The sequence below is a fragment of the Clostridium sp. AF17-21AC genome (genome assembly GCF_003461365.1).
GTDB lineage: Bacteria > Bacillota > Clostridia > Lachnospirales > Lachnospiraceae > Coprococcus > Coprococcus ammoniilyticus.
The window spans coordinates 403,699-461,369 of sequence record NZ_QTWY01000002.1 but is presented as its reverse complement, the minus strand read 5'-3'; the positions used below and the strand labels follow the sequence as shown (position 1 = coordinate 461,369).

The following is a 57,671-nucleotide window of genomic DNA, read 5'->3' as shown; positions in this document are numbered from 1 at the left end:
AAGTGTCGGAGCCAAAGATGCTGGCAGATATTGTGAAAGAAGCAAATGATAGTGTGCTTCACCGACAGGATATCCTTTCTTATAATGTTTATTATTACGACCGGAAAAAGCATATGCTGACGACTGTAACTGTATAAAAACAGGTGTTTCATCAGAAACACAGGCATAAAAGCACCTTGAAAACAGAAGAAAAAAGAGAAGATTACAACTGTGTTCTGCGTATATTAATTTGAAGCTTTTTTGATTGACAAACGAAAGAGCATGACATAGAATTATATAGTGTATATTGGGTGTAAGTTTATGTGTTGAGAGGAGAACGGTGTGGCTGAGAATTACGTTTCAAGAAGGGATAAGATCGTTGCATCGGCAGTTGAATTAATCGGCGATCTGGGATTGAATGCTCTGACAACCAAGAATCTGGCTCGTAAGGAAAATATATCCGAAACTTTGATCTATAAATACTTCGGGGGTATTGATGAAGTATTGACGGAAGTGGTCGTACAGTATGCGGCATTTGATAAGAATATCCAGATGACCGTGGATCACCAGACCGGATCGAATATGGATAAGTTACGGTTTTATGCAGATACATATGCAACCTATTATGATAATTATATCGGTATGGGTGCGATTATGTTGCATTATGAGGAATTATTGCATCTGAGTGAGACACGAGAGGTTATTTCTGAATGTATTCTGAAGAGAAATGAATTTGTCTGTAAGCTGTTTGAAGACGCTATAGCAGACAGAGAGATTCGGGAGGTATTTACCCCACGGGAATTGACATTGATGTTTAACGGTATATTTACAGAGGGCCTTTTAGAGCGAAGAACCAAATATTCCAAGAAAACATTTCGTGTTGAAGTAAAAGAGATGCTGAACCAGATTGAAAAGATGCTTAGATTTTAAAGTAGGAGGAAGTTTGTCATGAGAATATTAATTGCTGAGGACGATGTTGCAAATGCAAAGTTTTTATCAAAATATTTAAGTAAATTTGGAGAAGTTGTAATTACACCAGATGGAATTGCAGCTGTTGATGAATTTGTAAATCATTTGGAAAAGGGCGAAAATTTTGAACTTGTCTGTCTGGATATCATGATGCCGAAGATCGATGGATATAAGGTACTTGCATCGATTCGAAATGCAGAGAGAAAGCATGGCGTATCCAGAATGTTACGGTCAAAGGTTATTATGACAAGTGCACTGGATGAAACCAGCTTTGACAGCAATCAGGCCAGTGATGATTATGATGATTACATCTGCAAACCGATTGATATTATGAAATTCAACGAGATCCTTAAGAAGCTTGATGTTATTTAGGATGAATAAGAATGGATTTATTTGATTATATGAGAGAAAACCAGAAGGATGATGATTCTCCTCTGGCAAAACGAATGCGACCTGAGAGCCTGGATGAGGTGATCGGGCAGGAGCATATTATCGGAAAAGAGAAATTACTCTATCGTGCGATAAAGGCGGATAAGCTTAGCTCGCTGATTTTTTACGGACCGCCGGGAACCGGAAAAACGACGCTTGCCATGGTGATCGCACATACGACAAAGGCGGATTTCAAGCAGATTAATGCAACAACCTCTGGTAAGAAGGATATGGAGCAGATCATAGAAGAAGCGAAGAATATGAAGGCAATGTATGGAAAACGAACCATACTTTTTATTGATGAGATCCATCGCTTTAATAAATCACAGCAGGATTATCTGCTTCCATTTGTGGAGGATGGAACGATCATCCTGATCGGAGCAACGACAGAGAATCCTTACTTTGAAGTGAATGGGGCTTTAATTTCAAGATCTAATATTTTTGAATTAAAACCGTTGTCAAAAGAAAATATAAAAGAGATCATATTAAAGGCTGTTTATGACCAGAAGGGCATGGGAGCCTTTAATGCATGTATAGATGATGATGCCGTGGAATTCTTAAGTGATATGTCAGAAGGTGATGCCAGAAGTGCACTAAATGCAGTAGAGCTTGGAGTTCTTTCTTCCGAACCGGAAGCAGATGGGCAGATTCATATTACGCTGTCGGTGGCAGAGGAATGTATTCAGAGAAGAGCATTCCGATATGATAAGGACGGAGACAATCATTATGATATCATTTCTGCATTTATCAAGAGTATGCGTGGTTCCGATCCGGATGCTGCCGTATTTTATCTGGCAAAGATGCTGTGCGGTGGAGAAAGCATTACATTTATAGCAAGACGGATCATGATATGTGCCTGTGAGGATGTTGGAAATGCGGATCCAAATGCAATCTGTGTTGCAACAGCATGTGCGCAGGCGGTAGAGCGGGTCGGTATGCCGGAGGCTCAGATCATACTTGCACATGCGGCGATCTACGTGGCGTGCGCTCCAAAGAGTAATGCGATCGTGAATGCGATCTTTTCTGCAAAAAATGTTGTGGAACATGAGCAGACAGGACAAGTTCCGGTCTATCTGCGGGATGCACATTATGGCGGAGCAAAGAAGCTTGGACATACAGGTTATAAATATGCACACGATTATCCAAATCATTATGTAAAGCAGCAGTATCTGCCTGATGAGATCGCAGACAGACAGTTTTATGAACCGACGGATAATGGATATGAGCAGAACATAAAACAATATTTTAAGAAGATAAAGGAAGAACTTTAATGGAGAAAATGAAGCGGATAGCAGCCTTTCTTATGGTCCTTGTGATTCTTGGACTGGTTGTCTGGGCATTTATCTTGGGAATAACAGGCAGTGAATATTTTTCAGCGGCATTATTTCTGTGCATTCTGGTTCCGGTATTATTTTATGGAATCAGTCTGATCACAAAGCTGCTTACAGCAAAAGGAAAAGAACTGGCAGATCAGGCTGTGTCGTCAGATGAAACAGAAAAGAATAATGTTGAAAAATAAGGGATTATCTGATATACTCTATAAAGTTTTAAAAATTGAAACGAGGTATGTAACATGAGTTTATTATCACAGTGGCGCGATTATGCGTATGGTTTTGATGACAGAACACCAGAAGGAAAGCAGTTCTGGTTTGATTATTTTCAGGCAGAAAAAGGTATTTATGAAATAATTCTTGCAAATCCAAAGGCAGATCCTGTAAAAGGAACAGTAAAGGCACTTGCAGAGAAGTTTGAAGTAAGTATCCAGACCATGATCGGTTTCCTGGATGGAATTGATGACAGTCTGATCACATCGAATAATCTCGACGAGGTTACAGAGGATTCAGAAGTAACACTTGGTATTGATTATGAGAAGCTGTATATGAATATGGTTGGATGCAATGCAGAATGGTTATATACATTACCTGCATGGGACAAGATCCTTACACAGGAAAAGAGAGATGAACTCTATAAGAAAGAGAAGACATCCAGAACACTTGTAAAGCCTCCAAAGGTTGGAAGAAATGATCCATGCCCTTGTGGTAGTGGTAAGAAGTATAAGAAATGCTGCGGTAGATAATCTGATAAAGAAGAACTACAGCAGAATTTTATAACAGGAAAGAGAAAGAGAACAGACAGATGGTTGTATCCGTCCTGTTCTCTTTTCTGTTGAAGGGAAGAACGATTGGAAGAAAAACAGCAATTCAGTAAAGAACAATTAGAAGCGATCCGGCATGAAAAAGGGCCAATGCTAGTTCTGGCGGGACCGGGAAGTGGAAAAACGACGGTGATCACGCACCGGGTGAAATATATGTTGGAGCATGGTCGGGTAAATGGAAGTCAGATCCTGGTGATCACTTTTACCAAGGCAGCAGCAGGTGAGATGAAAAGCCGGTTTGAGAAAATAATGGGATATTCGAGTGGTGTTACTTTTGGAACCTTTCATTCGGTATTCTTTATGATCTTACGTCAAGCCTATGGATATAATGGAAGCAATATCATACTGGAATCGGAGAAATATCAGATCATTCGCAGTATTATTGAAAAACATAATATGGAATACAATGGACAGGATGATTTTGCAAAAAATGTAATTGCAGAGATCGGTCTGGTAAAAAGTGAACTGACACCGATCGGACAGTATCATTCGATGAACATGAAGCCGGAAGATTTCCGGATTGCTTACCGGGAGTATGAAGAGGTACTTCGGGCGAATAATAAGATTGATTTTGATGATATGCTCGTATTTACATATGAATTGCTTCGGGATAGACCGGATATCCGGAGAATGTGGCAGCAGAGGTTCCGGTATATTCTGATTGATGAGTTTCAGGATATTAACAGGATCCAGTATCAGACTGTGAAGCTGCTGTTAGGAAAAGAACATAATATATTTGCGGTGGGAGACGACGACCAGTCTGTTTATGGATTCCGTGGCGCAGATACGAGGATCATGCTTGGCTTTCCGGATGATTTCCCGGATACCCGGATGGTCTGCTTAAGTATAAATTACAGATGCAGCAGTGCAATCGTGGAATCGGCAGGACGTATTATTAAGAACAATAAGAAGCGGTATCAGAAGGAGATCCGGTCTGCATTTGAGAAAAGTCAGTGTGAGCGTGTGCATGTGATTGAAGTCGAGGGAATGCGGCAGGAAACAGATGGTATCATACAGAAAATCCGGGAGATGAATCAGCAGGGTATCCCATATTTGGATATTGCTATTCTTTATCGTACCAATTCGGAACCATCCGGACTTGCAATGAAGCTGATGCAGAATAATATTCCATTCCGGATGAAGGATAATATGCCGGATCTGTTTTCCCATTTTGTCGTTGTGAATATCCTTGATTATATTAAGGCAGCACTTGGAAACCGAGAACGGGCATTATTTTTACGGATCATAAATCGACCGAACCGGTATATAAGCCGGGAGTGTCTGGAAACTGATCCGGTAGATCTGGAGCGGATGCAGGAATTCTATAAGGACAATCACAGGATAGTGCAGAATCTGGTAACCCTGGAAACGGATTTCAGGAGGATCGCAGAATTAAAACCATATGCAGCCGTTAATTATATCAGGAAAGCGGTTGGGTATGATGAATATCTGAAGGAATATGCTTCATATAGGGGAATCGATCCACAGGAGTATATGGATATTGCGGATGAATTTCAGGAGATGGCAAGAGGTGCCGATTCCTTTATTGAGTGGTTTAACCTGTTAAATGAATATAGGATAAAACTGAAGGAACAGGGGAAAACAGCGGAACACGCAAAGGATGCAGTTGTACTTGCGACGATGCATGGGGCAAAAGGACTGGAGTTTGATCAGGTATTTATCATGAATGCAGTAGAAGGAATGACGCCCCATAAGAAATCGGTCACAGATGCGGAACTGGAGGAAGAACGGAGAATGTTCTATGTTGCCGTTACCAGGGCACGATATGGTCTGTATATCTATGTACCGAAGGTGGTGTATGGAAAGACGGGACAGATTTCCCGGTTCGTAACAGAAATGGTGATCGACTATGATATGCTGCAGGTTGGAAATAAAATCATCCACAAACGATATGGCAAAGGTGTCATAACATTTGTGGATGATAAAAAAATCTGTGTGTATTTTGAAAAAGATCAGATTACAAAAACATTAAGTATCGAATATACGATAAAAAATAATCTGGTTACTGTGTCTGAAGATGATTAGTCATCTTCAGACATGGAATTGAATTCCATCTCATCCAGAATTTCATCAAAAGCATCAGCAACCATATCGAATTCTTCTTCATCATCAATTGGTTCCAGTGTGAATTCATCGTTTGGAAGTTCAATATAACGGTATACAAGAACCTCGTCATCATCATAACCTTCCGGTGCTTCGACAGGAAGCAAAGCAATATAAGAGGTATCCTCAACATCAAAGGTAGCAACAATCTCACATTCGAGGTTTGTTCCGTCGTCGAGTTCAAGTGACATCATTTCGATATCATCTAATTCATCATCATTCTGTTTTGCCATGTTTGGTCTCCTTATTAAAATAAAATTGACGGTCATTTCCGGGTATGCCGGATACCATTTAAAACTGTGTTGACCGATCATTTTCATCATAATGGAAAAGTAACCAAAAGTCCACAGCCAAATTTTATAATTGCAATAAAATGCAGCACCTTTATTCATTGAATTATATGTATAAATATGATAAAATTAATATTATTTTGGAGTTATTCCATGGGAGGAAATAAGAGAAGATGAAGAAAGTTGCTTATATTGCTTCAGAGTGTGTACCATTTATCAAAACGGGTGGTCTGGCGGATGTTGTAGGAACACTTCCAAAAATATTTGACAGAAATGAATATGATGTTCGGGTTATCATGCCAAACTATCTTTGTATTCCAAATAAATACAGAGAAAAAATGCAGTATCTGACCCATTTCTATATGGATATCGGATATAAGAATGATTATGTCGGGGTTATGTATCTGGAATACGAAGGAGTAAAAGTATATTTTATTGATAATGAATATTACTTCAATGGATTTACCCCATACGGAGATGTAAAGTGGGATATTGAAAAGTTCAGCTTCTTTTCAAAGGCAGCATTATGTATTCTGCCGGCAGTAGGATTCCAGCCGGATATCCTGCACTGCCATGACTGGCAGGCTGGTCTGGTTCCGGTATACTTGAAAACGTTATTTGCCGGAAATCCGTTTTTCAGTGGCATGAAGTCTGTTATGACAATCCACAATTTACAGTTCCAGGGTAAGTGGGATATCGATACGCTCAAGGCAGATTCCGGTCTTCCGGATTATGTGTTCACACCGGATAAGCTGGAAGTCAGAAAAGATGCAAGTATGTTAAAGGGTGGTCTTGTATATGCAGACAAGATCACAACAGTAAGTAACACATATGCCAGAGAGATTCAGACACCATATTACGGTGAAGGCTTGGATGGGCTTCTGAGTGCAAGATGGCAGTCACTCTGGGGAATTGTAAACGGAATTGATTACGATGTATGGAATCCTGCTACAGACTCACAGGTGTACAAGAATTACAGTGTCGACAATTTCCGTGAACTGAAGAAGATCAACAAGGTTGAACTTCAGAAGGAATGTGGACTTCCACAGGATGATAAGCAGTTTGTGATCGGTATTATATCCAGACTGACAGACCAGAAGGGACTTGATCTGGTTGATCGCATTATGAATGATATCTGTTGTGATGGTGTCCAGTTCATCGTTCTTGGAACCGGTGACAGCAGATATGAAGATATGTTCCGTTATTATCAGGGCATTCATCCTGCAAAGGTTTCTGCGAATATTTATTATTCGGATGAAAGATCCCATAAGATGTATGCGGGTTGTGATGTTATGCTTGTTCCATCCAGATTTGAGCCATGTGGTCTGACTCAGTTAATGGCACTTCGTTATGGAACAGTTCCGATCGTAAGAGAGACTGGTGGTCTGAAAGATACAGTAGAACCATATAACCAGTTTGAGAATACAGGTACAGGTTTCTCATTTGCAAATTATAATGCATATGAGCTGTTAGATGCGATCAACTATGCAAAGGAAGTTTATTATAACAACAAAGACGCATGGTATGGTATTCAGGAGCGTGGCATGAGAATGGATTACTCCTGGTACAATTCAGCAAAGATCTATAACGATCTTTACAATTCATTATAAAAACAAACGGTCAAACTCATTTTTCATAAATGAAAAATCAGGCAGAAGATGTTGCGATACATTTTCTGCCTTTTTACCGCAGAACATACAGATCTGGGGCTGCGGTCGTACGAAAATAGGTGGAGCTGTGCAGGAAAGGTGGTTTCATATGGCTTTTGACGGAGTTGTAATATCAAATGTTGTAAGTGATCTGAAAAAGAAATTAGTGGATGGAAGGATCTATAAGATCTACCAGCCGGAAAATGATGAACTGAATATTATTATAAAAAACAACAGGGAGAATTACCGCTTACTGTTATCTGCAGATGCAAGTCTGCCTCTGATCTATCTGCTGCAGGTGCCTAAGGAGAATCCGATGACAGCTCCGAATTTCTGTATGCTGCTTCGTAAGCATATCGGAAATGGCAGGATCGTAGATGTCTGCCAGCCGGGCTTTGAACGTATCGTGGAATTCACGATCGAGCACCTCGATGAGATGGGAGATCTGTGCAAAAAGAAGCTTATTATAGAAATCATGGGTAAGCACAGTAATATTATCTTCACGGATGCGGATGGAATGATAATTGATAGTATTAAGCATATATCCCATCTGGTAAGCTCGGTGAGAGAGGTCCTTCCAGGTAAAGCTTATGTATATCCGCCGTCCGGTGATAAGCGTTCTCCATATGATACAGATCAGGATTATTTTGCATCTTCGGTATATACAAAGCCTGTGACTGTTACAAAGGCAATTTATACCTCAGTTACAGGTATTTCACCCCTGATCGCAAATGAGCTTTGTTATCGTGTGGGAATCGATGGCGGACAGTCAACAGCAGCGTTAACGGATATTCAGAAAGAGAAGCTGTACCAGGAATTTGAGAAAATGGTTTCCGATATAAAGGCAGAAAACTATGTGCCGAATATTGTATATGATGGGTATATTCCGGTTGAATTTTCATCAGTAAGACTCAGTATGTATCAGGATTATCAGGTAGAAGATAAGGATGAAATTTCAAAGGTTTTAGATGAGTATTATTATAAGAAGAGTAAGGTAACAAGAATCCGGCAGAAATCAGCAGATCTGCGGAAAATTATCTCAACTGCGATTGAAAGAGCCAGCAAGAAATATGATCTGCAGTTAAAGCAGATGAAGGATACCGAAGGTCGGGAGAAATATAAGGTATATGGTGAGCTGATCAATACCTATGGATATGGAGTGGAGCAGGGAACAAAGAGCTTCCGTGCATTGAATTATTACACAAATGAAGAAATCGAGATTCCACTCGATCCGACAATATCGGTGCTTGAGAATGCCAAACGGTATTTTGCAAAGTACAACAAGCAGAAGCGGACATATGAGGCGTTAGAAAAGCTGACTGTTGAGACCAGACATGAATTGGAATATCTACAATCGGTTCAGACATTTATCGATATGACACTGGATGAAAATGCGTTAGCTCAGGTAAAAGAAGAGCTGATGATCAGCGGATATATCAAGGGAAGATATGGCAAAAAAGGGGATAAGCATACCAGCAAGAGCAAGCCATATCACTATATATCATCTGATGGTTTTCATATATATGTCGGCAAGAATAATCTGCAGAATGATGAACTGACATTTAAGTTCGCAAATGGCGGGGACATGTGGTTCCATGCAAAGAAGATGCCGGGCTCGCATGTGATCGTACGGATGGAGGGAGCAGAAGAACTTCCGGATCAGACCTATGAAGAGGCGGCAAGGCTTGCAGCATATTATTCGTCTGGAAGAGAGAATCCAAAGGTGGAGATCGACTATACAAAACGGATGAATCTGAAGAAGCCGGCAGGAGCCAAACCGGGATTTGTCATCTATCATACGAATTATTCAATGATAGCAGAACCGGTGATCCGTGGAATAGAAGAAGTAACGAGATAAAATATTTGATTTTTTATGGCGGTTGAAGTATAATATAGTATCCATTGTTTTAAGGAGAATGTGATTTTTATGATTAAGAGCATGACAGGTTTTGGACGAAGCGAAGTCGTTTCCGGAGCCCGTAAGATAGTTGTGGAGATTAAGGCTGTTAATCACAGGTTTTGCGAGATCAATGTAAAAACACCAAAGAAACTGAGTTTTTTTGAAACAACTATAAGAGCATATTTAAAGAAGTATATAGAACGTGGTAAGGTAGATGTCTTTATCACTTATGAAGATTTGACCGAGACAAATGTCTCAGTAAAATATAATAAAGATTTGGCAGAGGAATATGTTGGCTATATGAATCAGATGGCAGCAGATTTTAATCTTACAAATGATATCAGTCCATCGATTATATGCAGACTTCCGGAGGTTTTTGTTCTGGAAGAGCAGACAGTAGATGAAGATGAGTTATGGAGCCTGATACAAGGTGCACTTGACGAGGCGGCTGATAAGTTTGTGAAGTCAAGAATGGTGGAAGGTGAGAACTTGAAGGTTAATCTGCTGGAGAAGCTTGACAATATGACGGCTGCAGTCGATTATATTGAAGAAGTATCACCGGAGCTTATAACAGCTTATCGTCAGAAATTGATCGACAAGATTTCAGAACTGATTGATAGCTCAGCAATCGATGAGAACCGGATTGCAACCGAGGTTGTTATATATGCGGACAAGATCTGTGTAGATGAGGAAACGGTTCGTCTGAAGAGCCACATTGACAGCACCAGAAAGATTCTGGAGGCAGGTGGAAGTGTTGGAAGAAAACTTGATTTTATTGCGCAGGAGATGAACAGAGAGGCGAATACGATCCTTTCCAAGGCAAACTCACTGGATGTATCAAACCGTGCGATCGAATTAAAGACGGACATTGAAAAAGTCAGAGAACAGATACAGAATTTGGAGTAAACAAAGATGGGAAACAGAGGTTCATTAATTGTAATTTCAGGTTTTTCCGGAGTCGGAAAAGGTACCGTTGTAAAGAGACTGGTGTCTGATTATGGATATGAGTTATCGATATCAGCAACAACCAGAAGTCCACGGACCGGAGAAGAACATGGAAGAGAATACTTTTTCATGGATAAGAGCGAATTTGAGAATCTGATTGATTATGGCGGATTTATCGAGTGGACACAATATGTTGAGAATTACTATGGTACACCAAGAAAATTTGTGGAAGAAAGTCTGAATCAGGGTAAAAATATTATCCTTGAGATAGAAGTCATGGGTGCTATGAAGATCAAAGAACAGTACCCTGATGCATTGCTGATCTTTATCAGTGCGCCGAGCATTGACAGCCTGCGCGACAGACTGCGGGGCAGAGGAACGGAAGCAGAGGATGTAATTCTGAAGCGTTTAAAGAAAGCAACAGAAGAGTCTGCAGACATGGATAAATATGACTACATAGTGATCAATGATGATCTGGAAGAATGTATACAGACGGTGAATTCAGTGATCGTAGGCTATGCATGCAGAACATCAAATAATCAGGCTTATATAAAAGAAATAAGAGATGACCTGAAAGGCATCTGGTAAGAAAAAATATAGAAAGGGGATATAATTTTATGTTACATCCATCATACACAGACTTAATGGCAGTTGTAAATTCAGAGGTTGAACCTGGAGAACATCCGGTAGTTCAGAGCAGATATTCTATCGTGCTTGCAACTGCTAAGCGCGCAAGAGAGATAATAGCAGGACAGGAGCCACTTGTAAATACAGCAAGCAATAAGCCTTTATCCATAGCAGTTGATGAGCTTTACAGCGGCAAAGTAAAGATTGTCGGTGACGACGAAGAAGATAACTAATAAAAAAAGAGGTTGTTGCATTTTTGCGCAACCTTTTTCTTTTCTAAAAAGGAGAGCAGCATATGAAAGCAAGCGAATTATTAAAGGGACTGCAGTATTCGGTTATCTGCGGAGATGAAGATATTGAGATAAAAGAGATTTATAATGATTCCAGAAAAGTTGGAGCACAGGGATTGTTTTTCTGTATAGTGGGAGCCAAGTTTGATGGGCATGAATATATAAAAGATGTAACAGAAAAAGGAGCTGTCTGTCTGATCGTCCAGAAGGATGTAAATCCAGTTCCGGGTGTGTTGATCGTAAAGGTTGAAAGTACCCGGTATGCGATGGGAATCGTCAGCAGCAATTTTTATGGAAATCCTTCGTCCAAGCTGACAGTGATCGGCATTACAGGAACAAAGGGCAAGACAACAACAACATATATGATCCGTGAGATGCTGATGAGTGCAGGACACAAGACCGGACTGATCGGAACGATCGAGATCATGGATGGAAAAGAAGTCATACCGGCGAACAATACGACACCGGAATCCATGATCGTGCATAAGAAGTTAAAGGACATGCTCGACAATGGCTTAGACAGTGTTGTTATGGAAGTGTCTTCACAGGGATTGATGCTTGACCGTGTGGCAGGGGTTGATTTTGATTACGGTATTTTCTCAAATCTTTCCAGAGATCATATCGGACCAAATGAACATAAGACATTTGAAGAATATGCAATGTGGAAAAGCAAATTATTCACGATGTGCAAAACGGGTATCTTCAATGCAGATGATGCACATGTAGATACGATGACAGAGCATGCAGCCTGCAAGATTGTGACTTATGGAATTCATGGCGATTATGATTACAAGGCAAACGATCATAATCTGTATAACAAAGACGGACATCTGGGTATTGGTTATCATTTGTCTGGAAAATTAAATGGTGATGTTCTGGTTAATCTTCCGGGTAATTTCAGTATTTATAATTCACTGGCAGCGATTGCAGTTGCAGATCTGATGGGCGTTTCATTTGACAAGATACAGGCAATCCTGAAAACGATCAAGGTAAAGGGAAGAGTAGAACTGATCCCAATCTCAGACAAATTCACGATCATGATCGACTATGCACATAATGCAGTCAGTCTTGAAAGCATTTTGGAAACATTGCGTGAATATAATCCTGGCAGACTGGTCAGCCTGTTTGGATGTGGAGGAGACCGTTCCAAAGAGAGAAGATTTGAGATGGGCGAGGTTTCCGGAAATATGGCAGATCTCACGATCATAACATCGGATAATCCAAGATCAGAAGATCCACAGGCAATCATCAATGATATAAAAACAGGAATCGATAAGACAACAGGAAAATATGTTGAGATCATTGACCGGAAGGAAGCAATTCGGTATGCGATCATGCATGCGGAACCGGGCGATGTGATCGTACTTGCAGGTAAAGGACATGAGGATTATCAGGAGATCAAGGGTGTGAAATATCACATGGATGAGAGAGACCTGATCCGGGAGATACTGGAGGAAGAAGATGTTACCAAGATATGCGGATATAATAATCGATATTTCGCATGAAGCCATTGACCGGCCGTTTCAATACCGGATACCGGATGAATTACAGGAAAAAATCCAGATAGGAAGCATGGTTAAAATCCCATTTGGCAGAGGCAACCACCTTCGTACAGGATATGTGATCGGTTTTTCGGATCAGACGGAATATCAGCCGGATCGGATCAAGAAGATTGCAGAACTTTGTGACCGGTCGGTTCCGGTGGAAGGACGACTGCTTGCGCTCGCTGCATGGATCCGGGAGAACTATGGATCTACAATGATCAATGCAATCCGCATGGTAATGCCGGTAAAGAAGACGATCCGGCAGTTGACGGATCAGATGGTTGTGCTGACGGATCAGATGGATGCAGAACAGTTAGCACAGGTCAGAGAACAATATCAGAAAAAACATGCACAGGCGAAGCTGCGGCTGCTACAGGCGCTGGAAGAAGTGCCGGAACGGTATCTGTCAATGGATATTGTCAGACAGAGACTGAATATCTCTTCGGTTACACTGAAAGCGATGCAGCAGGAAAAAGTCATCGCAGTCATCAGCAAAGAACGATATCGGACGGCGGGGATTTATGACTATAAAGAGGGATTTCAGATCACTTTAAACAAAGAACAGCAGATTGTAGTAGATGAGATAACCCATGATATGGAACAGGGACATCAACAGACTTATCTGTTGCATGGAATTACCGGCAGCGGTAAGACAGAAGTCTATGTGAATATTGTCAAGAAAACAGTTAAGATGGGAAAACAGGCGATCGTTCTGATCCCGGAAATTGCACTGACATATCAGACCGTACGGTATTTCCGGAATTACTTTGGAGACCGGGTGACAATCCTGAATTCCAGATTGAGTGATGGAGAAAAGTATGACCAGTTCATGCGGGCAAAGAACGGGGATGTAGATGTTGTGATCGGTCCACGTTCGGCATTATTTGCACCATTTCAGAACCTGGGGATCATTATTATAGATGAGGAACACGAATCAAGTTATAAGAGTGATTATCCGCCGAAGTATCATGCAAGAGAGACAGCAGTAAAAAGGGCGGAGCTTGAACATGCAAGTGTATTGCTTGGTTCGGCAACTCCGTCCGTTGAGAGTTATCACAGGGCACTTAATGGGACATATCGTTTGCTTGAACTGCATGAACGTGCAGGAAGCGGACAACTCGCAAAGACATCAATCGTTGACCTGAGAAAGGAATTAAAAGCAGGAAACCGATCGATCATAAGTCGGGAACTTGCAGATGATATCGCGGATCGGCTTGCCCGCAGGCAGCAGGTAATGTTGTTTATCAATAAAAGAGGATATAACAGTTTCGTGTCATGCAGAAGTTGTGGGGAGGCACTGAAATGTCCACACTGTGATGTCAGCCTGACCAGGCATGGAAATAATCAGATGATCTGTCATTATTGTGGATTCCAGATGCCTCAGCCAAAAGTATGTCCTTCCTGTCATTCAGGGTTGATCGGCGGATATGGAACCGGAACTCAGAAGGTGGAGGAAGAGGTACAGAGATTGTTTCCACAGGCGAGGATCCTTCGTATGGATAAGGATACAACAACTGCGAAGAATGCGCATGAACAGATCCTGGAAAAGTTTGGAAACGGAGAAGCTGATATTCTGGTCGGAACACAGATGATCGTAAAAGGACATGACTTTGCAAATGTAACACTGGTTGGGATCATTCTTGCAGACCTTACGCTGTTTCAGAATGATTACCGGGCAGGAGAACGAACCTTTGATCTGATCACCCAGGCGGCAGGAAGAGCCGGAAGAGGGGAACAGCCGGGAAAGGTTGTGATCCAGACCTATAAGCCGGAGCATTATGCGATAAAAGCAGCAGCCGAACAGGATTATTCTTATTTTTATAAAGAAGAAGAGGCATATCGGGGACTGATGAAATATCCGCCGGAATGGAATATGATGGTGGTATTGATGGTAAGTTCAGATGAAGCCTTTCTGGATCAGATGGCGGAAGATATCTGTGATTATATCAGAAGCTGTTCGGTAGATGATCGGAACATGAAGATAATCGGACCGTCAGCTCCGGTAATTGCAAAAATCCGTGATATTTACAGAAGGGTTGTCTATATTAAGAATTATCGGTATAATGAGCTGGTGGTTTTAAAAGATCGGATAGAACAATATATATCAGAGAAAAAAGAAGTTCAGGATTTAAGTCTTCAATTTGACTTTAATCCTTTAAATATGTATTAAGGAGAGAACGTGAGATGGCAACAAGAAAGATAAGAATCGATGGCGACAGTATTTTAAGAAAGATATGTAAGCCTGTTAAGGAGATGACTCCACGGTTATCTCAGTTGATCGATGATATGTTTGATACCATGTATGAGGCAAATGGTGTCGGGCTTGCAGCGCCACAGGTAGGAATTGTAAAAAGAATCGTTGTAATTGATATCGGAGATAAGAGTCCGTTGACGCTCATTAATCCGGAAATCATAGAGACTTCCGGCGAACAGACCGGAGATGAGGGCTGTCTGAGCCTTCCGGGTAAGGTTGGTCAGGTGACAAGACCTATGCATGTTGTGTGCAAAGCTCTGGATCGAGATATGAATGAGATCACAGTAACAGGGGAAGGACTTCTGGCACGGGCAATTTGCCATGAGACTGACCATCTGGATGGGATCTTATATAAAGATAAAGTAGAAGATGGCTTATACGAGACAGAATAAAAGAATTACCAGATGACTATAAGGAGGCAGATACAATCGTATGAATATTATATATATGGGAACCCCTGAATTTGCTGTAAAGCCTTTGCAGGCAATCGTAGATGCAGGGCACAAGGTTCTTGCATGTTTTACACAGCCAGATAAACCGAAGGGAAGGGGAAAAACACTTCAGCCAACACCTGTTAAGAAAAAGGCACTTTCCCTTGATATACCAGTTTATCAGCCGGTAAAACTCAGGGAGGAAGAAAATGTTCAGATTATCCGGGACTATCAGCCGGATGCTATCGTTGTAGCAGCCTATGGACAGATCCTTCCGGAATCTATCTTAAATATTCCACAGTACGGATGCATCAATATCCATGCGTCACTGCTTCCAAAATACAGAGGAGCAGCTCCGATTGAGTGGACGATCATTAATGGTGAGACAGAATCCGGTGTTACTACGATGTATATGGCAAAGGGATTAGATACCGGAGATATGATCGAAAAGACGGTTGTTCCGATCGCAGATACCGATACCGGAGTTACGCTTCACGATAAACTTGCAGACGCAGGTGCAGAGCTGATCCTGTCTACACTTTCAAAGCTTGAAGACCATACAGCGATACGGACACCACAGGATGATTCGTTAAGCTGTTACGCATCCATGCTGAAGAAAGAAATGGGAGAGCTTGATTTTACAAAAGATGCAGCTTCTCTGGAACGACTGATCCGTGGGTTACAGCCATGGCCGGTTGCTTATACGAAGATGAATCAGAAGACTGTACGGATCTATGAGGCTTCCGTTTGTGAACAACCGGAGGAGACGTTGGAGGATGGAACACAGATCGTTCCGGGAATGATCGTTCGTGTGACGAAGAAAAACTTTACGGTTGCATGTGGAAATGGAGCATTAATGATAAGAAAGCTTCAGCCGGAAGGCAAGAAGCCGATGGATTGTGCAGCATTTCTTGCAGGAAATAAACTTAAGACAGGTCAGATGATATATGAGTAAAACTTCAAGAGAGATCGTTCTGGATATTCTGCTTGATATTGACCGTAATGATCGATTTGCAGGGGATGCTCTAGGTGGAGCACTCCGGGCAAATCAGTTTATGAATAAAAAAGAACGTGCTTACATCAGCCGGTTGACGGAGGGTGTAACAGAGCAGAAGATCAGATTGGATTATATTCTTAATCAATTTTCAAAAACAAAAATTAAAAAATGTAAGCCGGTCATCCGCTGTATTTTACGGATGGCAGCATATGAGATCTTTTATATGGATGCAGTACCGGATGAAGCTGCCTGTAATGAATATGTGAACCTGACAGGAAAAAGAGGGTTCCGGACATTAAAAGGGTATGTAAATGGCGTGCTCCGGAGTGTATGCAGGAACAAAGCTGCAATTACTTATCCTTCCATGGAGGATGGTGTAGAATCATATCTGTCTGTGAAATATTCAGTTCCGGAGGAGCTGGTGGGATTTCTGTTAAAGGAATACAGTACAGACCAGTTAGAGCAGATCCTACAGGCAGGCGAGCAGGAGCGTGGCACAACGATCCGTGTAAATACGATGCAGACGACAACTGAGAAATTTCGGAATATTCTGATCGAAAAAGGCATAAAAGTAGAAAAAGGATATTATAATCAGACGTCCCTGATTATTTCAGGATATGATTATATCCGTACGGTTCCGGGATTCCATGAAGGCTTGTTTACGGTTCAGGATGAGAGCTCCAGCCTGCAGGTGCTTGCAGCAGGGATCAGATCGGGTGATGTGATTCTTGATGTCTGTGCAGCTCCCGGCGGAAAGACCATGTATGCGGCAGAACAGACCGGAGAACAGGGACATGTATATGCGCGTGATATCTCAGAAGAAAAGGTTGATAAGATCGATGAGAATCTGGAACGGTTAGAGCTTCATAACGTATCAACAAAGGTATGGGATGCAGCGGTTCCGGATCCGGATATGATTGAGAAAGCAGATGTTGTTCTTGCAGATCTTCCCTGTTCCGGACTTGGTGTTATGGCGAGAAAAAATGATATTAAATATCATGTAACAGAGGATATGGTAAGAGAACTTGCAGCAATACAAAAGACGATTCTGGATGTCTGTGCCGCCTATGTAAAACCGGGAGGAACACTGATCTATTCCACCTGTACGATCGACCGGATCGAGAATGAAGAAAACGTGACAACATTTTTAAAGGCACATGAAGAGTACGAACTGGAAAGCCTTTCTGACTATATGCCGGAATGTTTAAAAAAACGTGCAGAAAAAGGGTGTATCACTTTGCTGCAGGGAGTGGATCACTGCGATGGATTTTTTATTTCAAGATTGCGCAGACGGAAATAGCAGATAAGAAAATTGATACCGGAGAGCAGAACACTTTTCCGGTTATTCTATGGTTCAGGAAGAGAAAGATATGTTTACAGAGATAGAAGATATAAAAAAACTGGATATCCGCTCCATGATGTTTGATGAACTGGCAGTCTGGGTAAAGGCAGTCGGACAGCCGGCATTCCGTGCAAAACAGATATTTGAATGGGTGCATGAAAAAGGAATTGCAGATGCGGAAGAAATGACAAATGTTCCAAAGAAACTGATCGAGGAGATAAAAAAGCAGGGCATGCATGGTGTAGAAGAGGTGACCAGACTGGTATCGAAACAGGATGGAACCAATAAATTTCTGTTCCGTTTACAGGATGGAAATGTATTGGAAAGTGTGCTGATGCGGTATAAGCATGGCAACTCCGTCTGTATCTCTTCTCAGGTCGGATGCCGTATGGGATGCCGGTTCTGCGCCTCTACAATAGGCGGCCTGATTCGGAATCTGGAAGCATCAGAGATGCTTGATCAGATCTATGCGATTGAACGGATCACAGGAGAACGCGTGTCAAATATTGTTGTAATGGGAACCGGAGAGCCCCTGGATAATTATGATAATCTGATCCGTTTCATCCGGATCATCAATGACGAGCGGGGCAAAAATATCAGCCAGAGAAATATTACGGTTTCAAGCTGCGGACTGGTTCCACAAATAAAAAAACTGGCAGATGAGGAACTTTCTATTACATTTGCTTTGTCTCTTCATAGTCCGACGGATGAAGACAGAAGAAAGCTGTTGCCGATTGCAAATAAGTATTCGATCGCAGAACTGATGGAAGTATGCAGGTATTATTTTGAAAAAACAGGCAGAAGGGTAACCTTTGAATATTCATTGGTGAAGGACGAAAATGATACACCGGAGCATGCATATAAGCTGGCGGAGCTTCTAAAAAATATGCATGGACATGTGAATCTGATTCCGGTAAATCCAATCAAAGAGCGTGAGTATTGTCGTTCACTCGGTGATTCTGTTGAAAAATTCAAATATATACTTGAAAAGAAAGATATAAATGTTACAATAAGAAGAAGTATGGGCAGAGATATTGATGCTGCCTGTGGACAGCTTCGAAGAAAATATGAAGAGGCAAAAGAGACTTTTTAGACGGGAGGCATCAGATGAGATCGGATGGTAGAACAGACATCGGTAAGAAACGAGCCCAGAATCAGGACAGCATTTTCTTTTGTGATGAGCCAATTGGGCCACTGCCAAATCTGTACATAGTAGCAGACGGTATGGGTGGTCATAAAGCTGGTGATGTTGCATCAAGGACTGCGATTGAATGTGTAACAGAATATATAAAAGAAAGCACGTTGAACAATTCGGTATCCGTTCTAAAAAGAGCGATTGTTTATGCAAATGATAAGATATACAGAATGGCAAGGGAGAACGAAGATCTGAAAGGGATGGGAACGACCCTTGTGGCGGCTGTATGTGAGGAAGATGCCCTGTATGTTGCAAACATCGGGGACAGCCGGCTGTATTTTATAGATAATGATATCAGACAGGTAACTCTGGATCATTCCCTTGTGGAGGAATTGATACGATCCGGACAGTTAGACAGAAATAAAGGCAGAAATCACCCCGAAAAAAATATAATAACCAGAGCACTGGGAATATCAGATAAGGTCATGATCGATTTCTTTGAGTTAGATATGAAGGAAAATGACAGGATTTTGTTATGTTCAGATGGCTTGACCAATATGATCGAGGATGATGAGATAAAAGAAATCGTGATGGAAGACAGCGGGGATATTACAGCAACGGTTGAAAAATTGATTGACAGAGCGAACTATTACGGAGGAAAAGATAATATCTCCGTTGTGGTTGCTGTAAAATAGTGAGAGGTGTAAACATGTTAAATCCAGGAATGATACTCAGTAATCGTTATGAGATAATAGAATTGATCGGTACGGGCGGAATGTCTGAGGTTTATAAGGCAAAATGCCATGTGCTGAACCGATATGTAGCAATAAAAGTTTTAAAGCCGGAATTCAGTTCCGATGTGAATTTTGTAACAAAATTCAGGATCGAGGCGCAGTCAGCAGCCGGATTATCCCATCCGAATATCGTAAATGTATATGATGTCGGGGAGGACAATGGCATTTACTATATCGTAATGGAGCTGGTAGAAGGAATTACCTTAAAGGAATATATTCAGGAAAAGGGAAGACTGAAATCAGATGAGGCAATTAATATTGCGATCCAGATCGCACAGGGACTGGAAGTAGCCCATCAGAATCATACGATCCACAGAGATATAAAGCCACAGAATATTATTGTGTCAAAAAATGGCGGAATAAAGGTTACAGATTTTGGTATTGCAAGAGCAGCTTCTTCCAACACTATGACAGCAAATGCCATGGGAAGTGTTCATTATATTTCCCCGGAGCAGGCAAGAGGCGGCTTCAGTGATGAAAGAAGTGATATTTATTCGCTTGGTATCACTATGTATGAAATGGTAACCGGACATGTGCCATTTGAGGGAGAGAATAATGTTGCGGTTGCATTGATGCATATACAGGGTGAGATGATCTCCCCTAGAGAATATTATCCGGACATACCGACGAGTCTGGAAAAGATTATTTTGAAATGTACACAGAAGAAGGCAGAGCGCAGATATCTGACAGCAAGTGCTTTGATCGCAGATCTGAAGCGCGTGCAGGCAAATCCGGATATTGACTGTGTTGTTGTGCCTCCAATCGTGCCAAGTTCGCCAACGGTTGAAATGACCTCGGATGAAATGAAAGCAATCAAAGAAGGAAGGCAGATGAATGAGCCGGTGTTGGATGAGGAAGATCTGGAACCGGAAGAGCATCCGGAAGACACACCGATCATACCACCTTCCAAATTTGATAATCTGTTTGATGATGACGACGATGAGGAGGATGACGAGGAAGAACTCAGACAGCCGGAAGATGATGACGATGCAGAACTGGATGAGCTGGATCCAAAACTGAAAAAGATCATTATGATATCAAGTATTGCAGTTGTAGTTATCATTGCAATCCTTGTTGCATTATTGATTTCGAAGATTGCCGGTTTCAAGCTATTCTCCGGAAAGAAGGATACGACAGATACACCGACGACTACGGAAGCAACAGAAAGTACTGACGATACAGATGAGAACAGTGATGCCAGTACAGATGATGTTACTACAAGTGAACAGGCAACGATTCCAATGGTCAATGTAGTAGGTCTGTATAAAACAGCAGCAGAAGAAGAACTGAAAAAAGCAGGATTCACAAACTATACATTTGAAACAAAGAAGGACAATGACGTTCAGGAGGGCTATGTAATCAGTCAGAGCGTAGACGAAGGAACGGCGGTCTCAGCAGATGAGGAGATTGTTGTAACGGTTTCAGAAGGCAAGGAAGATAAAGAAGTTCCGGATGTCAGAGGATATTCCGATGACCAGGCAACAACCTTGCTTACAGAAGCAGGCTTTACGGTTACCCATGGTTATGAATATGACGATACAGTAGAGAAAAATTATGTAATCAATCAGTCGCCGGAAGCAAAGACAATGCAGCCGGAGGGTTCTACTGTTAAGATCATTGTCAGCAATGGTAAAGAGGTACAGGATGTACCGGTGCCAAATCTGGTAGGTAAGACAGAGAAGGAAGCAGAATCTCTGCTGAGTGATGCAGGATTGGTTGGAAATCCAAGCCATGCATACAGTAATGATGTAAAAGCAGGAAAGGTGATCAGCCAGGAAATTGATGCAGACAGTAAGGTAGAAGAAGGTTCAACGATCAAGTATGTGATCAGTGACGGACCGGAAACAGTTTCCTATACAGTTAAATTTACAGGTGCTATCACAAATGCAGGATATGATTTTGAGGCAGCAGGTAATGTATCAGTGACCGTATCTTATACGATCGGAGATGCAACTTATAAGATATATTCCGGAGCAGCCGGAGAGGAGTCCTTCCCACTGGATATCGGCGGAGCAGATTCCATCAGCGGTTTATCAGAGGATTCCGGTACATTTACGGTTATGATCACAGATTCAGAAGGACAGGATGTAACATCAAGCTTTAACACCAGTGGCTTGTCAGCATCCTTTACAAAGGAATAGGTGCAGGTATGACAGGTAAGATCATAAAAGGCATTGGTGGTTTCTACTATGTTGTCTGTGAAAACGGCATCACATATGAATGTAAAGCAAAGGGTGTCTTCCGGAATCGGAAGATTAAACCTTTGGTAGGCGATAATGTTGAGATAGAGATATTAGATGAAGAGAAGAATCTGGGCAATATTGAAGATATATTGCCCAGATTTAACTGGTTAAACAGACCTGCAGTTGCAAACGTAGATCAGACTGTAATTATTTTTGCAGTGTCTGCACCAGCACCTAACTTCAATCTGCTTGACCGCTTTTTGATCAATATGGAGCAGCATGAGGTTCCTACAGTGATCTGCTTTAATAAAGTGGATCTGGAGGGCTTTCGTCAGAGTGAAGATATATGCAGATCTTATACAAAGAGTGGATATGAGGTATTGTTTATCAGTGCCGAAAGCGGCTATGGGATTGATGTGTTGGAAGCAGTTATAAAAGGAAAAACAACGGTATTTGCAGGACCTTCAGGTGTAGGCAAGTCATCGACACTGAATTCATTATTTCCGGATGCCAATGTGCAGACGGGAGGTTTAAGTGAAAAGATCCAGCGTGGAAAACATACAACGAGACATTCAGAGCTGATGTTTGTAGATGATGATACTTATATTATGGATACACCGGGTTTCAGTTCGTTATATACAGAAGAAATCGAAGCAGAAGATCTGAAGCTGTATTTTCCTGAGATTGCAGCATATACAGGAACCTGTAAATTTAACATGTGTAATCACATCAGTGAACCGGGATGTCTAGTAAAGAAAGCTGTCAGCGATGGTAGAATCAGTAAGATGCGGTATGATGATTATGTTATGATATACAATGAATTAAAGGAAAAGAGGAAATGGTAATGTTAAAGCTGTCCCCATCAGTATTGTCTGCGGATTTTGGACATCTGGCAGAAGATATACAGATCATAGATCAGGCAGGAAGTGAATATATTCATCTGGATGTTATGGATGGGTCCTTTGTGCCGAATATTTCATTTGGAGCACCGGTTATCAAGAGTGTTCGTCCGGTATCTGATAAGGTGTTTGATGTTCATCTTATGATTGATGAACCGGTGCGTTTCTTACAGGATTATAAGAATTGTGGAGCAGATATCGTAACAGTACATGCAGAAGCCTGCAAGCACCTTCACAGAACCATCGCAGCCATAAAAGAGCTGGGAATGAAAGCCGGAGTTGCATTAAATCCTGCAACACCATTATCGGTACTTGATTATGTATTAGAGGATGTAGATATGATTCTGATCATGTCAGTAAATCCGGGCTTTGGAGGACAGAAGTTTATTCCATCTTCCCTTCGGAAGATTACAGAGACCAGAGCACTGTTAAACAGCCGTGGACTTCAGACAGATATTCAGGTAGACGGCGGTGTCACTCTTTCTAATGTGGCTGAGATCATTCAGGCAGGTGCAAATGTATTAGTTGCCGGATCTGCAGTATTCAAGGGAGATAAGGTTGAGAATGTAAAAGCCTTCCATAAGATTTTTTCAGAAATACAATAGAAAGTAATAAAAAGGCAGAAAGCAGATCTGCTGTCTGCCGGAACAGGTAACAGGATATATGAATCGATATTTAGTTGTTACAGGAGGAACCGTTTCAAAAAAAGTGCTTGAAACGGTTCTTTCCGATTATGATTTTCAAAAAATAATAGCATGTGATAAAGGACTTGAAATCTGTCAGGAATGTGACATACTTCCGGATCTGGTTATTGGAGATTTTGATTCGGCAAAGACAGATATTGTAGCATCATATCGGGAAAAGACAGAATTTCTGGATCTGGATACACATAAGGATTTTACAGATACCCATGTTGCAATCTCTTATATACTGGAGCAGGAGATCAGACCGGATGAAGTAATTCTGGTTGGAGCAACCGGAACCCGTATGGATCATACTCTTGCCAATATTGGCTTATTAAAGCAGTTTGCAGAGACCGAAATATCGGCATATCTGATCGACGAGCATAACAGGATCACGATGACAGCACACCAACATATCGTGAAGCGTACCGATGCATACAGATATGTGTCACTGCTTCCATATACGGAACAGGTGACCGGTGTAACACTTCAGGGTTTTTATTATAATGCACAGGGGCTTACATTGAAGCTTGGAGAAAGCATCGGCGTCAGCAATGAGCTGATTGCAGAGTGTGGTCTAATCGAATTTGAATCCGGATTATTAATTGTAATTGAAAGCCGTGATTGAGATAGAGTCATTATGTATATCTGTCTAAACGAGATACAAGATCAAATAATAATAAAATGCAGTATTAAAGAATAAAAGGAAATAAAAAAGATACTCTGAAAGCAAAGGACCTGTATGATCCCGTGATCAGAGTATCTTTTTATAATGCTTATTATCAGAATAATCTTTATTTTTTCTTAGAGTCTTTCTTCTGTTTTACTTTTTCAATCTTTGTCTTCTTGATCTCTTTTAATTTAGGCTCTTTTTTTGCCTGCTGTTCGTTTTTATCTGCCTTAGCTGTGTTCAGATCCACAGATTTCGAAGCAGAAGATTTATTTGCATCTGATTGCGAGATCTTATGTTCCAGCTCTGGCAGGCTCGCCTTATACTTTTCGGTGATCGGATCAGAGTACAGAGACATGTAGTAGCAGTAGAGTGCTTTATATTCTTCGGAGGTCTTATATCCATTTGTGTAGATATGACCGTGCATTTCGTCAAAGGAATCTGTAGTTAATTTCTTTGCAATATGAAGTCCGATATTAGAACAGTGACTTCCGATACGATCCAGACTGGTCAGGATATCTACAAGAGCAAAACCACCGTCGATATCGCAGTCTCCGGTCTGTAAACGGATAACATGGTGATCTTTGATGATCTCTTTTACCTCTGTGATTGACTGAGCAAGCGGCTCGATACGGGAGACAGCCGTTAAATCATCGTTTTTGAATGCCATAAAGGTTGTATCAATGATATTGGCTGTAGCCTGTAAGAGCGTATTGATCTCCATGGTTCCCTGTGTGGAGAAGGAGATTTTTTCATCGGTGATCTTTCTGCCGACGATCAGAAGATTTTCACAGTGGTCACCGATTCGTTCCAGGTCACTGACACTGTTTAATAATTCAGATGCCAGCTTTCGTTCGGATGAATGCAGCCGCTTGGAGGTGATCTTTAACAGATATTCGTTTAACGCACTTTCACATTTATCAATGAACATCTCATTTTCCAGAAGTTTTCCAGCAGTTTCTTCATTATATTCCGATAATAACTGACTTCCAAGTTCGAAGTTTTCCTTGATGGAGTCTGTCATGGAGAACATTACCTTCTGCGCCTGGGTAAGAGCAATGTTTGGTGTATCAAGAAGCATTGGATCGAGAGATGCAAGCTCTTTGTCAATTTTGGATTCTTTATCGTCGCCGATGATCTTACCGGTCAGATCTGCGATCTTATTTGCGAATGGAAGCAGCAGGATCGCAATGATAAAGTTAAACATAAAATGTAGGTTTGCGATTACACCACGGTTGATGATCTTATCTATAAATGGGAAGGTGATAAACAACTGAAGTCCATAGATCACAACAACGAAGAAAATCGCACCGATAATATTAAATAACAGATAGGACATGGCAACACGTTTTGCCTTTTTGTTTGCACCGATACTGCCGAGCAGGATGGCGAAACATTTTCCTATATTAATACCGATAATAATAGGGATCGAAGAACCATAGGAAACAACTCCTGTTGAGGATAATGCCTGAAGGATACCGACTGAAGCAGAGGAGCTCTGGATGATCGCTGTTAAGACAAGACCAATCAGGATACCAAGGAGTGGATTGCTGAAAGAAATGAACAGATTCTGGAATGCTTCAGATTCTTTTAAAGGAGCGAACACAGCTTCCATTGTATTCATACCAAGGAATAAGATACCAAGACCGACTAAGATACCGGCGATATCTTTATGTTTTTTCTTATGGGCAAACAGAATGATAAAAGCACCAATACCGATCAGAACGGGTGCAAAAGAAGACGGTTTTAATAATTTGAGGATAAACATATCTTCGCCAAGATCACCAAGACGTAAAATCTGCGCGGTTGCGGTACTACCGACATTGGCACCAAATACAACAGGGATCGCCTGACCAAGCTTCATGATACCGGCATTTACAAAACCGATCAGCATGATCGTAGTTGCTGCAGAACTCTGAATGATCGCTGTTACACCGGTACCAAGACCAAAGCCCTTAATCGCGCCGGTTGCCTGACTCTTACCGGTTGTCAGTTTTTCAAGTATCCGTTCCAGACTTCCTCCTGCCAGATTCTTCAGGGAATCGCCCATCATGTTCATTCCAAACAGGAACAGTCCTACGCCTCCAAGTAAAGTCAGAATTGAAAAAAAGTCCACTTCCATATCCTCCTGTGAATAAAAATTACCTTCTGAATAAATGTCAAAATCATGTAATGACCATGTAAAACAAAATTTACATACTTGGATATTATAACATAGATAGTTTTCTTGTTCTATATTTTTTATTAGGATGCTTACAAATTTGTAATAATATAATAGAAATAAAAAAGAAATATAGAAAAATTATATAAAAAGAGACTTGACATGAAGAAGCGGATAGTGAGAACATAAAGCAGTAAAAAATGATCGGAACCCGGGTGGGTTTGAAGGAGTCTTTGATATGAGCAGAAGCAAAAGAAAATATTTATTTCAGAATGATCAAAATACATTAAACGGGGCACTGCTGGCTGGAAATAATTCAATGGCAGAGATGCTGCTCTGGTCATTGGTCCTGCTGCCGCCGGTGATCGGAGTATATGGAGCCGGTGTGTGTTTTATCAATATTGGTCTGTTTGTCGGTACAACATTTGCCTGGTTGTTTCTGGTAAAGCGGCTCCGTTCTTATCGGGATCTTTCCCGGAAGACCATCGGAAGTATGTGGGAATTTTTATATGACAGATACCGGTCGGTTATATTAAAGGACAGCTTTCTTGTTGTATGGCTGCTGATCCTTCTGTCTATGACTGCAGCATTGTTGGAATATGGGAGTAAGGTGATCAGCAAGACGGTTGGCATGGAATATCACTGGGTTGCCGTAGGGATCGTGGTGATCTTAAGCATTTATATGTGCATACTTGGAAATAAAGTAAGAAGTGTAATAAGGAGTATCTTCTATATAATATTGCTGTTTGTATTCTTTGTGCTGGTCATCAGTTTGTTTATGGTAAATAAACCATCGGAGCTTCTCGATATTTATGGAAAGCTGCATATGAAGGGCGGAACCAGTGTATATCTGAATATTCTGTATTATAACGGCACACAGACCGGTGTTACATATATTATATCCATGGTCGGTATGGGACTTGGCTGTCTTGGACTTCCATTTTTATTTAATGGAGCATTTGAAGCAAAGGACAGTCATGAGCTGGATCGTGGACGGGTGTTGTCAATCCTGTATACAGGCGTGATGATTGTTGTGATCAGTGTCTGGTCATTGTTAAATGCAGTATGTATCTATCCGTTAAAGGTGACGCTTGATTCTGGAATTGACGAACTGCTCCGGACTTATATTGCAGCCTTATGTCATAAGCTGGAAGTTCCGACAGAGATCCGATATGTTATACTTGGAGTTTTGGTTATTACGTTGTTGTGTCTGACCGAGCGTATATTTGCAATGAGTATGGAAGTAGCCCGGGGACTTCTGCCAAAAATGAAATGGATCAGGAATGAAAAACAGCAGAATGTGGCAGATATAGGCCTGCTGGTTATTCTTTCAGGCGCATTACTGGTGATCGTCGGTATATGGAAGCCGGAGTATCAGAAACTGATCACGGTTTCATGGGAGTATGCATCTGCAATGGCAGCTCCATGTATATTGGCAGTTGTCTGGCGAGCAGCAAGCAGACCGGGAATTTTTGCAGGACTGTTTACAGGGCTTGCGGTTTGTTCTGTCTGGTATTTTGTACCGATGATAGAAGGAAATACACTGGCGGTATCAACAGAACTGAGTGCGGGAACTGCATCCTTTGTATTTGCTTTGGCGGTAACGATCATTGTCAGTATGTTTACGCATAAGAAAAATGAAGCGGAAAAGAAATTGTTTGACCAGATAAAGCTGGATCAGAGATAGAAAATGGAGATGCATGATGCTGTTCAAGATCATATGTGTTGGAAAGATAAAAGAAGAATATTATAGCAGTCAGATACAGGAACTCTGTAAACAGATCAATAAAAAGAACCGGGTAGAGATCATTCAGAGTGAGGATGAAAAAATACCGAAGAATGCATCCGATGCTGTAAAGCAGAAGATTATTGAAACAGAAAGCAGAAACAGTCTTGCAAGTATCGGTAAAAATGATTTTGTGATCGCTCTTTGCATAGAAGGTAAAAAATATACAACCGAACAGTTCGCGGCAATTATCCGTCAGGCAGAAGAGCGGGAATATGAAGCAGTATCCTTTCTGATCGGTGGTTCTCTGGGAACTTCAAACGAACTGGTCAGATGTGCAGATGTGAAAATGAGTTTTTCGGATATGACATTCCCACATCAGTTGATGCGTGTCATGTTGCTTGACCAGATTCGTATTATTTGTGATAAGTAATGTTGTTATTGATGGTATAGGCACGATAGAGCTGTTCCGTAAAGGCAATCAAGCAGATCTCGTTAGATAATGTCATACTGGAAACGGAAAAGATCTGATTGGATAAAATCGGCAGATCATCCGGAGAAAATCCAATAAAATAACTGATTTTTGAATATCCGCCCAGAGCATAGTCAGAGATCATTCGGGCAAAGGCTTCGGAAGAGATCGTGTGCTTGCCTGTCTGGTCAGGGGTGATCAGGATATTGATATCGCTGCCTGCAAAGGCAGCTTTTTTTTTGCCTGCACAGCAGACTGTAGCTTTACAGAAAGGTGACAGCCGCTTGATATATTCATGAACAGCCGCTTTTATATTTGTTGTCAGATTCTTTTCTTTTATATAGATCGTATAATTCATGCCAAAACTCCGAAATTTAATAAAAAAGATGCATTTATGATTGATTATTATAATACAATCGCACCGTCAATTACAATAGAATCGCATTTTTTCGGGTAAACTACTGGACAAAGAGGTGAAACTACTATATATTATCAACTTGATCATTACAAATTGAAGATAAACGTGGAGATAACAAGATGAAGAAGATAATAGCACTTGATATTGATGGTACATTGACTAATTCGAAAAAAGAGATCACAAAGCCTACACTGGATAAGATCATGGAGATCCAGAAAAAAGGACATGTTGTGGCAATTGCATCCGGACGGCCGCTGCCTGGAATCCGGAAGATTGCGGATGAACTGGAACTGAATCAGTATGGTGGATATGTGCTGGCATTCAATGGCGGACGTATCGTGAATTATAAAACAGGTGAGATCGCATATCAGGCATGTGTAGATAATGAGATTGCAAGAAAAATATATGATTACTGTGTTGAGAAAAAGATTGGGATGGTGACTTATAAGGATGACATCGTTGTAACAGGAACCCCGGTTGATGATTATATGAGTCTTGAGGCAAGGATCAATCGTATGGAGATCGTACAGGTGGAGGATTTTCGTTCCTTTATTGACTTCCCGATCAATAAGTGCCTGCTGACAGCAGAACCTGATGTTGCAGAGCAGGTGGAGCAGGAGCTGGCAGCCCTGTATGGAGATTCGGTTACTGTTTTCCGTTCCGAGCCTTTCTTTGTCGAGATCATGCCAAAGGGTGTGCATAAGGCAACATCTCTTGAAAAGCTTCTGGAATATCTGCACATGGATGTAAAGGATCTGGTTGCCTGCGGAGATGGATATAACGACCTGACGATGATCGAATATGCGGGTGTCGGTGTGGCGATGGCAAATGCACAGGAGATCGTAAAGGAACATGCAGATTATGTAACACTCTCAAATGATGAAGATGGTCTGGTCCCGGTTATTGACAAATTTATCCTGGGCGAATAAAGAAGACAGTCCGGCGTAAATGTTATATTTTTATGAACAGGTTGAATTTGAATATTATTTGTAGTAGAATACACCTTGTTTGTTCGTGGAAAATTGACATTTTGTACGAAAAATAGTTCTGTTGAGATGAAACATATACACAAACGTATAGGAGAATGAATAATGAGCGATAATATTTTTAGCGATGAAGATTTCGACGATTATGATGATATGGAAGATACAGCAGCAAAGCGGGCACAGAAAAAATCTGCTGAGCGCAGATCTTCCGGAAAAAAGAAGAAAAAGAGCAAAAACAAACCATGGATCATTGCACTTATAGCAGAAATACTGGTGATCATTCTTGGAGGTGTCCTTTTTGTAAATGCTTATATCAATTCAGCATTTAATAAAATGAATTTTGAAGAGTTAAAAGACGTTAAGGTGAATGATGACCTTGCAGAAGAAACCGTAAAGAAGATGACCGGTTATACAACGATCGCATTATTCGGTGTAGATAGCCGTGATATTGATATGGTAGAAAGCGGAGCACGATCCGATGCAATCATCATTGTAAGCATTAACAATGATACACAGGAGGTTAAGATGTCTTCCGTATATCGTGACACATATCTGGAGCTTGCAAATGATTCCAAGAGCTATGAGAAGGCCACACATGCTTATGCTTATGGCGGAGCTTCAGAGGCGATCAATACATTGAACAAGAACCTTGACCTGAATATTACAGCTTATGTAACTGTAAACTTCAAGGCATTGACAGAAGCAATCGATGCACTTGGCGGTCTTGATATCGAATTGAAGTCCAGCGAGCTTGACAAGCTGAATCAGTGTATCGATGAACAGCAGAGAGTCAATGGCATCCAGTCTACGTATGTATATGATACAGGTGTTGTACATCTTGATGGTGTTCAGGCTACCGCATATGCAAGAATCCGAAGTACAGACCAGGGTGATATCACCAGAGCATGGAGACAGAGAAAGGTTATCAGCCTTATGATCGAAAAGGCAAAGAGTGCCGGAATCTCCAAGTTAAATGACTGCCTGAATGCAGTTGTAGATGATATCAGCTCCAGCCTTACAAAGAAAGAGATTATGGATCTTGCAACGAACTGCTTCAATTACAAACTGGAATCCTCAACCGGTTTCCCATTTACATGGTCAACACCAACACTTGGAAGTAAGGGAAGTCTGGTTGTAGCAGGAGATCTGGAGAACAATGTAGTCGTTCTTCACAGATATCTGTTTAACGATTATGATTATGTTCCATCCCAGACAGTTAAAAATATCAGTGCAAATATTATCAACGATACAGGATATTATAACCAGATCGATCTGGATACGTTTACAGTAGATGATGATCCGGATTCAATCGTTAATAAATAGTATATAGAAACATACCAGAAACGAAAGAACATCATGAAACCAGTCAGATTTTGTGGTGTTCTTTTTGTTATGGAGAACAGATCCGGAGCTTCGATAATTTGAATAAAATCTTTCCAACTTCCTGTTTGAAATATAGTTATATTGTGCTATACTAGGATAGAAAAATTTTGAGAAAACATAAGAGGTTACAATTATGGAAATGAACAGAGTGTTATTGAAACTTAGTGGAGAAGCACTTGCCGGAGAAAAAAAGCAGGGCTTTGATGAAAAGACTGTATATGATGTTGCCGGACAGGTAAAGAAGATCCTGGATAAAGGAATCCAGCTTTGTGTAGTAATCGGTGGTGGTAATTTCTGGCGTGGCAGAACCTCAGAAAATATGGATCGTGTAAAAGCAGATTCGATCGGCATGCTTGCAACTGTTATGAACTGTATCTATACCGCAGATGCTTTTCGTGTATTTGGAATCAAATCACATATCATGACACCATTTGCATGCGGAACAATGACAGAGCTGTTCAACCGTGATAAAGCTGTAGAATATATGGAGCAGGGAGAAGTTGTTTTCTTTGCCGGAGGAATCGGACATCCGTATTTCTCAACAGATATGGCAACTGTTCTTATGGCGGTTGAAGTAAAGGCAGATGTAGTCTTATCTGCAAAAGCAATTGACGGCGTATATGACAGTGATCCTAAGACAAATCCAAATGCAAAGAAATATGACAGCATGCAGATGAAAGATATTGTTGATAATAAGCTTGGAGTTATCGATCTTGCATCTGCAGTTCTTGCTATGGAAAACAAAATGCCGATGATGTTATTCGGCTTAAATGGTGAAGACAGTATTGTAAAGGCCGTTACCGGTGGCTTTACAGGAACATATGTGAACGTATAAATAAACAGGAGGAACAAAGATATGTTGACACAGTACGAAGAGAAAATGACGAAGACAGTTGAAAACCTGGAAGGGGAATATGCTACGATCCGTGCAGGACGTGCCAACCCTAACATTTTAAATAAGATCAAGGTGGAATATTATGGCGTGCCAACACCGATGCAGCAGCTTGCAAATATCACCGTACCGGAAGCAAGAACGCTGATGATCGCACCATGGGAGCCATCACTGGTAAAGGCGATCGAGAAGGCAATCCTGAATTCAGATCTGGGCCTGACACCAAACAATGACGGTAAGAATATCATCCTGAATTTCCCTGAACTGACAGAGGAAAGAAGAAAAGAAATCGTTAAGGATATTAAGAAAAAAGGTGAGAATGCAAAAGTTGCTATCCGTAATATCAGAAGAGATGCAAATGACGCAATCAAGAAGATGGAGAAAGCCGGAGATATATCAGAGGATGAATTAAAGACAAACGAGGATAAGATCCAGAAGATGACAGACAAATATGTTGGTCTGATCGATAAGGCTATTGAGAAGAAATCAACAGAGATCTTAACTGTTTAATTTGGAGTAAGTATGAATAAAGAAATAAATGGAGAAATGATCAATATTCCGGAGCATGTTGCGATCATCATGGATGGAAACGGAAGATGGGCGAAGAAACGACTGATGCCAAGAACCTATGGACATTCAGAGGGCGCAAAGGCAATCGAGCGAACATGCGAGAATGCAGATGAACTTGGTATTAAATACCTGACTGTATACGCATTTTCTACCGAGAACTGGAAACGTTCAGTAGAGGAAGTATCTACGATCATGAATATTTTCCGTAAGTATCTGGTTGACAGCATCGAGCGATCCAACCGGAATAACATGCGCGTAAGGATCATTGGTAAGCGTGAGGACCTTCCGAAGGATATCGTAGAGAAGATGGATAATCTGGAGGAAGCTACAGCAAATAATACAGGACTTCAGTTTTCTGTAGCGATTAACTATGGCGGACGGGATGAGATCACAAGAGCGGTCAGACAGATTGCATCCGACTGTATGGCTGGAAAGTTATCACCGGATGCGGTTACAGAGGATACAGTCAGTGCCTACCTTGATACAAAGGAACTGACGGATCCGGATCTGTTGATTCGTACCAGCGGAGAGCTTCGGACATCGAATTTTCTTCCATGGCAGATCGCATATTCAGAATTTTATTTTACGGATGTGTTATGGCCGGACTTTGATATGGACGAGCTGGTTAATGCATGTCGGTATTACAGTCATAGAGACCGTCGGTATGGCGGGGTAAAATAAAGAGGAAATAATATGTTTAAACAACGGGCAATCAGTGCAGTGATCCTGGTGATCATTGCAGCAATCACACTTTATTTTGGCGGAGCACTTACATGTCTGGTAATGTGTGCGGTTTCGCTGATCGGTGTGATGGAGTTACTTCGTATATATGGGCTGAATAAGAAGGGGCTTGGATATGCAGCTTACGGTGCAACGGTTTTTTATTATGCATTGTTGTATTTTGACCTGCATCAGTTTATATTACCGTTGATCGCGGTCTATATGCTGGTCATCCTTGCAATCTATGTGCTCACATATCCGAATTACAAAGATAAAGAGATCATGGCGGCATTTTTTGCATTTGTATATGTAGGTGTAATGTTGTCGTATGTGTATCTCATACGAGATATGCAACATGGACTGATTCTTGTTCTGCTGATCTTTGTCAGCTCATGGGGTAATGATACCTGTGCCTATCTGGTCGGACGCGCGATCGGTAAGCACAAGATGTCACCGATTTTAAGTCCGAAGAAGAGTATCGAGGGTCTGATCGGCGGAATTGTTGGAGCAGGAATATTAGGTGTTGTATTTGGTTTGATTTATAATCATTTCATGCAGGTTGCACATTCTGTATGGATATTTGCATTAATCGGAGCTGTATGTGCGCTGCCTGCAGTTATCGGGGATCTGGCGGCTTCTGCAATCAAGAGAAATAATGATATCAAAGATTATGGCAAGCTGATACCGGGGCATGGCGGAATCCTTGACCGGTTTGACAGTATTATATTTACAGCACCAATTATGTATTATCTTATATTATATTTGTTGTAATCAGAAAAAGCAGTGTGGGAGAGCGTACAGATGAACTGTGCTCATAATTACGCTGCTTTTCCTTTATGTCGCATTGGAAATAGTGCAGACAGATAAAAAATGTTAGATACAGATGTTTGAAATGGGTAAAGGAGAACAAATATGAAACATGTAGCTATCATTGGATCCACAGGATCTATAGGAACACAGACACTTGAGATCGCAAGATGGAATCAGGATATAAAAATCTGTGCTTTATCAGCAGGAAGAAACATAGACTTATTAGAGAAGCAGGCGAGAGAGTTCCGACCGGAGATCGTTGGTCTGTGGGATGAGAAGCTGGCAGATGAATTAAAAGATCGTCTGAAGGATATGGATATCCGTGTCGTATCAGGCATGGATGGGCTGATCGAGATTGCAGAATACAAGACATCGGATGTATTAGTTACCGCTATTGTAGGAATGATCGGTATCCGCCCGACTGTGGCAGCGATTAAAGCGGGAAAAGACATTGCCCTTGCAAATAAAGAAACTCTGGTTACAGCGGGACATATCATTATGCCGCTTGCAAAGGAAAAAGGAGTATCGATCCTTCCGGTTGACAGTGAACATTCGGCAATCTTCCAGTCATTGCAGGGAAATACACATGATTCCATTGAAAAAATTCTGTTGACAGCATCCGGTGGACCATTTCGTGGCAAGAACAGAGAGCTTTTAAAGCATGTGAAATTAGAGGACGCATTAAAACATCCAAACTGGAGCATGGGAAGAAAGATCACCATTGATTCAGCAACGATGGTAAATAAAGGTCTGGAAGTTATTGAAGCAAAATGGTTATTTGATGTAGCACCGGAAAATATTCAGGTTGTGATCCAGCCGCAGAGTATCATTCATTCTATGGTAGAATATAAAGATGGAGCAGTGATCGCACAGCTCGGTACGCCAGATATGAAGCTGCCGATCGAGTATGCGCTGTTCTATCCGGAACGAAGATACATGCCGGGAGATCGTCTTGACTTTACGAAGCTTTCATCGATTGTGATCGAGACACCGGATATGGATACCTTTCTTGGGTTACGATATGCATATGAGGCAATCGGGATCGGTGGTTCGATGCCTACAGTATTCAATGCGGCAAATGAATATGCAGTAAAGCAGTTCTTAGACAGAAAAATCGATTTTCTTGATATCTATGATATCATCCGTGCATCCATGGATCATCATAAATTGATTGAAAATCCTGATATAGATGAGATTCTTGCAACCGAGCAGGAAGTATATGAATTTATTGAAAGTGGGTGTTAGTTTTTGAATATCATATTGATCATACTTGTTTTTGGTGTCATCATTTTCTTTCATGAGCTGGGACATTTTATCGTAGCAAAGATCAATCATATCACAGTAAAAGAGTTTTCGATGGGATTCGGACCGAAGCTGTTTCAGTTTCATAAGAAAGAAACACAGTATACGCTGCGGCTGATTCCGCTTGGCGGCTATTGTATGATGCTCAGCGAAGATGATGAAGAAAACGAAAATGATGAGAATTCCTTTGAGAAGAAATCCATCTGGGCGAGAATGGCGGTTGTACTTGCAGGACCTGCCATGAACTTTGTGATCGCATTTTTATTTTCCATGGTGATCATTCATTTCTGTGGAAGTGATCCTGCGATCATAGGAGCAGTATACAATAAAGATAATATTGAAAAATACCAGATCGAAAATGCCGAGGAATATTTTAATGGTGTATATCCGGCGGAAGAAGCCGGGATATCAGATGGCGATCGGGTATTAAAGATTGAGGGAAGTACAGTTAAAAATTTCCGTGAGTTACAGATCTATCTTCAGATCTATGGAGATGGTTCACCGATTGATCTGACACTTGAGAAAGAAGACGGAACGGTCTATGATACGACGGTACATCCGGCAAAGACACCGGATGGCTATAAGATCGGAATAATGAGTGTCGGTTATCAGCTCCCGAAGAACTTCGGAGAGCTTTGTAAATATTCTGCTTATGAGACCAGATACTGGGTAAAAGCAACCTTCTTAAGCCTGAAGCTGATCGTTACCCGTCAGGTAAGTTCGGATGAAGTATCCGGTCCGGTCGGAGTAGCGAAGAACATGAACGATACCTTCAATGAGGCAGCAAAGAGCAGTGTGCTTGATCTGTTCTTAAACTGGATGAATTATATCGTACTGCTGTCGGCAAACCTTGGCGTTATGAACCTGCTGCCGATACCGGGCTTGGATGGAGGACGATTTATCTTCCTGTTAATTGAAGCAGTAACGAGAAAGAAGGTTCCGAAGGATAAGGAGAATATCGTGACGCTGATCGGATTTGTTCTGGTTATGCTGTTGATGGTTGTGATATTATTTAACGATATCAAGAATGTATTCTTTCATTAGATGAACAGGAGTTAATATGTACAGAGATCATACAAAAGTTATAAAGATAGGAGACCGGGTGATCGGTGGTGGAAATCCGATCCTGATCCAGTCGATGACAAATACAAAAACCAGTGATATAGATGCTACAGTTGCACAGATCTTAAAACTTGAAAAGGCAGGCTGTGACATCATCAGAAGCACCGTAAATGATGATGCGGCAGCGGCGGCAATCCCTGCGATCAAGAAACAGATCCATATTCCGCTGGTTGCAGACATTCATTTTGATTACCGTCTGGCGATCGCAGCGGCTGAGGCGGGAGCAGATAAGATCCGTATCAATCCGGGTAATATCGGTGGTAAGGATAAGCTGGCACAGGTAGTAGCGGTATGTAAGGAACGAAATATACCGATCCGTGTTGGTGTAAACAGCGGTTCCCTTGAAAAAGAATTAGTTGAAAAATACCATGGCGTGACAGCAGAAGGAATCGTTGAGAGTGCGTTGGATAAGGTTCATATGATCGAAGACTGCGGATATGACAATATGGTCATCAGTATTAAATCTTCCGATGTTATGATGTGTGTAAAAGCACATGAGCTGATTGCAGATCAGACGAATTATCCGCTGCATGTGGGTATCACGGAATCCGGTACGGTTATGAGCGGTAATATCAAATCCTCTGTAGGACTTGGTATTATCCTGCATGAGGGAATCGGAGATACGATCCGTGTATCTTTAACAGGGGATCCGGTCAATGAGATCATGACAGCAAAGATGATCTTAAAGACGCTTGGACTCCGTACAGGTGGAATCGAACTTGTGTCCTGTCCAACATGTGGAAGAACGGAGATTGATCTGATCGGACTGGCAGAACAGGTAGAAAAGCTGGTTGCCGATTATGATCATCTGAATATCAAGGTTGCTGTTATGGGCTGTGTTGTAAACGGACCGGGCGAAGCCAAGGAAGCAGATCTTGGAATTGCGGGCGGAAAAGGCTGCGGTATCCTGATCAAAAAAGGCCAGATCATAAAGAAGATCGACGAGAAAGATATATTATCAACATTAAAGTACGAGTTAGATAACTGGAGTGAATAGAACGTGCCGGTAGAAGCAAAATTATTTTTTGAAGTATTTCCTGAACTGAATATGGATAAAGAGCTGTCTTCCCTGTTTGAGGATACGATGATCGAAAAGGTGGTAATGAAGCAGGCAGAACGCCAGCTTATTATCAGCCTGCTGTCGAAGCACCTGATCAGCCGTCCGAAGATTGTACAGGTGGAAGATATCATTTGCGGACATTTATTTCGTGGACGTGGTTATAAGGTCATCATTGATGACCGTTATGAGCTGTCTTCCCAGTACAATACCAGAACCTTAACAGAGGTATATAAGGACAGTATCTTGTATGATGTCGAGAAGATCAGTCATGTTGGATATCGTTTATTAAAGCGGGCAGAATGGTATTATGCAGATGATATTATCACGCTTGCGATGGAAGACAGTAAGCTTTCAAAGAGCCATTCGATCGGGATCAAAAAATATCTGGAGGAGACCTATAAGAAACGGTTCGGTATGGATATCAAGGTCGGTTTTGATTATACGGAATCTGATAAAGAGATGCTCCGCCGTGCAAATGAACAGAAGATGAAGCTTGAGATTGAGGCAATCTTAAGTAATGTACATGAGGATGCGGATCTGACCTTGGATGGTAAATCAGTAGATAAAAAGAAGCTGGTCGGAGAAGGCAAGAAGGATGTTCCGGCTGAAAAGAAAGCACCTGCACAGGACGAAAAGCCGAAGGAGACATTTGCCGCCAGAAGGAAGAAATATACCTCGAATGATCCGGATGTATTCTATGGCAGAGACTGCGAAGGGGAACTGGTAAAGATTTCTACATTAGTAGATGGTATCGGCGAAGTCTGTATTCATGGCCAGTTGATCAAGATGGAAGAAAAGGTTCTCCGAAACGGTAAGACTTTATTCATCTGCAATATTACGGATTTTGAAGATACGATCGCATTTAAGATATTTGCATCAGAGGATGATGCGCCGGTTTATAAGGATGAGTTAAAAGAAGGAAGCTTCTATCGGTTAAAGGGTGTGCCGTTATACGATACTTTTTCCAAGGAGTTAAATATTGCATCTGTGCGTGGTATCAAGCATATACCGGATTTCCGTGTGCCAAGAGTTGACACATCGCTTGAAAAACGTGTGGAATTACATATGCATACGGTTATGAGCGAGATGGACAGTGTTGTTGATATCGAGAAGATCGTGAAACGTGCAAATGACTGGGGACACCCGGCGATTGCAATCACGGATCACGGCGTTGCACAGGCATTCCCGATCGCAGCACATGCAAAGGGTATGAAGGATGGCTTTAAACTGATCTTTGGCTGTGAGGGATATTTTGTCGATGACCTGAAGAATCTGGTTATCAATCCCAAAGGACAGGATCTGAATACAGAATATATCGTATTTGATATCGAGACGACCGGTCTTAGTCAGAAGAAGAATAAGATCATAGAGATCGGAGCTGTAAAGGTAAAAGATGGAGAGGAGATCGATCGTTTCTCGGAATTTATCAATCCGGAAGAACCGATCCCTTATAGTATAGAGCAGTTGACTTCCATTACAGATGAGATGGTTATGCATGCACCGACCGTCGACGTGATCCTGCCGAAGTTTTTGGAATTCTGTGGTGATGATATCGTTGTTGCACATAATGCAGCATTTGATACCGGATTCATCAAGAAAAATGCCAAAGATCTTGGAATAAAATTCGATAATACGATCATGGATACCATGACACTCAGCCATGTGTTATTGCCGGAGCTTGGTAAGTTTACACTGGATCGTGTCTGTAAGGCGTTAAATGTAAAAAATGAACATCATCACCGTGCTGTTGATGATGCAAATGCAACCGCAAAAATTTTCGTAAAATTATATGAGATGTTAGTGGAACGTGGCGTAAAGACGGTGGAGGATGTAAATGAATTAGGTTCTGCATCGGATGATACGATCAAAAAAGGCAGAACATATCATGGCATCATTCTGGCAAAAAATGAGATCGGCCGTGTGAATCTGTATCGTCTGATTTCTGAAGCGCATGTCAGATACTTCAACCGCAGACCGCGTATGCCTATGAGCATGATCAATAAATACAGAGAAGGCCTGATCTTAGGTTCTGCCTGTGAAGCAGGTGAGCTGTTCCGTGCGGTCGTAGATGATGCACCGGATGAAGAAATTGCAAGACTTGTTAATTTCTTTGATTATCTGGAGATACAGCCGATCGGAAATAACGAGTTTATGACCAGAAAGAAGGAGAATCCTTGTACGATCGAGGATCTTCAGAATTATAATAAGCGTATTGTGGAGCTTGGACGATTATTTAATAAGCCGGTTGTTGCAACCTGTGATGTCCATTTCCTTGATCCGGAAGACAGTATCTATCGTGCGATCATCATGAAAAGTAAAGGTTTTGAGGATGCAGTTAATCAGCCTCCGCTTTATTTCAGAACGACGGAAGAAATGTTAGCGGAATTCGAATATCTGGGAAGTGAGAAAGCCAGAGAGGTTGTTATCACAAATACAAATCTGATCGCGGATATGGTGGAATATATGGACCCGGTTCGACCGGATAAAGCACCGCCTATCATCGAGAATTCAGATGAGACACTTACGAATATCTGTTATGAAAAGGCTCATAAGATCTATGGACCGGATCTGCCGGAGGTCGTTGTAGAACGACTGGAACGTGAGTTACATTCCATTATATCAAATGGATTTGCCGTTATGTATATCATTGCACAGAAGCTTGTGTGGGACTCCAACGATCATGGCTATCTGGTTGGTTCCAGAGGATCTGTAGGTTCTTCCTTCGTAGCAACGATGGCAGGTATCACAGAGGTAAATCCGTTGTCGGCACATTATATTTGTCCGGAGTGTCATTTTGTTGATTTTGATTCCGAGCTTGTAAAATCATATTCCGGTATGTCGGGATGTGATATGCCGGATCGTGACTGCCCTCGATGCGGTCATCCACTGATCAAAGAGGGACACGATATCCCATTTGAAACCTTCCTTGGATTCAAAGGAGATAAGGAGCCGGATATCGATCTGAACTTCTCCGGTGAATATCAGTCATGTGCACATGCTTACACAGAAGTATTATTCGGTAAGGGTAAGGCATTCCGTGCAGGAACTGTAACAACGGTAGCAGATAAGACAGCGTATGGTTATGTATATAATTACTTCAAAGATCTTGCAAAGGATGAAGCGAGAGCAGAGGCTACGGCAATGGGAGATCTGACCCAGAAGGAGATCGAGAAATATGTCGATGAAAAGGCTATCGTCACGAAACGAAGCTGTGAGATGGAACGTCTGGCAATCGGCTGTACCGGCGTTAAGCGTTCGACCGGACAGCATCCGGGTGGTATGATCGTTCTTCCAAGGCATGAGGAGATCTATTCCTTCACACCGATCCAGAAGCCGGCAAATGATATGACGACGGATGTCGTAACATCTCATTTCGAGTACCATTCGATCGATCATAACCTGTTGAAGCTTGATATTCTCGGTCATGATGATCCTACGATGATCCGAAGACTGGAGGATCTGACCGGTCTTGATGCAACCACGATCCGGTTAGATGATCCTGATGTTATGGCGTTGTTCCATGGAACAGAAAGTCTTCATATTACACCAGAGGATATCAATGGCATTCCGCTTGGCAGTCTGGGTGTGCCGGAGTTCGGTACGGATTTCGCCATGCAGATGTTAATTGATGCAAATCCACAGAACTTCTCGGATCTGGTGCGAATCGCAGGTCTGGCGCATGGTACGGATGTATGGCTTGGAAATGCACAGGAGCTGATCAAATCCGGTCAGTGTACGATCTCGACCGCAATCTGTTGTCGAGATGATATCATGGTATATCTGATCCATATGGGCCTGGAATCCGGTACAGCGTTCCAGATCATGGAGAATGTCCGAAAAGGTAACGTAGCTAAAGGCAAATGTGCAAAATGGGAAGAATGGAAAGAGGATATGAAGGCACATGGTGTACCGGACTGGTATATCTGGTCGTGCCAGAAGATCAAGTACATGTTCCCGAAAGCCCATGCGGCGGCTTACGTTATGATGGCGTGGAGAATTGCATATTTTAAGGTGAATTATCCGCTTCAGTATTATGCAGCGTTTTTCAGTATTCGTGCATCAGCCTTCAGTTATGAGATGATGTGCTTTGGAAAAGAAAAGGTACTGTATCATATCAATATGATACAGAGTATTGATAAGAATAAACGAACTGCAAAGGATGAAGATAAGTTAAAGGATCTGAAGCTGGTTCTTGAGATGTATGCGAGAGGTTTTGAGTTCATGCCGATCGATATCTATGTGGCGGATGATATCCGTTTTCAGGTAATAGACGGTAAGATCATGCCGTCACTGGCTTCCATTGAAGGAATGGGAGAGAAGGCTGCAAAGCAGTTGAAGGATGCAGCCGGCAAAGGCAAATTTATCTCAAAGGAAGATCTGCAGGCTCATTCTAAGATTGGAAAGAGTGCGATCGACAAGCTGTCAGAGCTTGGCATCTTAGACGGTATGCCGGATACCAACCAGCTTACCTTTGACTTTGTATAAACGGACGAAACAATACCTTTATTCTGTAAGCCCTGACACTGTATCCCTTTCATTACGCAAAACACTTACGTTCTGTTTTTCACGTAGCGGTACTAAGCTCACTGCTTACAGCAGTTTGCCAAGTACCGACGTGAAAAAAGGTTTGCTGCATGAAAGAATACAGAATCAGGACTTGGCAGATAAAAGGTATTGTTTCTGTCTATGATAAAATTAATGCAAAAATATGCTAAGGTGTATTTAGATATAAGGAAGATCTATGCAGCAGCCCTGTATCCCTTTCATTACCAAAACACTTGCGTATTTGATTGACAATGCCCTTATTACAAGCTAAAATATGGTCAGTATAAAAAAATGTAAATTTACTGAAAAAAAAGCTTGCATTTTATCGTAGCTTCTGGTATATTAAACAAGTCGCTAAGATATATGGTTCATTGGTCAAGCGGTTAAGACGTCGCCCTCTCACGGCGAAAACAGGGGTTCGATTCCCCTATGAACTGCTATTTGATAACCTGGAAGTTTTTTCCAGGTTTTTTCTTTTTTATGCATAATCTATAACGCATGATAAAACTGCTTTGAATGAAAGACAGGCGAAAATAAAAACTATATTTATTGGAGGATTCCCATGAAGATTTTTAATACTCTTACAAGAACAAAAGAAGAATTTGTACCGATCAATGAAGGTAAAGTAGGAATCTATGTCTGCGGACCTACCGTATATGATTATATCCACATCGGAAACGCAAGACCAATGATCGTATTTGACACATTGAGACGGTATCTCACATATAAGGGATACGATGTAAATTATGTATCCAATTTTACAGATGTTGATGATAAGATCATCAAACGTGCAAATGAAGAAGGTGTTGATTCTAAGGTGATCTCTGAGCGTTTCATTGCAGAGACAAAGAAGGATATGGCAGCGATGAATGTACAGGAAGCTACGACACATCCAAAGGCTACCGAAGAGATCCCGGATATGATCGAGATGATCAAGACACTGATTGAAAAAGGACATGCATATGAAGTAAATGGCACTGTATATTTCCGTACCAGAAGCTTTGCAGATTATGGTAAATTATCTCATAAGAATATTGATGATCTGGAATCCGGACACAGAGCAGAGAATCATCAGCTTAAGGTTTCCGGTCAGGATGAGAAGGAAGATCCGTTGGATTTCGTTCTCTGGAAGCCAAAGAAAGAGGGAGAACCGTTCTGGGAGTCACCATGGGGTGAAGGAAGACCGGGCTGGCATCTGGAATGTTCTGTTATGTCTAAGAAATATATCGGTGATATCATTGATATCCATGCAGGTGGTGAGGATCTGATCTTCCCACACCACGAAAATGAGATTGCACAGAGTGAAGCAGCAAATGATAAGGAATTTGCAAGATACTGGATGCATAACGGTTTCTTAAAGATCAACAACGAGAAGATGTCCAAGTCACTTGGCAACTTCTTTACAGTAAGAGAGATCGCAGACAAATATCCACTTCAGGTTATCCGTTTCTTTATGCTGTCTGCTCACTACAGAAGTCCATTGAACTTTTCGGCTGATCTGGTAGAGGCATCCAAGAATGGTCTGGAACGTATCCTGACTGCTGTTGACAAGTTAAAGTCACTTGCACCGGCAGATGTGGAGGGTTCCGATGTTTCTGTCGAGGCAGAATTAGATGGATATACGAAACGATTTGAAGCAGCTATGGACGATGATCTAAATACAGCAGATGCGATCTCAGTTATCTTTGAATTAGTAAAATATACAAATATCAATATTTCAAATGATACACCAAAGAAAACAGTAGATCTGTCAATCCGGACGATTGAGAAGCTGTGTGATATTCTTGGTATCATTACAGAGCGGGAAGAAGAACTGTTAGATTCTGATATCGAGGCTTTGATCAATGAACGTCAGGAAGCAAGAAAAGCAAAGAATTTTGCAAGAGCAGATGAGATCCGTAACATGCTCAGTGATAAGGGCATTATTCTTGAGGATACAAGAGAAGGAGTAAAATGGAAAAGAGCTTAGATCAGTATTTTACTGCGATATTGGGTGTAGAAGATTCCAATCCGGCAGAATATTCCGGGCTGGCGCTTGCTTATATAGGGGACAGTGTATTTGACCTTTTAGTAAAGACCGTTCTGGTATCAAAGGATAACAAGCAGGCATTCAAATATCATAAAGAAGCTATTCATATCGTAAATGCAGAGTCACAGGCAGGTTATATCGATCTGTTGGAAGAGAAACTGACCGAGCAGGAAATGGCGATATATAAGCGTGGAAGGAATACAAAGACACATTCCAAGGCAAAGAATGCATCGGTAGGACAGTACAGGAAAGCTACCGGTTTTGAAGCGCTGATCGGCTATCTTTATCTGAATAAAGAATATGACCGTTTATTTGAGTTGACAAGAGACTGCCTGGAATCAAAACAACTGATTGAGCATTTACAATCTGATGATGTGGATTAGAAATGGAGCATAAGCATGGAAGAAAACAGAAATGAAAAGTTTGAGATAGAGGGTAGAAATGCAGTTATGGAAGCATTTCGTTCCGGTAAAACAGTTGACAAGTTATATCTGCAGGATGGCTGTCATGATGGCAGTATCAATTCAATCGTGCGTGAAGCAAAGAAGCAGGAGACGATTATTAATTATGTTTCGAAAGAGAAGCTGAACCAGATGTCTTCGACCGGGAAACATCAGGGTGTGATCGCTCATGTGGCAGCCTATGAATATTCAGCAATCGATGAGATCTTTGCAAAGGCTGAGGAAAAAGGACAGCCGCCATTTATCTTTATTTTGGATGAGATTGAAGATCCGCATAATTTTGGCGCGATCGTTCGTACAGCGAATCTGTGCGGTGCACATGGCGTTATTATTCCGAAACGAAGAGCGGTCGGAATCACAGCAACAGTTGTTAAGGCTTCTGCCGGTGCAATCGCATATACACCGGTGGTTAAGGTAACAAATCTGGCGAAGACGATTGATGAATTGAAAAAACGTGGTATGTGGTTTGCCTGTGCCGATATGGATGGAGAACTGATGTACCGCTGCAATCTGACCGGACCGATGGGACTTGTGATCGGAAATGAGGGTACAGGTGTCAGTCGTCTGGTAAAAGAAAAATGTGATTATGTTGTATCTATACCGATGAGTGGTGATATCGATTCATTAAATGCTTCGGTTGCGGCCGGAGTATTGGGATATGAGGTTGTCCGTCAGAGAATGGGTGTAAAATAGGGGAGTACCAACGCCGTGTGTGTGTATGAAAGAAATACCGATGAAGAAAATATCCGGTTGATCCGGGAAGAAAATGATAATGCCGCTTTTGAATATCTGATCAAAAAGTACATGGGGATTGTAAAGAAAGAGAGTCGTGCCCTGTATATTATCGGTGCAGAAAATGAGGACATCATTCAGGAAGGAATGATAGGGCTCATTAAAGCTATCCGAAGCTTTGACGGAAGCAAAGGGGCATCTTTTTCTACATTTGCAAATCTGTGTATCAAGCGACAGTTGATCACTGCGGTGAAGCTGTCGAACAGGAAGAAGCATTCTCCGCTTAATTATTATGTATCATTTTATACGGAAAATGACGATGATGTTGCGCTTGTGGATGAGCTGCAGGCAGATCAGGCATTTGAACCGGAGAATCAGATGCTTGGGCAGCTGGAATCCCAGAAGCTTGCGGAGACGATTGATAAAAAACTCAGCAAATTTGAAAGACAGGTGTTAGAAGGATATCTTGCCGGAAAAAGCTATGATGAGCTAGCAGAAGCATTTGGAAAGCCGTATAAATCTATCGATAATGCGATCCAACGAATACGAAAGAAATTACGGGATATAGAACAGGATTAAAGATATAATTCTGGGGGAGCAGCTTATGATAAATTCTATAAATAAAAAGAATGGCCTGAGGAAAGTGATGATCATTGTCGGCATGTGCTTTGTCCTTGGGCTTTTTTCAGGATGTCTGGATTTATCGGATGAAACGAACGAAAATCAGACAGGAAATACAACAGAGAATATAACAGAATCGATTGACAGTACGGAAGCTACGTCAGATGAACAAATAACTTCGGAAGCGAATATCGGGGGTACAACAGACGATCTTGCTGGACTTACAGTTACTTTCTTAGATGTCGGTCAGGGGAATGCGGTGTTATTTTCCTGTGATGACCATTACATGATGATGGATGGAGGCCCGTCGTCAGCGTCTTCATTTGTCGTGGCATACCTGAAAAAACAGAATATAGAGTCACTTGATTACGTGATCGCGAGCCATTATGATTCCGATCATATAAATGGTCTTGTGGGTGTGTTGAATGTATTTGACACAGAGACTTTTATCGGCCCGGATTATGTTGCAGATACAAAGATCTATGATTCGTTGATGGATAAGCTTGCGGCGCAGAACCTGACTATTACATTCCCAAAGGCAGGGGATTCTTATACCTTTGGTGATGCGGTATTTACAATAGTAGCACCGATTACTTATAGTGATGATAATGAAAATGATAATTCTGTCGGAATTCGTATGACATATGGGGATACTTCATTCCTGATCTATGGGGATGGAGAGGAAGCCGGTGAGCAGGCAATGATCGCATCCGGAGAGGAACTTTCCAGTGACGTTCTGATGGTCAGTCATCACGGCAGCAGAAATGCCACAACAAAAGAGATGTTAGAGGCTGTTAAGCCCGGTTATGCGGTAATCAGCGTTGGGGCAGATAATTCATATGGACATCCGACTGAAGAAGTGCTTGATCGTCTGGCAAATGCGGGATGCACGGTGTATCGTACAGATCTGAATGGTACGATTCTGGCGTACAGTGATGGGAAAACAATTACATTTATACCGGAACGGCAATCAGATATGTCAGGGGTGGGAGAAAATCAGAATCTGTCGGATGATACAACGAAGACAGATAATGTAACAAGAGAGAGTACGACAGAGAAAGTTCAGGCGGAAATAGAAGCAGGATCAGAAAAGGCAGCAGAGCATACTTATATTATTAATACAAATACAGGAAAGTTCCATGAGCCGTCCTGCCGTTCAGTAAAGCACATGAATGACAGCAATAAGAAAGAATATATCGGAAGCCGGGATGATCTGATCACGCAGGGGTATGAGCCATGTAAGATCTGTAATCCATAGGGTATGTTAAGAATGGGAGGATAAACGGATATGAAAAACAATTACAAATTTTTTCAGAATCGGGATTGTGAATTTTTCCCATGCCATAAAATAGAAAATGAAGATTCCTTTAATTGTCTGTTCTGTTATTGCCCCTTGTATCTGAAGGAAAACTGCCTTGGAAGTCCTGATTATATCTTAAATGGGAAAGGACAGAAAATCCGGGATTGCAGTAACTGTACGATCGTACATCGCCCGGAGATGTATGAAACAGTGATTGCACAGTTTCAAAAGCAGGACTGTGTGGTATTCGTCAGTATTTGGGATCTGAAGGATGAAATCATGGCGCGGATCGCAGAGATTGCTTCATGGGAACAGATGGAGCCGGAGAGCAGAAAAGAGCATAAGGATGAAGCCGAGAAAACGGTTATGCGTTTTTTATCCAGATACAATAATCGAAACCGGTATCTGGTACCTGTACTTTTGCAACCATTTTCCAGAGACTGTATTAAGTCTGATGGATTTATGCTCGGCAAAAAGAATATTTCATGCCGGATACTGGAACGAATAGATCCGTCAAAGATTACACAGGGATATCTGTATGCATTTCATGCCCCGGAGATCCAAATCGAGGAGATGGATTCATTACTTGGAACTTATTATCTGGAAACCTTTCAGATTGCATGTATGGATATTGTAAGAAAATGGATAAGAAAATACCTGGAACGAAAGCACAGTGTAGAGTTGGTGCATTACTGTAGTCCTTCTTTTGGACCCGGTTATTATGGAATGCCATTGGAAGCTGCCGGAATTCTTTGCAGCCTGATGGATACGGAACAGGTTGGAATCAGTTGGCATAAAGAACGAATGGAGCCGATGATGAGTCTGGCAGGAATTTATCTGATCAGTGAAGAACCACTGATACAGAACTGGAATGATTGTGAGAACTGTATCGGACAGTCCGTTGGATGTGAATACTGTATAAATAAATCCGGACATTAAAAAAGAGCTACTAACGGGAGTCGGACCCGTGACCTCCACATTACCAATGTGGCACTCTACCACCTGAGCTATAGTAGCAACAACATTAGTTAATATATAGTAAAATGATGTATTTGTCAATAAGAGATTTACTGAAAGTTATTGAAAATTACTGAGTTTTGCTGAGTTTTAGAATTTGCAGTTGAGGCTTTATGTAAAATGTGATAGACTTAAAAAAGTCATGCTAATTATATGAAGGAGGCATTAATGATGGCAGAAGAATCAATCGGGAAAAATTTTATTGAACAGATTATTGATAAAGATATAGCGGAGGGCAAGGTAACGAAGGTGGTCACAAGATTTCCTCCGGAACCGAATGGATATTTGCATATAGGACATGCCAAATCCATATTATTGAACTATGGTCTTGCACAGGAATATGGCGGACAGTTTAATCTGAGATTTGACGATACGAATCCAACAAAGGAAAAGACGGAATTTGTAGAATCCATATTAGATGATGTAAGATGGCTGGGTGCCGATTTCGGAGACAGAGTATTCTTTGCGTCCAATTATTTTGACCAGATGTATGAAGCAGCAGTCAAGTTGATCAAGAAAGGCAAGGCATTTGTATGTGATCTGACAGCAGATGAGATCCGTGAATACAGAGGAACTCTGACAGAGCCGGGTAAAAACAGTCCATACAGAGATAGAAGCATTGAAGAAAATCTTGCATTATTTGAAGCAATGAAGAACGGGGAGTTCCCGGATGGAAGCAAGGTGCTTCGCGCAAAGATCGATATGGCATCACCGAATATCAATATGCGCGATCCTGTTATCTATCGTGTTGCCCGTATGACACATCATAATACAGGGGATAAGTGGTGTATTTATCCAATGTATGATTTCGCTCATCCGATTGAGGATGCGATTGAAGGTGTAACGCATTCTATCTGTACACTGGAATTTGAGGATCACAGACCTCTATATGACTGGGTAGTACGGGAACTGGAATATGAGAACCCACCAAAGCAGATCGAATTTGCAAAGTTATATCTGACAAATGTAGTTACAGGTAAGAGATATATTAAGAAGCTGGTAGAGGATGGTATCGTAGATGGCTGGGATGATCCAAGACTTGTATCGATCGCAGCACTCAGAAGACGAGGATTCACTGCTTCTTCTATTAAGAAGTTTATGGAATTGGTTGGTATCTCAAAAAGCCAGAGCTCTGTTGATTATGCGATGCTTGAGTATTGTCTGCGTGATGATCTGAAGCTTACAGCAAACCGTTATATGGCAGTTCTGAATCCAATCAAGCTGGTGATCGATAATTATCCGGAGGATCAGGTAGAATATCTGCCGGTTGAGAATAATCAGGAAAATGAGGAAGCAGGCTCCAGAGAAGTTGCATTCAGCAAATATCTCTATATTGAAAGAGATGATTTCATGGAAGAACCGCCTAAGAAATATTTCCGTCTGTTCCCTGGCAATGAGGTACGTCTGAAGAATGCATATTTTGTAACCTGTACAGGATATGAGAAGGATGAAGATGGAAATGTAACAGTTGTTCACTGTACTTATGATCCTGCGACCAAGAGTGGTTCAGGATTCGAAGGAAGAAAGGTAAAAGGAACGATACACTGGGTATCAGCAGAAAGCGCAATTGATGCTGAAGTTCGTTTATATGAGAATATTGTGGATGAAGAAAAAGGTAAGCTGAATGAGGATGGTACTTTGAATCTGAATCCGAATTCATTGACCGTATTACAGGGATGTAAACTCGAGAAAGCATTTGAAGATGCAAAACCCGGTGAAGCATTCCAGTTCCTTCGTAATGGATTCTTCTGTGTAGATTCCAAAGACTCTACTAAGGAGCATCCGGTATATAACCGTATTGTTTCATTAAAGAGTTCCTATAAGCCGGGAAAATAAAATTTAGTCTATTAAAAGTATGAAAAATGATATATCAGAATTAGAAAACAGAAAATTATATATCCTGATCTCTAAGACACACACAGTTCCTGCAAGAATCATCAAATTCTGGACAAAAGAGCCATATGCACATGCATCCATTGCATTGGATCTGGAGCTTCGGGAGATGTACAGCTTCGCCAGAAAGGGAATCTATAATCCGTTCAACTGTGGATTCATTATAGAAGATATTGATACCGGAATATTTGGCAGAGATGTTGAAACAAGCTGTGTTGTTCTGGAACTGACCGTGACAGATAAGCAGTACAGACATGTACTGCAGGAGCTTGCGGCATTTAAAGCAAATGCTGATCGCTATCGGTATAATTTTTGGGGACTTTATGGTGTTATACGAAATAAGGCGATTGAGAGGAAATATAATTATTTCTGTTCCCAGTTCGTGGCAAGTGTGTTAGAACGTTCTGGTATACATATTCTCGATAAACAACCGGGGCTTGTAAGGCCGGATGATTTTCGGAAGAGCAGTAATGTTAAGGTGATTTACAAAGGCCTGCTCAGAAGATATCGTGAATACCTGTGGACACATGATCTGGCACAGGCATTTGGCGGTCATGTAACCAAACAGGCAATGTAAAAAGGTGACAATATTGCTGTGAATTTTATACTATATAAAAAATACTGTGTACATTACACTCACTATTATGAAGCAAACCTGCCCGAACGCCAGTCCTTAGTGAGCCGTATAATACGGCGAACTTAGTACTGCTGCGTTGAGGGTATAGCGAAAGCGTTTTGCGGAATAATATGTGAAGTGCAATGTACACAGTATTTTTGTGTGTATCCTATGTTTATCAGGCAGTAATATTGTCGTTTTTTATTCTACAAATGTATGATTAGCCTTGATTATGCCGCGAGGTAGGGCATCCTTTGAGTTCTTCCATGGTTCATTCTTGAATCGATAGTCGAATTTATCGATGAACCATCCGATATCTCCGTTGACACGTTCCATGTTTTCAAAATATAAGTGATTCAAAGCTTCTATGAATTCTTCACATTGGTTTTTGGACAACTTTGTGACAGAGGTATCGTAGAGGATACCGTAGTGGTAAGTACAGAAGCCCTTGCTGCTTTTGAAGGTATCCTTGAATTCAGGATCTTTTTTCCACATATGAAAGATCGTATCGACATAGCGGTCAAAGGTACGATTCATACGGTCACAGATAAAGCAGGAGCTTTCCAGTTCTTTGATATATGCACCGACACCGGAAAAATTTGACTGCTTGGAAAAAAGTCCCGGTTTTGCAGGAGTTCCTTTTTCTGATAAAGCTTTCAGATCCCGGATCGTTTTATCAGTGTGTGTCTTTAACATCAGGGCAAGTCCCAGACGATTCTTTTCTTTATATAACATGCCGATGTGATGGGAGCAGAAGCCCATTTTATCTGTCATAGCACGATTATCGTCTTCCATATAGCTTGGTCCCATCGTATATTCGATGGCATGTTCCTCCAGCGTTTTCTGCATCTGACAGAGAGGACATTCACAGTCTGCATGAAAGGCATCGTTGACAGGTATTGTGTATAATTGTTCAGCCATAGTATTCTCCATTTCTATATATCATTTGGATAGCAGCCTTTGAACAGGCGTTATCCTGTATCATGTCAGAAATCATCGGTTCGATTCCTATATTAAAAGCATATCATGCAACACTTGAATTTACAAATCAAAATTGCCGGTTTTCGTTCTGAATTCAGGGTATATTTCATATAATGTAAGAGACCTTGTCCATTTAATATATTTTTTATCATTTTAGGGGTTGATTTTTTCCACAAAATGAATACAATAATAATTGTGTTAGCACTCAAGAGATATGAGTGCTAGGAACTGCCGGAGTACATAAGGCAGATAAGAACGGATTTAATATGTTAGGAGGAATATATATTATGAAATTAGTACCATTAGGAGACAGAGTTGTATTAAAACAGTCCGTAGCAGAAGAGACAACAAAATCAGGTATTGTATTACCGGGGCAGGCAAAAGAGAAGCCACAGTATGCAGATGTTGTAGAAGTTGGTCCTGGCGCTGTTGTCGATGGTGTTAAGGTTCCTATGGAAGTAAAGGCAGGAGACAGAGTTATTTATTCTAAATACGCAGGAACAGAAGTTAAGCTCGGTGATGATGAATATATCATCGTAAAACAGAGTGACATTCTTGCAGTTGTAAGTGAATAATCAGATAGCAGAAAAACAGTTGGAGGTAGAAAGAAATGGCAAAGGAAATTAAATACGGAGCAGAAGCCAGAAAGGCTCTTGAAGCAGGCGTAAATCAGTTAGCAGATACAGTAAGAGTAACACTTGGACCAAAAGGAAGAAACGTAGTTCTTGCAAAGTCATATGGTTCACCACTTATCACAAATGATGGTGTTACAATTGCAAAGGATATAGAGCTGGAAGATGCATTTGAGAACATGGGTGCTCAGATCGTAAAAGAAGTAGCAACAAAGACAAATGATGTTGCAGGTGATGGTACTACAACCGCTACTGTTCTTGCTCAGGCAATGATCAATGAAGGTATGAAAAACCTTGCAGCAGGTGCTAATCCAATCATCCTCAGAAAGGGTATGAAGAAGGCTTGTGATAAGGCTGTAGAAGCAATCTCAGAGATGAGCCAGACAATCAACGGCAAAGAGCAGATCGCAAGAGTTGCATCTATTTCAGCCGGTGATGATGAAGTAGGTCAGATGGTTGCAGATGCTATGGAAAAGGTATCAAATGATGGTGTTATCACGATCGAAGAGTCCAAGTCCATGAAGACAGAGCTTGACCTCGTAGAAGGTATGCAGTTCGACAGAGGATATATTTCAGCTTACATGTCAACTGATATGGAGAAGATGGTTGCAGAGCTTGATAATCCATACATCCTGATCACAGATAAGAAGATTTCAAATATCCAGGATATCCTTCCGGTACTTGAGCAGATCGTACAGGGTGGTCAGAAGCTTTTGATCATTGCTGAAGATGTAGAAGGCGAAGCACTTACAACATTGATCGTAAATAAGTTAAGAGGTACATTCCAGGTTGTAGCTGTTAAGGCTCCTGGTTATGGTGACAGAAGAAAAGAAATGTTACAGGATATTGCTATCCTTACAAATGGTAAGGTTATCTCAGAAGAACTCGGTTATGACTTAAAGGATACGACATTAGATGACCTTGGTCGTGCTAAGAGCGTAAAGGTAACAAAAGAGAATACGGTTATCGTAGATGGTTTCGGAACAAAGGAAGATATTCAGGGCAGAGTAAATGTTATCAAGGCTCAGCTTGAAGAGACAACATCTGAATTCGATAAAGAGAAGCTTCAGGAAAGACTTGCAAAGCTTGCAGGTGGTGTAGCAGTTATCCGTGTTGGTGCAGCTACTGAGACAGAGATGAAGGAAGCTAAGCTCCGTATGGAAGATGCATTAAATGCTACCAGAGCTGCTGTTGAAGAAGGCATCATCGCAGGTGGTGGATCAGCATATATTCATGCAGCTAAGAAGGTTGCAGAACTGGTTGCAGAACTTGAAGGTGATGAGAAGACAGGTGCTAAGGTAGTTCTTAAGGCTATGGAAGCTCCGTTATTCCACATTTCAGCAAATGCCGGTCTGGAAGGCTCTGTTATCATCAATAAGATCAAGGAATCACAGCCGGGTATCGGTTTTGATGCATACAATGAGAAGTATGTAGATATGATCGAAGCAGGTATCATCGATCCTGTTAAGGTTACAAGAAGTGCTTTACAGAACGCAACATCCGTAGCATCTACATTACTGACAACAGAATCTGTTGTAGCTGATATTAAGGAAGATGCTCCAGCTATGCCGGCAGGTGCAGGTATGGGCGGCGGAATGGGTATGATGTAAAAATAAAATATCACTCATAAAGTTCAAATAGAGAATAAAAAGGAAGATAGTATTGTTTATTATCGTGTAAGATATATGATAGTGACATGCTATCTTTCTTTTTTTGCATACGCATAGACTGTATTTTCAAACCCAGTGAAACATTTCATGCCGTTTTTCAGACATTTCGTGCACAGAATCCGGTATGGGGAAATGATTATGGTACAATACCAGAAAATAACTTATTTGGAACAACATAATGAGACATGCAGATATAATCATACTATATGTTGTATTATGTGTTGTATTCAGATGAATGAAAGGGGATAAGAAAATATGGTAAGACGACTAAAAGAAAACAAAGTTACAGGCATCCTGACGGCCTTGCTGGTTGGCATTGTTATGTTTGTAGGCATGGGAACAATGAAAGTAAATGCAGCAGAATACAGGTCAGGAACGATTGACCCTACGACTCTACAGGTAGGGGATACGGTTTACAGAGGAGTTCAGACTACATCAAATCCTGAGGTAGCAGTATGTACAACATGTCATATGGTCTGGATTGCATATAATGCTGACCATATAAGTGTAGAGATGAAGAAAACAGAGGAACATAAAGATCATGCAAGTTCTGTTGGTTGGGCTTGGTTTAACTGGTATTTTGCAACAACGAATACAACATATATAAAAACTCCGGTTTCATTTGATACACCATATACGATTATGGAAAATGGAACACTTGGGTATACGATCACATATAATACAAATGGTGGAAGCGAGGTCGCAAAGGCCGAAAAACAGACTAATATTCCAAAAGACTTACCGGTTCCTACTAAAGAGGGATATGAATTTGCAGGCTGGTATAAGGACGAAGCACTTACAGAAAAAGTGTGGGTAGGTTCTACAGTGGTTAAAGACATAACGCTGTATGCGAAATGGACAGAGCATACGCATAAGTTTTCTCATTTATGGGAAAGTAATAAGTATGGTCATTGGCATGCGGCAACCTGTGAACATAGTGATTTGAAGGAAGATTTCCAGGAACATTCTTATGGAACTGCAGGTGAAGCCAGATATACATGTTCAATCTGTAAGTATGTAGATGCAGACAAGAAAGCTACGGCAGATATCGTGGATGCATCAAAGGTAGTATTAAAAGCAGATGAAGTGCAGGTTGGAGACAAGATTTATTTTGGTAATCAGTTATCGCCTAATAAATGGATCACTGTATGTAGGAAATGTCATATGATCTGGATCACATCTGCTGACTCTGATCCGGATAATATAGATGTAGGAATCAGTGATGGAGATCAGAAGTGTTATGAGGTTAAGCAGACGGATGAGCATAAAAACCATAAAGATGATGTTGGATATGCAGATTTTAATTGGTATACAACAAATGCAAACAGTCCATTAGAGAGAGATGTTCCATATACAGTTATCGAAAATGATAACCTTGGATATAAGATCACATATAACACAAATGGCGGAAGTGAAGTAACTGAAGCCGTACATCAGAAGAAGCTCCCGGATGTGCTTCCAACAACAAGTAAAGCTGGATATGAATTTGCAGGCTGGTACACAGACGAGGCACTCACAAAGGCGGCTGTGCCGGGTAAAGCATTAACAGGGAATACAATTCTTTATGCTAAGTGGACGGTGAAGCAGTCCCCTGTTGTAAAAGCAAAACGTACAAAAGCAAACGATCAGGCATTAAGTTCCAAGTTCAGTATCACTACGGGAAAGTCGATTAAAGTAACATGGGGCAAGGTTGCAAAAGCAGATGGATATGATGTATATATGGCATATTGTAAGAAGGGAAAATACACCGTTGTTAAGTCTGTAAAATCTGCAAAGACCTTATCTGTGACGATCAATAAGCTGGATAAGAAGGCTGTAAATCAGAAAGATAATGTAAAATGTTATGTAGTTGCATATAAGAAGGTTGCCGGCAAGAAAGTGACCATCGGAAAATCCATTACAGGTCATGCGGTTGGCAAGAAGAATACGACTGTAACAGATGCTAAGAAGATTCAGACAAAGAAATCCGCTTACAGTCTGAACAAGGGAAAAACAGCTAAGATAAAAGCAACTATTGTTAAAAAGAATAATAAACTTCCACTCTTTGGTCATACAGCAAAATTCAGATATGACACATCAAATAAAAAGGTAGCAACTGTATCCAAAGATGGTAAGATCACAGCAAAAGGAAAAGGCACCTGTTATGTATATATCTATGCAGTAAATGGATGCGCTAAGAAAGTAAAGGTAACAGTTAAATAAAAGTAAATAGAAAGAAGTTGTAAATTCGGCAGTGGCTTGGATGGACAGTAGTCTGAGACCACTGTCGTTTTCTGTAGTAGACAACGACATAACAGTGTCAACCTGCGTGAAATTATGCCGTTTTTAACAGGATTTCTTCAGTGATTTAGCCTGTATGGGTTGACACTGTTTAAACAAGAATGCTATAAAGAGAAAAAGGTGGGTAATTTCATAATTCAAATCTAAAAATCAAATATGGGGAGGTAATCTATGAAATTAAAAAAGAAAGTGTTTGGAATGTTGGCAGCAGTACTGCTGATGGTGACGGCTGTATTTATTGGAACGCAGGGTATGGGTCTGGTACATGCGGAGACTTTAAAGGTATCCATAAACGGAACCGAACTGCAGGATGGTAAATATTATGAATTTGGAGGAAGCAGAGGAAGCGGAACGATGAGTGAGTGTGCCCCGGATTCGCTTCCTGAGGTATATATCTATTATGATGCCGGCGTTATAGAAGTATAGTGGAGAGATCGCTCAAAGTGCAGAACTTCGTTATCGCAGAATGACTGATACAGAGGTATCTGTTACACTGAATCCGACAACATATACCTATGACAAAAAAGCAAAGGAGCCGGAGGTATTTGTGACCTATGCCGGACAGACACTGGCAAAAGATAAAGATTATACGGTTGCTTATGTAGATAACATAAATGCCGGAAATGCAGTTGTTACGATTACAGGTATGGGCATATATCATGATGAGACACAGGTACAGTTTAAAATCGAGAAAGCAGCCAAAGCAGCGCCAGCAAGGCTGACTGCCATAAATGTAAGTAAGGCAGGGGCAAAGGACGGAGCAATCGATAAGCTGACGACAGCAATGGAATACAGTACAGATGAGGTTCATTGGGTCAGTGTAACATCAGGCACAATGGTGAGTGGGCTTGCAGCAGGTAATTATTATGTACGATATGCAGAGACAGAGAACTATCTGGCATCTCCGACAATAAAGGTAGTGATCGCTGTTCCAGTGAGCTCCTATAAGCTGACAAATGCAAAGACAGCTGTTACTTTGGGTA

General features: G+C 41.2%; 52 protein-coding genes and 2 tRNA genes (2 of these 54 only partly in view). 49 read left to right on the top strand and 5 right to left on the bottom strand.

Translation table 11 applies throughout. The features are described from left to right. The 7 genes from DWW85_RS05045 to DWW85_RS05015 form a co-directional block, all read left to right on the top strand. Window positions 1–137, top strand: the final stretch of a protein-coding gene (locus DWW85_RS05045; RefSeq protein ID WP_021943223.1) for a DUF5688 family protein. The gene continues 775 nt to the left of window position 1, outside the view; the window shows 137 of its 912 coding nt (coding positions 776–912); its start codon lies off the left edge, out of view; its stop codon occupies window positions 135–137. A 184-nt stretch (window positions 138–321) separates the two neighbouring features. Beyond that, the gene (locus tag DWW85_RS05040; protein WP_117807723.1) at window positions 322–909 is read left to right on the top strand and encodes a TetR/AcrR family transcriptional regulator; all 588 of its coding nucleotides are present in this window, start codon (window positions 322–324) and stop codon (window positions 907–909) included. A gap of 18 nt (window positions 910–927) precedes the next feature. Continuing rightward, window positions 928–1,320, top strand: coding sequence for a response regulator (locus DWW85_RS05035; RefSeq protein ID WP_021943225.1), 393 nt, complete (start codon window positions 928–930; stop codon window positions 1,318–1,320). An 11-nt stretch (window positions 1,321–1,331) separates the two neighbouring features. Continuing rightward, window positions 1,332–2,648 carry a replication-associated recombination protein A gene (locus DWW85_RS05030; RefSeq protein ID WP_117784984.1) on the top strand — a complete coding sequence of 439 codons (1,317 nt, stop codon included), beginning with the start codon at window positions 1,332–1,334 and terminating at the stop codon, window positions 2,646–2,648. After that, window positions 2,648–2,896: a hypothetical protein gene (locus tag DWW85_RS05025; RefSeq protein WP_021943227.1), complete on the top strand. Its 249-nt coding sequence runs from the start codon at window positions 2,648–2,650 to the stop codon at window positions 2,894–2,896. The genes DWW85_RS05030 and DWW85_RS05025 overlap by 1 nt, the downstream gene beginning before the upstream one ends. A gap of 54 nt (window positions 2,897–2,950) precedes the next feature. Beyond that, window positions 2,951–3,454 carry an SEC-C metal-binding domain-containing protein gene (locus DWW85_RS05020; RefSeq protein ID WP_021943228.1) on the top strand — a complete coding sequence of 168 codons (504 nt, stop codon included), beginning with the start codon at window positions 2,951–2,953 and terminating at the stop codon, window positions 3,452–3,454. Window positions 3,455–3,559: 105 nt separating this feature from the next. Further along, entirely contained in the window at window positions 3,560–5,578 is a 2,019-nt protein-coding gene (locus DWW85_RS05015; RefSeq protein ID WP_117807722.1) for an ATP-dependent helicase, read from the top strand. On the opposite strand, the gene DWW85_RS05010 is transcribed toward DWW85_RS05015, so the two are convergent. Then, window positions 5,575–5,889, bottom strand: coding sequence for a DUF1292 domain-containing protein (locus tag DWW85_RS05010; RefSeq protein WP_021943230.1), 315 nt, complete (start codon window positions 5,887–5,889; stop codon window positions 5,575–5,577). The two genes, DWW85_RS05015 and DWW85_RS05010, sit on opposite strands and share 4 nt — an antisense overlap. A gap of 230 nt (window positions 5,890–6,119) precedes the next feature. On the opposite strand from DWW85_RS05010, the gene glgA reads away from it, so the two are divergent. The 16 genes from glgA to DWW85_RS04930 all read left to right on the top strand — a co-directional run bounded on the left by glgA (window position 6,120) and on the right by DWW85_RS04930 (window position 24,247). Then, a complete protein-coding gene (gene glgA, locus DWW85_RS05005) occupies window positions 6,120–7,556 on the top strand; it encodes a glycogen synthase GlgA (RefSeq protein WP_021943231.1) in 1,437 nt (478 codons plus the stop codon). Window positions 7,557–7,704: 148 nt separating this feature from the next. Next, window positions 7,705–9,453 (top strand): NFACT RNA binding domain-containing protein, encoded by a 1,749-nt coding sequence (locus DWW85_RS05000; protein ID WP_117807721.1) that lies wholly within the window; start codon window positions 7,705–7,707, stop codon window positions 9,451–9,453. A gap of 69 nt (window positions 9,454–9,522) precedes the next feature. Continuing rightward, window positions 9,523–10,401, top strand: coding sequence for a YicC/YloC family endoribonuclease (locus tag DWW85_RS04995; RefSeq protein WP_117807720.1), 879 nt, complete (start codon window positions 9,523–9,525; stop codon window positions 10,399–10,401). A 6-nt stretch (window positions 10,402–10,407) separates the two neighbouring features. Then, window positions 10,408–11,028, top strand: a complete 621-nt coding sequence (gene gmk, locus DWW85_RS04990; protein ID WP_021943234.1) for a guanylate kinase — start codon at window positions 10,408–10,410, stop codon at window positions 11,026–11,028. Between the two features lie 29 nt (window positions 11,029–11,057). Further along, a complete protein-coding gene (rpoZ, locus tag DWW85_RS04985; RefSeq protein WP_021943235.1) occupies window positions 11,058–11,300 on the top strand; it encodes a DNA-directed RNA polymerase subunit omega in 243 nt (80 codons plus the stop codon). 62 nt (window positions 11,301–11,362) lie between these two features. Next, window positions 11,363–12,862 carry a UDP-N-acetylmuramoyl-L-alanyl-D-glutamate--2,6-diaminopimelate ligase gene (locus tag DWW85_RS04980; protein ID WP_117807719.1) on the top strand — a complete coding sequence of 500 codons (1,500 nt, stop codon included), beginning with the start codon at window positions 11,363–11,365 and terminating at the stop codon, window positions 12,860–12,862. After that, complete coding sequence (gene priA / locus DWW85_RS04975) at window positions 12,819–15,071, top strand: primosomal protein N' (RefSeq protein WP_117807718.1); 2,253 nt, start codon at window positions 12,819–12,821, stop codon at window positions 15,069–15,071. The genes DWW85_RS04980 and priA overlap by 44 nt, the downstream gene beginning before the upstream one ends. Before the next feature lie 14 nt (window positions 15,072–15,085). Then, a complete protein-coding gene (def, locus tag DWW85_RS04970) occupies window positions 15,086–15,547 on the top strand; it encodes a peptide deformylase (RefSeq protein WP_117807717.1) in 462 nt (153 codons plus the stop codon). Between the two features lie 40 nt (window positions 15,548–15,587). Further along, window positions 15,588–16,541 (top strand): methionyl-tRNA formyltransferase, encoded by a 954-nt coding sequence (gene fmt, locus DWW85_RS04965; protein WP_117807716.1) that lies wholly within the window; start codon window positions 15,588–15,590, stop codon window positions 16,539–16,541. Then, window positions 16,534–17,883, top strand: coding sequence for a 16S rRNA (cytosine(967)-C(5))-methyltransferase RsmB (gene rsmB, locus DWW85_RS04960; protein WP_117807715.1), 1,350 nt, complete (start codon window positions 16,534–16,536; stop codon window positions 17,881–17,883). The genes fmt and rsmB overlap by 8 nt, the downstream gene beginning before the upstream one ends. Window positions 17,884–17,953: 70 nt before the next feature. Next, a complete protein-coding gene (rlmN, locus tag DWW85_RS04955; protein WP_021943241.1) occupies window positions 17,954–19,018 on the top strand; it encodes a 23S rRNA (adenine(2503)-C(2))-methyltransferase RlmN in 1,065 nt (354 codons plus the stop codon). Window positions 19,019–19,032: 14 nt separating this feature from the next. Further along, the gene (locus DWW85_RS04950) at window positions 19,033–19,755 is read left to right on the top strand and encodes a Stp1/IreP family PP2C-type Ser/Thr phosphatase (protein WP_117807714.1); all 723 of its coding nucleotides are present in this window, start codon (window positions 19,033–19,035) and stop codon (window positions 19,753–19,755) included. Window positions 19,756–19,769: 14 nt separating this feature from the next. Next, window positions 19,770–21,995: a Stk1 family PASTA domain-containing Ser/Thr kinase gene (pknB, locus tag DWW85_RS04945; RefSeq protein ID WP_117807713.1), complete on the top strand. Its 2,226-nt coding sequence runs from the start codon at window positions 19,770–19,772 to the stop codon at window positions 21,993–21,995. Window positions 21,996–22,003: 8 nt separating this feature from the next. Next, window positions 22,004–22,882: a ribosome small subunit-dependent GTPase A gene (rsgA, locus tag DWW85_RS04940; RefSeq protein ID WP_117807712.1), complete on the top strand. Its 879-nt coding sequence runs from the start codon at window positions 22,004–22,006 to the stop codon at window positions 22,880–22,882. Continuing rightward, a complete protein-coding gene (gene rpe, locus DWW85_RS04935; protein ID WP_117784975.1) occupies window positions 22,882–23,541 on the top strand; it encodes a ribulose-phosphate 3-epimerase in 660 nt (219 codons plus the stop codon). The genes rsgA and rpe overlap by 1 nt, the downstream gene beginning before the upstream one ends. A gap of 58 nt (window positions 23,542–23,599) precedes the next feature. Further along, window positions 23,600–24,247 carry a thiamine diphosphokinase gene (locus tag DWW85_RS04930; RefSeq protein WP_117807711.1) on the top strand — a complete coding sequence of 216 codons (648 nt, stop codon included), beginning with the start codon at window positions 23,600–23,602 and terminating at the stop codon, window positions 24,245–24,247. Window positions 24,248–24,413: 166 nt separating this feature from the next. Here the strand turns inward: DWW85_RS04930 and DWW85_RS04925 are convergent, their stop codons facing one another. Further along, the gene (locus tag DWW85_RS04925; RefSeq protein ID WP_117807710.1) at window positions 24,414–26,411 is read right to left on the bottom strand and encodes a Na/Pi cotransporter family protein; all 1,998 of its coding nucleotides are present in this window, start codon (window positions 26,409–26,411) and stop codon (window positions 24,414–24,416) included. Window positions 26,412–26,688: 277 nt separating this feature from the next. Here DWW85_RS04925 and DWW85_RS04920 point away from each other — a divergent pair, with 277 nt between their 5' ends. Together DWW85_RS04920 and DWW85_RS04915 are read left to right on the top strand one after the other, a co-directional pair. Beyond that, the gene (locus DWW85_RS04920) at window positions 26,689–28,137 is read left to right on the top strand and encodes a hypothetical protein (protein ID WP_117807709.1); all 1,449 of its coding nucleotides are present in this window, start codon (window positions 26,689–26,691) and stop codon (window positions 28,135–28,137) included. 13 nt (window positions 28,138–28,150) lie between these two features. Further along, window positions 28,151–28,609 (top strand): 23S rRNA (pseudouridine(1915)-N(3))-methyltransferase RlmH, encoded by a 459-nt coding sequence (locus tag DWW85_RS04915; RefSeq protein WP_226801113.1) that lies wholly within the window; start codon window positions 28,151–28,153, stop codon window positions 28,607–28,609. Here DWW85_RS04915 and DWW85_RS04910 read toward each other — a convergent pair. Beyond that, the gene (locus tag DWW85_RS04910) at window positions 28,593–29,006 is read right to left on the bottom strand and encodes a 23S rRNA (pseudouridine(1915)-N(3))-methyltransferase RlmH (protein WP_117807707.1); all 414 of its coding nucleotides are present in this window, start codon (window positions 29,004–29,006) and stop codon (window positions 28,593–28,595) included. The genes DWW85_RS04915 and DWW85_RS04910 overlap by 17 nt on opposite strands. Window positions 29,007–29,185: 179 nt before the next feature. On the opposite strand from DWW85_RS04910, the gene DWW85_RS04905 reads away from it, so the two are divergent. The 17 genes from DWW85_RS04905 (at window position 29,186) to DWW85_RS13090 (ending at window position 48,538) form a co-directional block, all read left to right on the top strand. Next, entirely contained in the window at window positions 29,186–29,995 is an 810-nt protein-coding gene (locus tag DWW85_RS04905) for a Cof-type HAD-IIB family hydrolase (RefSeq protein ID WP_117807706.1), read from the top strand. Between the two features lie 162 nt (window positions 29,996–30,157). After that, complete coding sequence (locus DWW85_RS04900) at window positions 30,158–31,375, top strand: LCP family protein (RefSeq protein WP_021943252.1); 1,218 nt, start codon at window positions 30,158–30,160, stop codon at window positions 31,373–31,375. A gap of 193 nt (window positions 31,376–31,568) precedes the next feature. After that, window positions 31,569–32,270 carry a UMP kinase gene (gene pyrH, locus DWW85_RS04895; protein WP_021943253.1) on the top strand — a complete coding sequence of 234 codons (702 nt, stop codon included), beginning with the start codon at window positions 31,569–31,571 and terminating at the stop codon, window positions 32,268–32,270. A gap of 21 nt (window positions 32,271–32,291) precedes the next feature. Continuing rightward, a complete protein-coding gene (frr, locus tag DWW85_RS04890) occupies window positions 32,292–32,837 on the top strand; it encodes a ribosome recycling factor (RefSeq protein ID WP_021943254.1) in 546 nt (181 codons plus the stop codon). A 12-nt stretch (window positions 32,838–32,849) separates the two neighbouring features. Beyond that, window positions 32,850–33,578 (top strand): isoprenyl transferase, encoded by a 729-nt coding sequence (locus tag DWW85_RS04885; RefSeq protein ID WP_117807705.1) that lies wholly within the window; start codon window positions 32,850–32,852, stop codon window positions 33,576–33,578. Window positions 33,579–33,590: 12 nt separating this feature from the next. Further along, the gene (locus tag DWW85_RS04880) at window positions 33,591–34,388 is read left to right on the top strand and encodes a phosphatidate cytidylyltransferase (protein ID WP_117807704.1); all 798 of its coding nucleotides are present in this window, start codon (window positions 33,591–33,593) and stop codon (window positions 34,386–34,388) included. Between the two features lie 141 nt (window positions 34,389–34,529). Next, window positions 34,530–35,672, top strand: a complete 1,143-nt coding sequence (locus DWW85_RS04875) for a 1-deoxy-D-xylulose-5-phosphate reductoisomerase (RefSeq protein ID WP_117807703.1) — start codon at window positions 34,530–34,532, stop codon at window positions 35,670–35,672. Between the two features lie 3 nt (window positions 35,673–35,675). Next, window positions 35,676–36,773, top strand: coding sequence for a M50 family metallopeptidase (locus DWW85_RS04870; RefSeq protein WP_021943257.1), 1,098 nt, complete (start codon window positions 35,676–35,678; stop codon window positions 36,771–36,773). A 16-nt stretch (window positions 36,774–36,789) separates the two neighbouring features. After that, the gene (gene ispG / locus DWW85_RS04865; protein WP_008401604.1) at window positions 36,790–37,848 is read left to right on the top strand and encodes a flavodoxin-dependent (E)-4-hydroxy-3-methylbut-2-enyl-diphosphate synthase; all 1,059 of its coding nucleotides are present in this window, start codon (window positions 36,790–36,792) and stop codon (window positions 37,846–37,848) included. 3 nt (window positions 37,849–37,851) lie between these two features. Beyond that, the gene (locus DWW85_RS04860) at window positions 37,852–42,396 is read left to right on the top strand and encodes a PolC-type DNA polymerase III (RefSeq protein ID WP_117807702.1); all 4,545 of its coding nucleotides are present in this window, start codon (window positions 37,852–37,854) and stop codon (window positions 42,394–42,396) included. Between the two features lie 425 nt (window positions 42,397–42,821). Beyond that, a tRNA-Glu gene (locus DWW85_RS04855) sits at window positions 42,822–42,893 on the top strand. 125 nt (window positions 42,894–43,018) lie between these two features. After that, window positions 43,019–44,425: a cysteine--tRNA ligase gene (gene cysS, locus DWW85_RS04850; protein ID WP_117807701.1), complete on the top strand. Its 1,407-nt coding sequence runs from the start codon at window positions 43,019–43,021 to the stop codon at window positions 44,423–44,425. After that, window positions 44,410–44,868: a ribonuclease III domain-containing protein gene (locus DWW85_RS04845; protein ID WP_008401608.1), complete on the top strand. Its 459-nt coding sequence runs from the start codon at window positions 44,410–44,412 to the stop codon at window positions 44,866–44,868. The genes cysS and DWW85_RS04845 overlap by 16 nt, the downstream gene beginning before the upstream one ends. A 15-nt stretch (window positions 44,869–44,883) precedes the next feature. Continuing rightward, window positions 44,884–45,639: a 23S rRNA (guanosine(2251)-2'-O)-methyltransferase RlmB gene (rlmB, locus tag DWW85_RS04840; RefSeq protein ID WP_117807700.1), complete on the top strand. Its 756-nt coding sequence runs from the start codon at window positions 44,884–44,886 to the stop codon at window positions 45,637–45,639. Between the two features lie 15 nt (window positions 45,640–45,654). Beyond that, entirely contained in the window at window positions 45,655–46,257 is a 603-nt protein-coding gene (locus tag DWW85_RS04835; RefSeq protein ID WP_117807699.1) for a sigma-70 family RNA polymerase sigma factor, read from the top strand. Between the two features lie 25 nt (window positions 46,258–46,282). Further along, on the top strand, window positions 46,283–47,557 hold the full coding sequence (locus DWW85_RS04830) for a ComEC/Rec2 family competence protein (RefSeq protein WP_117807698.1): 1,275 nt from the start codon (window positions 46,283–46,285) through the stop codon (window positions 47,555–47,557). Between the two features lie 30 nt (window positions 47,558–47,587). Then, complete coding sequence (locus DWW85_RS13090; RefSeq protein WP_117807697.1) at window positions 47,588–48,538, top strand: cysteine-rich small domain-containing protein; 951 nt, start codon at window positions 47,588–47,590, stop codon at window positions 48,536–48,538. 5 nt (window positions 48,539–48,543) lie between these two features. Here the strand turns inward: DWW85_RS13090 and DWW85_RS04820 are convergent. Then, window positions 48,544–48,616: transfer RNA gene (locus DWW85_RS04820), tRNA-Thr, on the bottom strand. Between the two features lie 171 nt (window positions 48,617–48,787). On the opposite strand from DWW85_RS04820, the gene DWW85_RS04815 reads away from it, so the two are divergent. Next, window positions 48,788–50,452, top strand: a complete 1,665-nt coding sequence (locus DWW85_RS04815; protein ID WP_044946142.1) for a glutamine--tRNA ligase/YqeY domain fusion protein — start codon at window positions 48,788–48,790, stop codon at window positions 50,450–50,452. 19 nt (window positions 50,453–50,471) lie between these two features. After that, entirely contained in the window at window positions 50,472–51,086 is a 615-nt protein-coding gene (locus DWW85_RS04810; RefSeq protein ID WP_117807696.1) for a hypothetical protein, read from the top strand. 240 nt (window positions 51,087–51,326) lie between these two features. On the opposite strand, the gene DWW85_RS04805 is transcribed toward DWW85_RS04810, so the two are convergent. Further along, window positions 51,327–52,046: a DUF6062 family protein gene (locus tag DWW85_RS04805; protein ID WP_044946144.1), complete on the bottom strand. Its 720-nt coding sequence runs from the start codon at window positions 52,044–52,046 to the stop codon at window positions 51,327–51,329. A 347-nt stretch (window positions 52,047–52,393) separates the two neighbouring features. Between DWW85_RS04805 and DWW85_RS04800 the strand changes: the two genes are divergently transcribed. The 5 genes from DWW85_RS04800 to DWW85_RS04780 all read left to right on the top strand — a co-directional run. Further along, on the top strand, window positions 52,394–52,681 hold the full coding sequence (locus tag DWW85_RS04800; protein WP_021943267.1) for a co-chaperone GroES: 288 nt from the start codon (window positions 52,394–52,396) through the stop codon (window positions 52,679–52,681). A gap of 35 nt (window positions 52,682–52,716) precedes the next feature. Next, window positions 52,717–54,348 (top strand): chaperonin GroEL, encoded by a 1,632-nt coding sequence (groL, locus tag DWW85_RS04795; protein WP_117807695.1) that lies wholly within the window; start codon window positions 52,717–52,719, stop codon window positions 54,346–54,348. A gap of 315 nt (window positions 54,349–54,663) precedes the next feature. Beyond that, on the top strand, window positions 54,664–56,610 hold the full coding sequence (locus tag DWW85_RS04790) for an InlB B-repeat-containing protein (RefSeq protein WP_117807694.1): 1,947 nt from the start codon (window positions 54,664–54,666) through the stop codon (window positions 56,608–56,610). A 249-nt stretch (window positions 56,611–56,859) separates the two neighbouring features. After that, window positions 56,860–57,114, top strand: a complete 255-nt coding sequence (locus DWW85_RS04785) for a hypothetical protein (RefSeq protein ID WP_117807693.1) — start codon at window positions 56,860–56,862, stop codon at window positions 57,112–57,114. 40 nt (window positions 57,115–57,154) lie between these two features. Beyond that, window positions 57,155–57,671, top strand: the 5' end (the start) of a protein-coding gene (locus DWW85_RS04780) for a leucine-rich repeat protein (RefSeq protein WP_117807692.1). 623 nt of this gene lie beyond the right edge of the window; 517 of the gene's 1,140 nt are visible here — the first part of the coding sequence; the start codon lies at window positions 57,155–57,157; its stop codon lies off the right edge, out of view.

Bases quoted from the DNA above. Each gene is read 5' to 3' on its own strand.
- rsmB (WP_117807715.1), top strand. From the start codon at position 16,534: ATGAGTAAAACTTCAAGAGAGATCGTTCTGGATATTCTGCTTGATATT.
- frr (WP_021943254.1), top strand. From the start codon at position 32,292: ATGTTGACACAGTACGAAGAGAAAATGACGAAGACAGTTGAAAACCTG.
- pyrH (WP_021943253.1), top strand. From the start codon at position 31,569: ATGGAAATGAACAGAGTGTTATTGAAACTTAGTGGAGAAGCACTTGCC.
- DWW85_RS04920 (WP_117807709.1), top strand. From the start codon at position 26,689: ATGAGCAGAAGCAAAAGAAAATATTTATTTCAGAATGATCAAAATACA.
- DWW85_RS04805 (WP_044946144.1), bottom strand. From the start codon at position 52,046: ATGGCTGAACAATTATACACAATACCTGTCAACGATGCCTTTCATGCA.
- DWW85_RS05035 (WP_021943225.1), top strand. From the start codon at position 928: ATGAGAATATTAATTGCTGAGGACGATGTTGCAAATGCAAAGTTTTTA.
- DWW85_RS04980 (WP_117807719.1), top strand. From the start codon at position 11,363: ATGAAAGCAAGCGAATTATTAAAGGGACTGCAGTATTCGGTTATCTGC.
- DWW85_RS04905 (WP_117807706.1), top strand. From the start codon at position 29,186: ATGAAGAAGATAATAGCACTTGATATTGATGGTACATTGACTAATTCG.
- DWW85_RS04950 (WP_117807714.1), top strand. From the start codon at position 19,033: ATGAGATCGGATGGTAGAACAGACATCGGTAAGAAACGAGCCCAGAAT.
- ispG (WP_008401604.1), top strand. From the start codon at position 36,790: ATGTACAGAGATCATACAAAAGTTATAAAGATAGGAGACCGGGTGATC.
- DWW85_RS04925 (WP_117807710.1), bottom strand. From the start codon at position 26,411: ATGGAAGTGGACTTTTTTTCAATTCTGACTTTACTTGGAGGCGTAGGA.
- rsgA (WP_117807712.1), top strand. From the start codon at position 22,004: ATGACAGGTAAGATCATAAAAGGCATTGGTGGTTTCTACTATGTTGTC.
- DWW85_RS04815 (WP_044946142.1), top strand. From the start codon at position 48,788: ATGGCAGAAGAATCAATCGGGAAAAATTTTATTGAACAGATTATTGAT.
- DWW85_RS04875 (WP_117807703.1), top strand. From the start codon at position 34,530: ATGAAACATGTAGCTATCATTGGATCCACAGGATCTATAGGAACACAG.
- rpoZ (WP_021943235.1), top strand. From the start codon at position 11,058: ATGTTACATCCATCATACACAGACTTAATGGCAGTTGTAAATTCAGAG.
- DWW85_RS13090 (WP_117807697.1), top strand. From the start codon at position 47,588: ATGAAAAACAATTACAAATTTTTTCAGAATCGGGATTGTGAATTTTTC.
- DWW85_RS04785 (WP_117807693.1), top strand. From the start codon at position 56,860: ATGAAATTAAAAAAGAAAGTGTTTGGAATGTTGGCAGCAGTACTGCTG.
- gmk (WP_021943234.1), top strand. From the start codon at position 10,408: ATGGGAAACAGAGGTTCATTAATTGTAATTTCAGGTTTTTCCGGAGTC.
- DWW85_RS04915 (WP_226801113.1), top strand. From the start codon at position 28,151: ATGATGCTGTTCAAGATCATATGTGTTGGAAAGATAAAAGAAGAATAT.
- DWW85_RS05010 (WP_021943230.1), bottom strand. From the start codon at position 5,889: ATGGCAAAACAGAATGATGATGAATTAGATGATATCGAAATGATGTCA.
- DWW85_RS04910 (WP_117807707.1), bottom strand. From the start codon at position 29,006: ATGAATTATACGATCTATATAAAAGAAAAGAATCTGACAACAAATATA.
- priA (WP_117807718.1), top strand. From the start codon at position 12,819: ATGTTACCAAGATATGCGGATATAATAATCGATATTTCGCATGAAGCC.
- DWW85_RS05000 (WP_117807721.1), top strand. From the start codon at position 7,705: ATGGCTTTTGACGGAGTTGTAATATCAAATGTTGTAAGTGATCTGAAA.
- DWW85_RS05025 (WP_021943227.1), top strand. From the start codon at position 2,648: ATGGAGAAAATGAAGCGGATAGCAGCCTTTCTTATGGTCCTTGTGATT.
- DWW85_RS04800 (WP_021943267.1), top strand. From the start codon at position 52,394: ATGAAATTAGTACCATTAGGAGACAGAGTTGTATTAAAACAGTCCGTA.
- groL (WP_117807695.1), top strand. From the start codon at position 52,717: ATGGCAAAGGAAATTAAATACGGAGCAGAAGCCAGAAAGGCTCTTGAA.
- DWW85_RS04880 (WP_117807704.1), top strand. From the start codon at position 33,591: ATGTTTAAACAACGGGCAATCAGTGCAGTGATCCTGGTGATCATTGCA.
- DWW85_RS04885 (WP_117807705.1), top strand. From the start codon at position 32,850: ATGAATAAAGAAATAAATGGAGAAATGATCAATATTCCGGAGCATGTT.
- cysS (WP_117807701.1), top strand. From the start codon at position 43,019: ATGAAGATTTTTAATACTCTTACAAGAACAAAAGAAGAATTTGTACCG.
- rlmN (WP_021943241.1), top strand. From the start codon at position 17,954: ATGTTTACAGAGATAGAAGATATAAAAAAACTGGATATCCGCTCCATG.
- glgA (WP_021943231.1), top strand. From the start codon at position 6,120: ATGAAGAAAGTTGCTTATATTGCTTCAGAGTGTGTACCATTTATCAAA.
- DWW85_RS04930 (WP_117807711.1), top strand. From the start codon at position 23,600: ATGAATCGATATTTAGTTGTTACAGGAGGAACCGTTTCAAAAAAAGTG.
- fmt (WP_117807716.1), top strand. From the start codon at position 15,588: ATGAATATTATATATATGGGAACCCCTGAATTTGCTGTAAAGCCTTTG.
- def (WP_117807717.1), top strand. From the start codon at position 15,086: ATGGCAACAAGAAAGATAAGAATCGATGGCGACAGTATTTTAAGAAAG.
- DWW85_RS04810 (WP_117807696.1), top strand. From the start codon at position 50,472: ATGAAAAATGATATATCAGAATTAGAAAACAGAAAATTATATATCCTG.
- DWW85_RS04845 (WP_008401608.1), top strand. From the start codon at position 44,410: ATGGAAAAGAGCTTAGATCAGTATTTTACTGCGATATTGGGTGTAGAA.
- DWW85_RS05030 (WP_117784984.1), top strand. From the start codon at position 1,332: ATGGATTTATTTGATTATATGAGAGAAAACCAGAAGGATGATGATTCT.
- DWW85_RS04995 (WP_117807720.1), top strand. From the start codon at position 9,523: ATGATTAAGAGCATGACAGGTTTTGGACGAAGCGAAGTCGTTTCCGGA.
- rlmB (WP_117807700.1), top strand. From the start codon at position 44,884: ATGGAAGAAAACAGAAATGAAAAGTTTGAGATAGAGGGTAGAAATGCA.
- DWW85_RS04790 (WP_117807694.1), top strand. From the start codon at position 54,664: ATGGTAAGACGACTAAAAGAAAACAAAGTTACAGGCATCCTGACGGCC.
- DWW85_RS04830 (WP_117807698.1), top strand. From the start codon at position 46,283: ATGATAAATTCTATAAATAAAAAGAATGGCCTGAGGAAAGTGATGATC.
- DWW85_RS04900 (WP_021943252.1), top strand. From the start codon at position 30,158: ATGAGCGATAATATTTTTAGCGATGAAGATTTCGACGATTATGATGAT.
- pknB (WP_117807713.1), top strand. From the start codon at position 19,770: ATGTTAAATCCAGGAATGATACTCAGTAATCGTTATGAGATAATAGAA.
- DWW85_RS05020 (WP_021943228.1), top strand. From the start codon at position 2,951: ATGAGTTTATTATCACAGTGGCGCGATTATGCGTATGGTTTTGATGAC.
- rpe (WP_117784975.1), top strand. From the start codon at position 22,882: ATGTTAAAGCTGTCCCCATCAGTATTGTCTGCGGATTTTGGACATCTG.